This is a genomic window from Aeromonas sp. R7-5 (assembly GCF_040908015.1).
GTDB lineage: Bacteria > Pseudomonadota > Gammaproteobacteria > Enterobacterales > Aeromonadaceae > Aeromonas > Aeromonas caviae.
Window position 1 is genome coordinate 56769 of sequence record NZ_JBFOCZ010000027.1, and the last position, 56621, is coordinate 113389.

At 61.8% G+C, this 56621-nt stretch carries 48 protein-coding genes and 4 tRNA genes (1 of these 52 only partly in view); 22 read left to right on the forward strand and 30 right to left on the reverse strand.

Annotated elements, in window-relative coordinates; genetic code table 11:
* Positions 1–96, reverse strand: partial view of an amino acid ABC transporter substrate-binding protein gene (locus AB5Y53_RS11375; RefSeq protein ID WP_368182046.1) — the beginning only. It extends 663 nt beyond the left edge of the window; 96 of the gene's 759 nt are visible here — the first part of the coding sequence; it begins with the start codon at positions 94–96; its stop codon lies beyond the left edge, outside the window.
* Positions 97–406: 310 nt separating this feature from the next.
* Between AB5Y53_RS11375 and dnaA the strand changes: the two genes are divergently transcribed.
* From dnaA to gyrB, 4 genes are all read left to right on the forward strand, one after another.
* Positions 407–1777, forward strand: coding sequence for a chromosomal replication initiator protein DnaA (gene dnaA, locus AB5Y53_RS11380; RefSeq protein ID WP_368182047.1), 1371 nt, complete (start codon positions 407–409; stop codon positions 1775–1777).
* An 83-nt stretch (positions 1778–1860) separates the two neighbouring features.
* A complete protein-coding gene (dnaN, locus tag AB5Y53_RS11385) occupies positions 1861–2964 on the forward strand; it encodes a DNA polymerase III subunit beta (protein WP_039040646.1) in 1104 nt (367 codons plus the stop codon).
* A 2-nt stretch (positions 2965–2966) separates the two neighbouring features.
* Positions 2967–4070, forward strand: a complete 1104-nt coding sequence (recF, locus tag AB5Y53_RS11390) for a DNA replication/repair protein RecF (protein WP_010672287.1) — start codon at positions 2967–2969, stop codon at positions 4068–4070.
* Positions 4067–6478 carry a DNA topoisomerase (ATP-hydrolyzing) subunit B gene (gyrB, locus tag AB5Y53_RS11395; protein ID WP_042879717.1) on the forward strand — a complete coding sequence of 804 codons (2412 nt, stop codon included), beginning with the start codon at positions 4067–4069 and terminating at the stop codon, positions 6476–6478. Before recF ends, gyrB begins: the two co-directional genes overlap by 4 nt.
* 98 nt (positions 6479–6576) lie before the next feature.
* On the opposite strand, the gene AB5Y53_RS11400 is transcribed toward gyrB, so the two are convergent.
* Positions 6577–7527 carry a GlxA family transcriptional regulator gene (locus AB5Y53_RS11400; RefSeq protein ID WP_368182048.1) on the reverse strand — a complete coding sequence of 317 codons (951 nt, stop codon included), beginning with the start codon at positions 7525–7527 and terminating at the stop codon, positions 6577–6579.
* An 85-nt stretch (positions 7528–7612) separates the two neighbouring features.
* Positions 7613–8383, reverse strand: a complete 771-nt coding sequence (locus AB5Y53_RS11405; RefSeq protein WP_368182049.1) for an MBL fold metallo-hydrolase — start codon at positions 8381–8383, stop codon at positions 7613–7615.
* Positions 8384–8639: 256 nt separating this feature from the next.
* Between AB5Y53_RS11405 and AB5Y53_RS11410 the strand changes: the two genes are divergently transcribed.
* Both AB5Y53_RS11410 and AB5Y53_RS11415 read left to right on the forward strand, forming a co-directional pair.
* Positions 8640–9053 carry an Hsp20 family protein gene (locus tag AB5Y53_RS11410; RefSeq protein WP_010672291.1) on the forward strand — a complete coding sequence of 138 codons (414 nt, stop codon included), beginning with the start codon at positions 8640–8642 and terminating at the stop codon, positions 9051–9053.
* A 92-nt stretch (positions 9054–9145) separates the two neighbouring features.
* Positions 9146–9586 carry an Hsp20 family protein gene (locus AB5Y53_RS11415; RefSeq protein WP_010672292.1) on the forward strand — a complete coding sequence of 147 codons (441 nt, stop codon included), beginning with the start codon at positions 9146–9148 and terminating at the stop codon, positions 9584–9586.
* Between the two features lie 73 nt (positions 9587–9659).
* Here the strand turns inward: AB5Y53_RS11415 and AB5Y53_RS11420 are convergent, their stop codons facing one another.
* On the reverse strand, positions 9660–10910 hold the full coding sequence (locus AB5Y53_RS11420; protein ID WP_109113150.1) for a valine--pyruvate transaminase: 1251 nt from the start codon (positions 10908–10910) through the stop codon (positions 9660–9662).
* A 283-nt stretch (positions 10911–11193) separates the two neighbouring features.
* On the opposite strand from AB5Y53_RS11420, the gene AB5Y53_RS11425 reads away from it, so the two are divergent.
* The gene (locus AB5Y53_RS11425) at positions 11194–11427 is read left to right on the forward strand and encodes a hypothetical protein (RefSeq protein ID WP_052814509.1); all 234 of its coding nucleotides are present in this window, start codon (positions 11194–11196) and stop codon (positions 11425–11427) included.
* On the opposite strand, the gene AB5Y53_RS11430 is transcribed toward AB5Y53_RS11425, so the two are convergent.
* Entirely contained in the window at positions 11357–12181 is an 825-nt protein-coding gene (locus tag AB5Y53_RS11430; RefSeq protein ID WP_368182050.1) for a helix-turn-helix transcriptional regulator, read from the reverse strand. The genes AB5Y53_RS11425 and AB5Y53_RS11430 overlap by 71 nt on opposite strands.
* Before the next feature lie 92 nt (positions 12182–12273).
* Here AB5Y53_RS11430 and AB5Y53_RS11435 point away from each other — a divergent pair, with 92 nt between their 5' ends.
* A complete protein-coding gene (locus AB5Y53_RS11435) occupies positions 12274–13401 on the forward strand; it encodes a multidrug effflux MFS transporter (RefSeq protein WP_368182051.1) in 1128 nt (375 codons plus the stop codon).
* 96 nt (positions 13402–13497) lie between these two features.
* Here AB5Y53_RS11435 and AB5Y53_RS11440 read toward each other — a convergent pair whose 3' ends face one another.
* The 6 genes from AB5Y53_RS11440 to AB5Y53_RS11465 all read right to left on the reverse strand — a co-directional run bounded on the left by AB5Y53_RS11440 (position 13498) and on the right by AB5Y53_RS11465 (position 22062).
* Entirely contained in the window at positions 13498–14181 is a 684-nt protein-coding gene (locus tag AB5Y53_RS11440) for a response regulator (RefSeq protein WP_010672297.1), read from the reverse strand.
* Positions 14182–14219: 38 nt separating this feature from the next.
* Positions 14220–16808: a DUF4118 domain-containing protein gene (locus AB5Y53_RS11445; RefSeq protein WP_368182052.1), complete on the reverse strand. Its 2589-nt coding sequence runs from the start codon at positions 16806–16808 to the stop codon at positions 14220–14222.
* A gap of 102 nt (positions 16809–16910) precedes the next feature.
* Entirely contained in the window at positions 16911–17438 is a 528-nt protein-coding gene (locus AB5Y53_RS11450; RefSeq protein WP_049636913.1) for a potassium-transporting ATPase subunit C, read from the reverse strand.
* 58 nt (positions 17439–17496) lie between these two features.
* A complete protein-coding gene (gene kdpB / locus AB5Y53_RS11455; RefSeq protein ID WP_368182053.1) occupies positions 17497–19554 on the reverse strand; it encodes a potassium-transporting ATPase subunit KdpB in 2058 nt (685 codons plus the stop codon).
* 55 nt (positions 19555–19609) lie between these two features.
* Positions 19610–21292 (reverse strand): potassium-transporting ATPase subunit KdpA, encoded by a 1683-nt coding sequence (gene kdpA / locus AB5Y53_RS11460; protein WP_042066478.1) that lies wholly within the window; start codon positions 21290–21292, stop codon positions 19610–19612.
* A gap of 326 nt (positions 21293–21618) precedes the next feature.
* Complete coding sequence (locus AB5Y53_RS11465; RefSeq protein ID WP_368182054.1) at positions 21619–22062, reverse strand: winged helix-turn-helix transcriptional regulator; 444 nt, start codon at positions 22060–22062, stop codon at positions 21619–21621.
* Between the two features lie 103 nt (positions 22063–22165).
* Between AB5Y53_RS11465 and AB5Y53_RS11470 the strand changes: the two genes are divergently transcribed.
* Positions 22166–24127: an alpha/beta fold hydrolase gene (locus tag AB5Y53_RS11470; RefSeq protein WP_368182056.1), complete on the forward strand. Its 1962-nt coding sequence runs from the start codon at positions 22166–22168 to the stop codon at positions 24125–24127.
* A 52-nt stretch (positions 24128–24179) separates the two neighbouring features.
* Positions 24180–24968, forward strand: coding sequence for an SDR family oxidoreductase (locus tag AB5Y53_RS11475; RefSeq protein ID WP_069651590.1), 789 nt, complete (start codon positions 24180–24182; stop codon positions 24966–24968).
* A 231-nt stretch (positions 24969–25199) separates the two neighbouring features.
* On the opposite strand, the gene gorA is transcribed toward AB5Y53_RS11475, so the two are convergent.
* The 5 genes from gorA to AB5Y53_RS11500 all read right to left on the reverse strand — a co-directional run bounded on the left by gorA (position 25200) and on the right by AB5Y53_RS11500 (position 33494).
* Positions 25200–26549, reverse strand: a complete 1350-nt coding sequence (gorA, locus tag AB5Y53_RS11480) for a glutathione-disulfide reductase (RefSeq protein WP_368182057.1) — start codon at positions 26547–26549, stop codon at positions 25200–25202.
* Positions 26550–26625: 76 nt separating this feature from the next.
* Positions 26626–28584 (reverse strand): ATP-binding protein, encoded by a 1959-nt coding sequence (locus AB5Y53_RS11485; RefSeq protein WP_113978752.1) that lies wholly within the window; start codon positions 28582–28584, stop codon positions 26626–26628.
* Positions 28585–28704: 120 nt separating this feature from the next.
* Positions 28705–31785 (reverse strand): multidrug efflux RND transporter permease subunit, encoded by a 3081-nt coding sequence (locus AB5Y53_RS11490; protein ID WP_039040660.1) that lies wholly within the window; start codon positions 31783–31785, stop codon positions 28705–28707.
* Between the two features lie 15 nt (positions 31786–31800).
* Complete coding sequence (locus AB5Y53_RS11495; protein WP_039040661.1) at positions 31801–32907, reverse strand: efflux RND transporter periplasmic adaptor subunit; 1107 nt, start codon at positions 32905–32907, stop codon at positions 31801–31803.
* Positions 32904–33494: a TetR/AcrR family transcriptional regulator gene (locus AB5Y53_RS11500; protein ID WP_010672311.1), complete on the reverse strand. Its 591-nt coding sequence runs from the start codon at positions 33492–33494 to the stop codon at positions 32904–32906. The genes AB5Y53_RS11495 and AB5Y53_RS11500 overlap by 4 nt, the downstream gene beginning before the upstream one ends.
* A 263-nt stretch (positions 33495–33757) precedes the next feature.
* Between AB5Y53_RS11500 and AB5Y53_RS11505 the strand changes: the two genes are divergently transcribed.
* From AB5Y53_RS11505 to AB5Y53_RS11525, 5 genes are all read left to right on the forward strand, one after another.
* Positions 33758–33834 (forward strand) — tRNA-Arg (locus AB5Y53_RS11505).
* A gap of 50 nt (positions 33835–33884) precedes the next feature.
* A tRNA-His gene (locus tag AB5Y53_RS11510) sits at positions 33885–33960 on the forward strand.
* A 20-nt stretch (positions 33961–33980) separates the two neighbouring features.
* Positions 33981–34066 (forward strand) — tRNA-Leu (locus AB5Y53_RS11515).
* 59 nt (positions 34067–34125) lie between these two features.
* Positions 34126–34202 (forward strand) — tRNA-Pro (locus AB5Y53_RS11520).
* A gap of 171 nt (positions 34203–34373) precedes the next feature.
* On the forward strand, positions 34374–34892 hold the full coding sequence (locus tag AB5Y53_RS11525; protein ID WP_368182058.1) for a ricin-type beta-trefoil lectin domain protein: 519 nt from the start codon (positions 34374–34376) through the stop codon (positions 34890–34892).
* 70 nt (positions 34893–34962) lie between these two features.
* Here the strand turns inward: AB5Y53_RS11525 and AB5Y53_RS11530 are convergent, their stop codons facing one another.
* The 7 genes from AB5Y53_RS11530 to AB5Y53_RS11560 form a co-directional block, all read right to left on the reverse strand.
* Positions 34963–35766, reverse strand: a complete 804-nt coding sequence (locus tag AB5Y53_RS11530; RefSeq protein WP_368182059.1) for a Cof-type HAD-IIB family hydrolase — start codon at positions 35764–35766, stop codon at positions 34963–34965.
* A gap of 103 nt (positions 35767–35869) precedes the next feature.
* Positions 35870–36910 carry an alpha/beta fold hydrolase gene (locus AB5Y53_RS11535; protein WP_368182060.1) on the reverse strand — a complete coding sequence of 347 codons (1041 nt, stop codon included), beginning with the start codon at positions 36908–36910 and terminating at the stop codon, positions 35870–35872.
* Complete coding sequence (trmH, locus tag AB5Y53_RS11540; RefSeq protein ID WP_201889022.1) at positions 36900–37643, reverse strand: tRNA (guanosine(18)-2'-O)-methyltransferase TrmH; 744 nt, start codon at positions 37641–37643, stop codon at positions 36900–36902. The genes AB5Y53_RS11535 and trmH overlap by 11 nt, the downstream gene beginning before the upstream one ends.
* A 107-nt stretch (positions 37644–37750) precedes the next feature.
* Complete coding sequence (spoT, locus tag AB5Y53_RS11545) at positions 37751–39868, reverse strand: bifunctional GTP diphosphokinase/guanosine-3',5'-bis pyrophosphate 3'-pyrophosphohydrolase (protein WP_039040667.1); 2118 nt, start codon at positions 39866–39868, stop codon at positions 37751–37753.
* A 135-nt stretch (positions 39869–40003) separates the two neighbouring features.
* Positions 40004–40279, reverse strand: coding sequence for a DNA-directed RNA polymerase subunit omega (gene rpoZ / locus AB5Y53_RS11550; protein ID WP_005307060.1), 276 nt, complete (start codon positions 40277–40279; stop codon positions 40004–40006).
* 79 nt (positions 40280–40358) lie between these two features.
* Entirely contained in the window at positions 40359–40985 is a 627-nt protein-coding gene (gene gmk, locus AB5Y53_RS11555; protein ID WP_368182062.1) for a guanylate kinase, read from the reverse strand.
* Between the two features lie 256 nt (positions 40986–41241).
* Entirely contained in the window at positions 41242–42342 is a 1101-nt protein-coding gene (locus tag AB5Y53_RS11560; RefSeq protein WP_043153783.1) for a glycosyltransferase family 9 protein, read from the reverse strand.
* A gap of 138 nt (positions 42343–42480) precedes the next feature.
* Here AB5Y53_RS11560 and AB5Y53_RS11565 point away from each other — a divergent pair, with 138 nt between their 5' ends.
* Positions 42481–43194, forward strand: a complete 714-nt coding sequence (locus AB5Y53_RS11565) for a 3-deoxy-D-manno-octulosonic acid kinase (protein ID WP_010672321.1) — start codon at positions 42481–42483, stop codon at positions 43192–43194.
* Between the two features lie 170 nt (positions 43195–43364).
* The gene (locus tag AB5Y53_RS11570) at positions 43365–44228 is read left to right on the forward strand and encodes a GGDEF domain-containing protein (RefSeq protein ID WP_368182064.1); all 864 of its coding nucleotides are present in this window, start codon (positions 43365–43367) and stop codon (positions 44226–44228) included.
* A 63-nt stretch (positions 44229–44291) separates the two neighbouring features.
* On the opposite strand, the gene AB5Y53_RS11575 is transcribed toward AB5Y53_RS11570, so the two are convergent.
* A complete protein-coding gene (locus AB5Y53_RS11575) occupies positions 44292–45146 on the reverse strand; it encodes a carboxylate/amino acid/amine transporter (RefSeq protein WP_368182066.1) in 855 nt (284 codons plus the stop codon).
* Positions 45147–45188: 42 nt separating this feature from the next.
* Between AB5Y53_RS11575 and AB5Y53_RS11580 the strand changes: the two genes are divergently transcribed.
* Positions 45189–45659 (forward strand): DUF6314 family protein, encoded by a 471-nt coding sequence (locus AB5Y53_RS11580; RefSeq protein WP_368182087.1) that lies wholly within the window; start codon positions 45189–45191, stop codon positions 45657–45659.
* Between the two features lie 105 nt (positions 45660–45764).
* Here AB5Y53_RS11580 and AB5Y53_RS11585 read toward each other — a convergent pair whose 3' ends face one another.
* Complete coding sequence (locus tag AB5Y53_RS11585; RefSeq protein WP_368182067.1) at positions 45765–45926, reverse strand: hypothetical protein; 162 nt, start codon at positions 45924–45926, stop codon at positions 45765–45767.
* Positions 45911–46810 carry a DMT family transporter gene (locus tag AB5Y53_RS11590; RefSeq protein ID WP_160837950.1) on the reverse strand — a complete coding sequence of 300 codons (900 nt, stop codon included), beginning with the start codon at positions 46808–46810 and terminating at the stop codon, positions 45911–45913. The genes AB5Y53_RS11585 and AB5Y53_RS11590 overlap by 16 nt, the downstream gene beginning before the upstream one ends.
* A gap of 91 nt (positions 46811–46901) precedes the next feature.
* Between AB5Y53_RS11590 and AB5Y53_RS11595 the strand changes: the two genes are divergently transcribed.
* Entirely contained in the window at positions 46902–47876 is a 975-nt protein-coding gene (locus AB5Y53_RS11595; protein WP_368182069.1) for a LysR substrate-binding domain-containing protein, read from the forward strand.
* Here AB5Y53_RS11595 and trpS read toward each other — a convergent pair.
* Complete coding sequence (gene trpS, locus AB5Y53_RS11600) at positions 47855–48868, reverse strand: tryptophan--tRNA ligase (RefSeq protein ID WP_039040673.1); 1014 nt, start codon at positions 48866–48868, stop codon at positions 47855–47857. The two genes, AB5Y53_RS11595 and trpS, sit on opposite strands and share 22 nt — an antisense overlap.
* Positions 48869–49059: 191 nt before the next feature.
* Positions 49060–49494 carry a universal stress protein gene (locus tag AB5Y53_RS11605; protein ID WP_124244140.1) on the reverse strand — a complete coding sequence of 145 codons (435 nt, stop codon included), beginning with the start codon at positions 49492–49494 and terminating at the stop codon, positions 49060–49062.
* A 452-nt stretch (positions 49495–49946) separates the two neighbouring features.
* On the opposite strand from AB5Y53_RS11605, the gene fabV reads away from it, so the two are divergent.
* Complete coding sequence (gene fabV / locus AB5Y53_RS11610; protein ID WP_045522675.1) at positions 49947–51134, forward strand: enoyl-ACP reductase FabV; 1188 nt, start codon at positions 49947–49949, stop codon at positions 51132–51134.
* A 17-nt stretch (positions 51135–51151) separates the two neighbouring features.
* Here the strand turns inward: fabV and AB5Y53_RS11615 are convergent, their stop codons facing one another.
* Positions 51152–52936: a diguanylate cyclase gene (locus AB5Y53_RS11615; RefSeq protein WP_368182089.1), complete on the reverse strand. Its 1785-nt coding sequence runs from the start codon at positions 52934–52936 to the stop codon at positions 51152–51154.
* A 209-nt stretch (positions 52937–53145) separates the two neighbouring features.
* Here AB5Y53_RS11615 and ftnA point away from each other — a divergent pair, with 209 nt between their 5' ends.
* Both ftnA and AB5Y53_RS11625 read left to right on the forward strand, forming a co-directional pair.
* Positions 53146–53670, forward strand: coding sequence for a non-heme ferritin (gene ftnA / locus AB5Y53_RS11620; RefSeq protein WP_010672333.1), 525 nt, complete (start codon positions 53146–53148; stop codon positions 53668–53670).
* Positions 53671–53832: 162 nt separating this feature from the next.
* Positions 53833–55017, forward strand: coding sequence for an NAD(P)/FAD-dependent oxidoreductase (locus AB5Y53_RS11625; protein WP_368182072.1), 1185 nt, complete (start codon positions 53833–53835; stop codon positions 55015–55017).
* Between the two features lie 223 nt (positions 55018–55240).
* Here AB5Y53_RS11625 and AB5Y53_RS11630 read toward each other — a convergent pair whose 3' ends face one another.
* Positions 55241–56461, reverse strand: coding sequence for an MFS transporter (locus AB5Y53_RS11630; RefSeq protein WP_368182074.1), 1221 nt, complete (start codon positions 56459–56461; stop codon positions 55241–55243).
* Positions 56462–56621: the final 160 nt, after the last annotated feature.

Below are 56621 nucleotides of genomic sequence, written 5' to 3' on the forward strand. Positions count from 1 at the left end.
CATGCCGACCTTGATGGTTTCCTGAGCGATGGCCTGGCTGGACAGGCTGGCCAGCAGAATGGCGGCGCCGGAAATCAGCTTGATGGTGGTTTTCATGGGGATTCCTCTCTCTGTAGTGCTGTATTTTTAGTTGTAATCACGGGTTGGCGCTGATGTTATTGGAATAAAATATAAAAAATAAATGATATTTGGTTATATAAAATAACTATGGTCGCAGCGCGCCATTCTGTCCACATTGACGATATCCGGCTGTGGGTAACTTTGGGGATGAAATGGGATCCTGGGGCGTTGGATCCTTGAAAGTCAAGGATCTTATTTGCTGGATCCGTGCGGCAGCAACTGGAGATCCGGCCACTAAAAACGTAGAATAGCCGGTCTTTACTTAATCAATTGACGGGAGTCTAGAGTGACTGCTTCGCTATGGCAGCAGTGCCTTAACCGGCTGCAAGATGAGTTGCCCTCGGCAGAATTCAGCATGTGGATCCGGCCGCTTCAAGCGGAGTTGAGTGACAATACTCTGACCCTGTATGCACCGAACCGCTTTGTTCTGGACTGGGTACGCGACAAGTACCTGCTCCGGGTCAACGGCATCATCAACGAGCTGTGCGGAGCCGACGCTCCCACCCTGCGTTTTGATATCGGCAATCGCCCTCATCCCGTCGCCGTCGCCAGGGCGCCGGCCCGTGGTGTCGATCCTGTGAATAACTCTCCCAAGAGCTGGGAAAACAAGGCCGAAAACAAGCCCGAGCCAAACCACAAGAGCAACACCAACGTGAACTATACCTTCGAGAATTTCGTCGAGGGTAAGTCCAACCAGCTGGCCCGTGCGGCCGCCCGTCAGGTGGCCGACAATCCGGGTGGTGCCTACAACCCGCTGTTCCTCTATGGCGGCACTGGCCTTGGCAAGACTCACCTGCTGCACGCCGTTGGCAATGCCATCAAGGATCGCAAGAAAGACGCCAAAGTCATCTACATGCACTCCGAACGGTTCGTGCAGGACATGGTGAAGGCGCTGCAGAATAACGCCATTGAAGAGTTCAAGCGTTATTACCGTAGCGTCGATGCCCTGCTCATCGATGACATCCAGTTCTTCGCCAACAAGGAGCGCTCCCAGGAGGAGTTCTTCCACACCTTCAACGCCCTGCTTGAAGGCAATCAGCAGATCATTCTGACCTCGGACCGTTATCCGAAAGAGATCAACGGGGTGGAGGATCGTCTCAAGTCCCGCTTCGGCTGGGGGCTCACGGTGGCGATCGAGCCGCCCGAGCTGGAGACCCGGGTTGCCATCCTGATGCGCAAGGCGGACGAGAACCATATCCATCTGCCGGACGAAGTGGCCTTCTTCATCGCCAAACGGCTTCGCTCCAACGTCCGTGAACTGGAAGGCGCCCTCAACCGGGTGATCGCCAACGCCAACTTCACCGGCCGCGCCATCAACATCGACTTCGTGCGCGAGGCGCTGCGCGATCTCCTGGCCTTGCAGGAGAAGCTGGTCACCATCGACAACATCCAGAAGACGGTGGCGGAGTATTACAAGATCAAGCTGGCGGATCTGCTCTCCAAGCGTCGCTCCCGCTCCGTTGCCCGCCCGCGCCAGCTGGCGATGGCGCTGGCCAAGGAGCTGACCAATCACAGCTTGCCTGAGATAGGGGATGCCTTTGGTGGCCGTGACCACACCACGGTTCTTCATGCCTGCCGCAAGATCGAGCAGCTGAAGGAAGAGAGTCACGACATCAAGGAAGATTATTCCAACCTGATCCGTACCCTTTCTTCCTGATACCGGAACGGAGTGCACAGATGCAGATTGCATGTTCCAGCCTGATCCGAATCCTTTCCTCCCAATAACAACGGAGAGCACAGATGCAGCTCGAAATTAGCCGTGAGGCCCTGTTACGTCCCCTGCAACTGGTGTCCGGTGCCCTGGGTGGCCGGCCGACCCTGCCCATCCTCGGCAACGTCCTGCTCGATGTCAGCAATGGCCTGCTGTCGCTGACCGGGACCGATCTCGAGGTGGAGATGATCGGACAGGTCTATCTCAACAGCGACAGCCAGGATGGCCGCACCACAGTGCCGGCGCGCAAGCTGCTGGACATCTGTCGCGGTCTGCCGGAGGGGGCGGAGATCCGTCTCAGCACCGAGGGAGAGCGCCTCATCATCCGGTCCGGCCGCTCCCGCTTCAACCTGTCGACCCTGCCGGCGACCGAATACCCGAACATCGAGGATTGGGAATCCGTGCTCGAGTTCGACATCAGCCAGCTGGAGCTGAAAAAACTCATCGACGCGACCCAGTTCTCCATGGCGAGCCAGGACGTGCGCTACTACCTGAACGGCATGCTGTTCGAGAGCGAAGGCCACGGCCTGCGTACCGTGGCGACGGACGGTCACCGGCTGGCCACCTGCCGCCGCGAGGTGGTGGGGGAATCGCTGCCCGATCATCAGGTCATCCTGCCGCGCAAAGGGGTGCTGGAGCTGGTGCGCCTGCTGGAAGCGGAAGACAAGCCGGTAAGGCTGCAAGTGGGCCGCAGCAATCTGCGCGCCGCCCTGGATGGCTTCATCTTCACCTCCAAGCTGGTGGATGGCCGTTTCCCGGACTGGCGCCGCGTTATCCCGAGAGGGAGCGACAAGGCCCTGATCGCCGGTCGCGAGGATCTGCGCCAGGCCTTTGCCCGTGCCGCCATCCTCTCCAACGAGAAATTCCGTGGGGTGCGTCTCAATCTGCAGGAAAACCTGCTGCGCATCACCGCCAACAACCCGGAACAGGAAGAAGCCGAAGAGCTGCTTGACGTACAATACGCCGCTGGCGAGATGGAGATCGGCTTCAACGTCTCCTATGTGCTGGACGTGTTGAATACGTTAAAATGTGACCAAATCCGGATCAGCCTGAGCGATTCCATCAGCAGCGCCATTATTGAGGATTTTGAGAACCAAGATGCCCAGTACGTGGTGATGCCGATGCGGATCTAGTCGTGTCCCTGGTCAAACTCCAGCTCAGCGACTTTCGCAACATTCAGCACGCCAGTCTCGCGCTGTCTCCCGGCCTCAATATCCTGGTCGGGAGCAACGGCAGCGGCAAGACCAGCGTGCTGGAAGCCATTCATTACCTTGGTCTCGGCCGCTCGTTTCGTACCCATTTGACCGGGCGGGTCATCCGCCAGGGCGAGCGGGCCTTTACCCTGTTTGCCCAGTGCGAGCTGGAGGGGCGTCAGGTGCCCATCGGGCTTGCCAAGGACAAGGGGGGCGAAACCCAGCTCAAGATCGCCGGTGCCCAGGCCCAGCGCCTGGCCGATCTGGCGGAGCTGTTGCCGGTACAGTTGATCCACCCCGATGGTTTCAGCCTGCTGACCGGTGGGCCCCAGGCTCGCCGGGCCTGGCTCGACTGGGGTGTTTTCCATCAGGAGCCGACCTTCTTCTCCCTCTGGGGGCGGGTGCGTCGGCTGCTGAAGCAGCGCAATGCCTTGCTGCGCCAGAGCACCCAGTATCGTCAACTGGCGTTCTGGGATCAGGAGCTGGTGCGATTGGGCGGCGAGCTGGCGGGGTTTCGCGCCAGTTATTGTCAGGCCATTACACCCCTGATCAAGGAGATGACGGCAGATTTTCTGCCGGAGTTCGATATCAGTCTTGGATTCTATCGAGGCTGGGAAAAAGACACTCCCCTCGACGCATTGCTGGAGGCGGGGTTCGAACGGGATCGTTCGCTGGGGTACACTGGGGTCGGTCCGCAGAAGGCGGACGTGCGGCTCAAGGCGAACGGTGTCCCCGCGCAGGATATTTTGTCCAGGGGTCAGCTGAAGTTGCTGGTCTGTGCCATGCGGCTGGCCCAAGGGCTCTATTTGAATCAACATAGCAGCCGCGGCTGTATTTTTTTAATTGATGATTTTGCCTCTGAACTGGATGTCGACAAACGTCGTCTGCTGGCTGCAAGGCTGAAGCAGTGCGCGTCCCAGGTGTTCATTACCGCCATCGATACCGGTCAGCTCGCAGACATGATGGATGCGAGTGACTGCAAGCTGTTCCACGTGGAACAAGGCAAGATCTCCGAAACGTTAGAGAAGGCAGAGAGTAAGCTATGAGTGAAAATACTTACGACTCCTCGAATATCAAGGTGCTCAAGGGTCTGGATGCGGTCCGCAAGCGCCCGGGGATGTATATCGGCGATACGGACGATGGATCGGGCCTGCACCACATGGTGTTCGAGGTCGTCGACAACTCCATCGACGAGGCTCTGGCTGGCTACTGCTCCGATATCCAGGTCAAGATCCATTCCGACGGCTCCGTCTCCGTGCGCGACAACGGTCGCGGCATTCCGGTGGACATCCACCCGGAAGAGGGGCGTTCGGCCGCTGAAGTCATCATGACCGTGCTGCACGCCGGCGGCAAATTCGATGACAACTCCTACAAGGTGTCCGGCGGTCTGCACGGTGTGGGCGTTTCCGTGGTGAACGCGCTTTCCGACAAGCTGCTGCTGACCATCCGCCGCAACGGTCATGTTTACGAGCAGACCTATCACCTGGGCGAGCCGCAGGCACCCCTCAAGCAGATTGGTGACAGCACCGGCACCGGGACGGAAGTTCGCTTCTGGCCGAGCCCGACCATCTTCAGTGACACCCTGTTCCACTACGAGATCCTGGCCAAGCGTCTGCGCGAGCTCTCCTTCCTCAACTCCGGCGTCTCCATCCGTCTGATGGACGAGCGTGATGGCCGCGAGGCGCACTTCTGCTACGAGGGGGGCATCAAGGCCTTCGTCGAGTACCTGAACCAGAACAAGACCCCGATTCACCCCAAGGTGTTCCACTTCACCACTGAGCAGGACGGCATCGGTGTCGAAGTCGCCATGCAGTGGAACGACGCCTATCAGGAAGGGGTCTACTGCTTCACCAACAACATTCCGCAGCGGGATGGTGGCACCCACCTGGTGGGCTTCCGTACCGCGCTGACCCGGACGCTGAACAACTACATGGACAAGGAGGACTACAGCAAGAAGGCCAAGTCCGCCGCCAGTGGTGACGACGTCCGTGAAGGTCTGATTGCCGTTATCTCCGTCAAGGTGCCTGACCCTAAGTTCTCCTCCCAGACCAAGGACAAGCTGGTCTCGTCCGAGGTGAAGACCGCCGTGGAACAGGCGATGGGTGAGAAGCTGGCCGACTTCCTGCTGGAAAACCCGGGCGACGCCAAGATCGTGGTCAACAAGATCATCGATGCGGCCCGTGCCCGCGAAGCGGCCCGCAAGGCTCGCGAACTGACCCGCCGCAAGGGCGCGCTGGATATCGCCGGTCTGCCCGGCAAGCTGGCTGACTGTCAGGAAAAAGACCCGGCGCTCTCCGAACTCTACATCGTGGAAGGGGACTCTGCTGGTGGCTCCGCCAAGCAGGGTCGCAACCGGAAGAACCAGGCCATCCTGCCCCTCAAGGGTAAAATCCTGAACGTGGAGAAGGCCCGTTTCGACAAGATGATCTCCTCCCAGGAGGTGGGCACCCTGATCACCGCTCTGGGCTGTGGCATCGGTCGCGACGAGTACAACCCGGACAAGCTGCGCTATCACAACATCATCATCATGACGGATGCGGACGTCGATGGTGCGCACATCCGTACCCTGCTGCTGACCTTCTTCTATCGTCAGATGCCGGAAATCATCGAGCGTGGCTATGTCTTCATCGCCCAGCCGCCGCTCTACAAGGTGAAGAAGGGCAAACAGGAGCAGTACCTGAAAGACGAAGACGCATTGTTGCAGTACCAGACCGCCATGGCGCTGGACGGTGCGACCTTGCACGTCAACGAGTCTGCCCCGGCCATCGGTGGCGAGGCGCTGGAGCGTCTGGTCAACCAGCATCGCGCCGTGACTCACCTCATCACCCGCATGTCCCGCCGCGCGCCGGAAGCCGTGCTGACCCAGCTGATCTATCAGCCTGAGTTGAACGAAACCCTGCTGGCCAGCGAGAGCGATCTGCAGACCTGGTGCCAGAGCATGGAAGCCGTGCTCAACGAGAGCAACCACGGTATCCAGTACCAGATGCAGGTACGCCGCGACGAGGAGCGCAGCCTGTTCGTGCCCCACGCCGTGGTACGCCAGCACGGGGTCGACCGTGAATATCCGCTGAGCTATGACTTCCTGCAATCCTCCGAGTACCGTCAGCTGGTCTCCCTGGGCAAGGAGATCGCCAACCTGATCGAGGAAGGCGGTTACATCAAGCGTGGCGAGAAGGTGAAGCCGGTCGCCAGCTTCGTTGAAGCGGTCGAGTGGCTGATGGGCGAAGGCAAGCGTGGCATCTACATCCAGCGCTATAAAGGGTTGGGCGAGATGAACCCGGAGCAGCTGTGGGAAACCACCATGGATCCGGAAGCCCGTCGCATGCTGCGTGTCACCATCGACGACGCGGTCGGCGCCGACCAGCTCTTCTCCACCCTGATGGGTGACGCCGTAGAGCCCCGTCGCGACTTCATCGAGACCAACGCCCTGCGGGTTGCCAACCTCGACGTCTAATCAGACGGTCCGACAACCATCAAAAGCCGCTCCTCGTGAGCGGCTTTTTGTTTTCTGGGGCAAGGAAGAGGGCGCGTTCCACGTGAAACATGAGGGACCTAGACTCTGTCACCACGAAAGGTGCGGCGCCACTCCCGCGGCGACACCCCGAAGCGGGCGCGAAAGTGCTTGCGCAATATGGTGGCGGACCCGAGCCCCACCAGTTCGGCGATGCGTTCCACGGTGTGGGAGCTGGACTCCAGCAGCGTCTGGCTGCGGCGCAGGCGCTCCGCCATCAGCCACTCCCCGAGGGAGAGACCGGTGGCGAGCTGGAAGCGGCGGCTAAAGGTGCGTCGGCTCATCATGCAATGTTCCGCCAGGCTGTCCAGGGTGTGGGGCGCGGCCAGGTGCAGGCGCAGGTGATCGAACAGCTGGTTGATCCTGGCATCCCGGGTGGTGGCGGGTACCGGCTGCTCGATGAACTGGGCCTGGCCACCCTCCCGGTGGGGAGGGACCACCAGCCGCCTGGCCAGCTTGTTGGCAATCTGGCTGCCGTGATGCTGGCGAACCAGATAGAGGCAGCAGTCCAGGCTGGCGGCGGTGCCAGCCGAGGTGATGAGCCCGTCGTCGTCGACGTAGAGGGCATTGGTATCGAGCCGCACCCGGGGGAAGCGCTGGACGAATTCCTGTTCAAATTCCCAGTGGGTGGCGGCACCGCGCCCGTCCAGCAGGCCGGCATAGGCCAGCACATAGGTGCCGAGACAGAGCCCCCTGATCCGGGCGGCAACCAGGGCATCGAGCAAGGGTTGGGCGGGGCGCTCGGCCGGATCGCGCCAGAAGGGGATGATGATGATATCCGCCTCCAGCAGACCCTCCAGGCCATAGTCGGCCTCCATGCGAAAGCCCTGGGAGGAGGCGGGTTGCCGCGTGTCATCCCCGGCGCAGAGTCTCAGCTCGAACAACGACTGGCCCGGCATCATCTTGTCGCCAAAGATGAGGCAGGGCACCGAGCAGTGAAAGGGGCTGAAGCGATCGAAGGTGATGACGGCGACGATGAGAGGACGGGGCATGGTGGAAGACTCCTTTGCACTCGGATCCCCATCATACGGGGCAGCAACAGAAAGCCGAAGAGCCATGTGGTGCCCGGCCTCTCGCTCAGAGCACCATGGTGTCGCCATCCTCGGGCACCCTTACCCGGGCGGCCATCCCCTGGCTGTCCAGGTAGTCGCGCAGCTCCCGCCGTGACAGCAGGGCATGATTGACCGCCTCCATGTGGCTGGCGATCAGGGTGGCCTGCGGGGCAGCCTGATAGACGGCGGCCACATCCTCCTTGCCCATGATGATGGCGCCCAGACCCGTCACCCGGGCATCGCCGCAATTGAGGACGACGACCTCGGGTTGGTGCCGGTGCAGCGCTTGTTCAACCTGGGCATTCCAGACGGTGTCGCCGGCCAGATAGAGGGTTTTTTCGGCGGGATGGGAGAAGACCACTCCGCTGACCTCGCCAAGGCGATCCCCCAGCAGGGCCATGATGGTATCGCTGCCGTGCCGGCCTTCCGTCCGTTGCAGGCGGATGCAGGCGAACTCGCCGACCTCGCCCAGCAGGCGTACATCCTCGAAGCCGCATCCCCTCATGGTGTCGGCATCTTTCTGATGCTGCACGAACAGGGGGAGGTGCCTGGGGATCTTCGCTTTCGCGACATCGTCCCAGTGATCCAGATGGTCATGGGTGACGATCACCGCATCCACCTCCAGCAGGGTCGCCATGGGCAGCGGCAGCTCGACCAGGGGGTTGCGAAGATGGCTGTTGGCCATGCCTTCGAAGCCGGGGTAGCTCCCCTTGGGGGCCAGCATGGGGTCGATGAGGAAGCGGGTTCCTGCGTAGTGGATGAGCAGGGTGGCGTTGCGAACCTGGGTAATCTTCATGGCGTGCTCCGGTTTCTCGTTGGGGACACGGCCAGTATGGAGGGGTGAGGGACGGATCATGAGTGGCCCGCAGGCCTATTATCGATCTAATCGGGCCATTCTTGATGGCCTGCATTTCTTTTGTTTTTACCCCTTGAAAGCCAAATGCTGGCCCCTATATAGATAACAAGGCCGGAACGCTCGACAGAGGTTTCGACCAGGCGCCCGTCCATCAGGAGGGCAAACAATCCGTTATCGCTCAAAAGAGGATAATACTATGCGTTCTATCGACTTTTCTCCGCTCTATCGTTCTGCCATCGGTTTCGATCGTCTGGCCACTCTCATCGAATCTGCCGCCAGCAATGGCAATGCCGGCTATCCCCCCTACAACATCGAGCAGCTGGGTGACAGCGACTACCGCATCAGCATGGCGGTGGCGGGCTTTACCCAGGAAGAGCTGGAGCTGAGCTTCCAGGAAAATCTGCTGACGGTGAAGGGCAGCAAGCAGGCTGACACCGAGCGTAACTACCTCTACCAAGGCATTGCCGAACGCGGCTTCGAGCGTCGCTTCCAGCTGGCCGACTATGTGCGGGTGAAGGGAGCCGACCTCAAGAACGGTCTGCTGCACATCGACCTGGTGCGCGAAGTGCCCGAGGCGATGAAGCCCCGCAAGATCGAGATCAACGGCTGACAGCCTGACCTCGTTGCATTGCTGATGTTTCCCGGGTGCCGATGGCGGGCCCGTGGAGAGTAAACCCTGTTGCTTTATAGAAGGATAGGATCATGCGTAACCTCGATTTTTCTCATCTCTATTCCAATGCCGTCGGCTTCGAGCGGATGGCCCGCGAGCTGGAAGGCCTGTTCGATCAGAAGACCTCGGCCTACCCCCCGTACAACATCGAAAAGCGGGATCACGACAGCTACCTCATCACGGTTGCCGTGGCCGGTTTCGATCGCAATGAGCTGGAGCTGGAGACCGAAAACGGTACCCTCAAGGTGAAGGGGCGCAAGGTCGCCACCATGGGCGAGCGCCAGTTCCTCCATCAGGGGATCGCCGAGCGGGACTTCGAGCTCGCCTTCAAGCTGAGCCAGCACGTGGAAGTGCAGGGGGCCAGGCTGGAGCACGGTCTGCTGACCATAGAGCTGGCCCGGGAGCTGCCGGAAGCGCTCAAGCCCCGTGCCATCCCCATCGGCAAACCCGATCAGCTGGCACTGCCCGGTTAAACAACATCGCTGACCACCTGATAGAAAAGAGGCCTGCATCTGCAGGCCTCTTTTTTTCATGCCGAAGGGGGAATCAACCGGCGTAGAGGGCGTTGATCTCGTCGGCCAGGATGGCGATGCCGCGACGCACCAGATCTTCGCTCTGGGCATAGTTGAGGCGGATGCACTCCTGGCTGTGGCGCCACTCGGGATCGTCGATGCCGGGGAAGAAGTAGTGGCCGGGCACGATCAGCAGGTTCTTCGCCTTCAGTCGCTCATACAGCTCCTGGCAGTGGATCGGCAGGTCTTCGAACCAGAGCCAGAGGAAGAGGGCACCCTCCGGCTTGTGGATGTGGAAGCGCGGATCCGGAATGGCCTCGCGCAGCAGCTGGACCGCGAAGGTGGCTTTGTGCTGGTAGAAGGGTTTCACCACCTGTTCGCTCAGGGTGATGATGTCTCCGCTCTCGATCATCGGAATGGTGATGGCCGGACCCAGGCTGCCCGGTGCCAGATTGATGATGCCGCTCAGGTTGGTGATGGCCCGGATGATCTTCTCGTCGGCGATGACGATGCCGCAACGGGTGCCAGGCAGGCCGAGCTTGGAGAGGCTCATGCAGAGGATGGTGTTGGCGTTCCAGAACGGCTTGGCGTCGCTGAAGATGATGCCGGGGAAGGGCACGCCGTAGGCATTGTCGATGAGCAGCGGGATCCCCTTGTCACGGGCGATCTGATCGAGGTGCTCGATCTCCTCGTCGGTGAGCACGTTGCCGGTGGGGTTGGTCGGCCGGGAGACACAGATCACCCCGATGTCGTCGCCCACCTGCAGGCTCTCGAAATCCACGTGGTATTTGAACTGGCCGTCGGGCAGCTTCTCGATGGTGGGCTTGTAGGCGACGAAATGATCGTCCGAGAGGGCCGAGTCGGCATAGCCGATGTATTCGGGGGCCAGGGGGAACAGCACCTTCTTCTTGCGACCGTCGGCGAATTCGCCGGCCAGCAGGTTGAACAGATAGAAGAAGGCGTTCTGGCTGCCGTTGGTCAGGGCGATGTTGCGGGCGGAGATCTCCCAGCCCAGCTCCTTGCTGAGCAGGGCGGCCAGCGCCCTGGTGAACCTGTCCTTGCCCTGGGGGCCATCGTAGTTGGCCATGGCCTTGATCAGTTCGCCGTTGTCGAGCAGGGTATTGGCCTCGGCCTGAAAGCGTTCCAGCATGGCGGGGATGGGGGCCGGATTGCCGCCTCCCAGCATGATGGCGTCGGGATTCAGCAGCCCTTGATTGAGGTCGTCCATGAGTTGGGTAATACCGGCGTGGCGAGTGAACTTCTCGCCGAACAAGGAGAATTCCATTCGGTGGCAAATCCAGAGTCAGTTAAGGGGGGAGCTAGCACCATAGCTCACTTCAAAAGCGGGTGTCGATCAAAAAAACGGGGCGTTTCACGTGGAACAGGGTTGCCATGATGGAGGTGGTAAAAAAAACCATTTATAGGTTATAAAAAAACCAACATTCGATTCAGGAAGAGGGGTGGTAGCATCAAAAAATTATTTATATCAATAAAATCATGCTGTTATAAATCTGGCACAACTATTGGAATAGCTATCTGGTCATCTCAACCACACCGGAGCACGCCAGATGAAGATCCTGATCGCTACCCTGATTGCCAGCAGCCTGAGCCTGAATGCCATGGCCACCGAGAACCCCAGACCCGAGCTGGACAGCGCCGCCCTGCAACAGGAGATGCTGGCCTTGCAGCAGCAGGCTTCCCATGACGTGGTGGCAGAGGCCATTCAAAACCTCAAGCCGCTGGCCCTGGAGACCCTGGTGGTGGAGGCGAGTTCGGCCGATGCGACTCATCCCGAGAGTTGAGGTAGCGCAAGGGGGTCTGCCCCGTGTGCTGCCTGAAGAAGGCGATGAAGGCGCTGTCGCTGGCGAACTCCAGCGCAGCGGCCACCCGGCTGATGGGCTCGGCTTCGGCCAGCAGTTCCATGGCCCGAAGCAGTCGCCACTGCTGGCGCCAGGCCTGGTAGCTCATACCGGTCTCCCGCATGAAGATGCGGCCTATGGTCTTGCCACTGGCACCCACCCGTTCGGCCAGCCGGTTGAGCCGATCGGGCAGGGTGTCACCCCGCTTTATCTCCTGCAGCCAGCCGGTCAGACGCCCGTCTGACGGCAGCGGCAACTGCCAGGATTCCCGCGGCGCTTGCGCCAGCTCTTCTTTCAATAATGCCAGTGTGCAGGTTTGTTCTGCTTCCGGCTTGTCCCACGGCCAGAGCGCCATCCGCTCGATGATCTCCCGCAGCAGCGGGTTGACGGCCAGCACCGCCATCTCGTTTAGCAACGCGGGCTCCGGCTGGAAGTAGAGGGAGCGATACGCCACTACCCCGCGCATCAACACCCGGTGGGGCAGGCCTGCTGGCAACCAGGCTGCTCGCGTCGGCGGCAGCAGGCAGACCTGATCGTCCAGCTCTATGGTCATGCAGCCTGCCTGGGCGAACAGCAGCTGGTGGCGCTGGTGCTGATGGCGGCCGGAGTCGTGCCAGCCGAGGGCGGCGGCAATACCGATGGCGCTGCCGTCGTGCTGGTCCGGATCAAAGGGGTGATCGGGAAGAATAAAGGCCATGTGTCCGATTCTTGCTGTTTATAGTCCGCCTTATTGTAATCGGACATGTTATCCCTCTCTAGAATGGCGACCTCTTGTGAAGGAGGTGTGTCATGAACAACAGGTTGCCACCGCGCTGGCTGGTGGTCGGATTGATGATGTTTCCCCAGATAGTGGAGACCATCTACAGCCCGGTGCTGACCCATATCGCCACTGAGTTTCGGGTGAGCGAGGGGCAGGCGTCCCAGACCCTGTCGGTCTATTTTCTGGCGTTTGCGGCGGGCGTGGTCTGCTGGGGCCGAGTGTGCGATCTCATCGGGCGGCGTCCCGCCATGCTGGCGGGGTTACTGACCTATGGCGCCGGCACCCTGCTGGCGTTGCTGGCCACTCAATTTGAAACCCTGCTGCTGGCCCGGGTCATCGCGGCCTTCGGCGCCGCCGTGGGTTCCGTGGTGACCCAGACCATGCTGCGCGACAGCTATCAGGGCAGCGATCTGGCACGGGTCTTTTCGGTGATGGGCATCGCGCTCTCCCTGAGCCCGGTGCTGGGGCTGGTGAGCGGTGGCCTGCTTGCTGATGGCTTGGGTTATGTCGGGGTATTCGGCGCCCTGCTGGCGCTGGCAATCGGCTTGTTGCTGATGGCTTGCTGGCAACTGCCGGAAACCCGCCCGGCCACCACCCAAAGGGTCGCACTCTGGCCGCTGGCCTGCCGGATGGTACGTGATACCGGCTTGTGGCGCAGCGCTGCCCTGGTCGCCCTGTTCAACACCATGCTGTTCGGCTACTACAGCCTGGCGCCGTTTCTGTTTGCCAGTCTGGGGTTGAGCGCGGGCGAGTTTGGTTACTCCGGCATCGTGCTGGCGCTGGCGACCCTGGTGGGCAGCCTGCTCAACAAGCATCTGCTGGGCCGTGGCTGGACGCCTGCCTCGTTAATACGGCTCGCCGCCGTTCTGGCGTTGGGTTCGGGTTGGCTGGTGTGGGCCAGTCAGGCATCGCTCTGGTTTCTGCTGCCCATGACGGGAGTGGTGATCGCGTTCGGGCTGGCTATCCCCAATGTGCTGAGCCAGGCTCTGCTGGCCTATCGGGAAGTGGCGGGCAGTGCCGGGGCCCTGTTCGGGCTTGGCTACTACCTGTTGCTCAGTCTGGGGCTGGGGATTGCAGCCAGCTTGCAGGATCTCGGGCTGCTGCTCGGGGGATGCGGTCTGCTGGCACTTTGCTGCGGTTGGCGTCGTTCCACGTGAAACATCAGGTGTCGATAAAACGGTAGCCGATGCCGGCTTCAGTTTCGATCAGGGTGGGTTGCTGGGAATGTTGCCGCCCAGCTTCTTGCTGCAACATCAGCTGCCGATAAAGCGGTAGCCGATGCCGGATTCGGTCTCGATCAGCGTGGGTTGCTGGGGGTTATCTCCCAGCTTCTTGCGCAGGCTGGCGATGACGATGCGCAGGTAGTGGGTATCTTCCTTGTGGCTCGGTCCCCAGATGTCGATGAGCAGCTGGGTCTGTTGCACCAGCTTGCCGGGGTGGCACACCAGCGCCTGCAACAGGGCGAACTCCTTGCGGGAGAGGGGGATCTCCTCGCCCTGCAGGGTGACTTTGTGGCTGCTGCTGTCCAGGGTCAGGCCACAGTGGGGGAAGTGGCGGCATTCGCCGCTGGTGGCGCCGACCCGCTGGCGCAGCAGCACCCGGATACGGGCCATCATCTCCCCGACGCCGAACGGCTTGCTCATGTAGTCGTTGGCCCCCGCATCCAGCAGCCGCACCTTCTCCTGCTCGGAGTCCCGCGCCGAGAGCACCAGCACGGGATTGGCGTGATGCTCGCGGATGGCGTGCAGGATTTGGATGCCATCACCGTCCGGCAGGCCCAGATCCAGGATCACCAGGTCGGGGTTGAGGTGGCGATACTGCGCCATCCCCTCGGTGACGCCGACCGCCTCACTCACCTGATGCCCTTCGGCGATCAGGCTGATCCGCAAAAAACGGCGGATGGCCGCCTCGTCGTCGATGACCAGTATGTGAGCCATTCAGCCTCCCGTTTGCTGATTGAAAAGGGCGGCGACCATCAGGCCGCCGGTGCGTTGAGGGCCAGCGGCAGGGAGATGCGCATGCAGGTGCCGTTGCCGTTGGGGCCGGCGAATGCCCAGATGCGGCCGCCGTGGACCTCTATCATAGCGCGGGAAATGGCGAGGCCAAGCCCGGTGCCGCGGCTGCCGCAGTCGCCGACCGGCTGGGTGTAGAACAGATTGAAGATCTTGTCCCGATCCGACTCGGCGATGCCGACCCCGATATCGATGATGTCGATGATGAGGTCGGGGTCCGCCAGCATCACCTTGAACTCGATGGGGGTGCCGGCCGGTGAGTAGCGGGAGGCGTTGTCGAGGATGTTGACCAGCACCTGCTCGATCAGGGCGCCGTGCATATAGAGCCGGGGGATCTGCTGATCGAAGTGCACCAGCAGCTTGTGCTGGCGCCAGGAGGAGTCGAGCCGGCGGCGGGCGCTCTCCACCAGGTCCGCCAGGTCGACCCAGTCCCGTTTCAACTGGAAGTCCGGTGAACCGATGCGGGTCATGTCCAGCAGGTTTTGCACATAGCCGTGCAGGCGGCGCGCCTCGTCCTGCACCGAGTGCAGCAGTTCGATGCGGTCCTCCGCACTTATCCGGTCCCCGTATTCCAGCAGGGTGCTGCCAGCCCCCATGATGGTGGCCAGCGGCGTCTTCAGGTCGTGGGAGACCGAGGAGAGCAGGGCCGCGCGCATCCGGTCGGTCTCCGCCTGCAACTGGCTGTCCGCCAGCCGCTCGTTGAGATCGATCCGCGCCAGGGCGGCGCGGATATCGGTGAGCAGGGCCTGTAGCTGGTGCTCGGCGGCGGAGGTGAGCGGGCTGGCCAGCCGGATGCCCAGCACCAGGTCATCGCCGAGGTGATGATACTGGGCCTCGGCGGCGTTGAGGGTGGCGGTATGGGCACCGGCACTCTGTTTCTGGGCCAGGCACCAGTCAATGGCGGCCTTGTCTGTCTGGCCCGGCCCGGTCTGGGTGTCACCGGCCCGGTACTGGTAATCCCCATCGAGCGCGAACACGGGCTGCCCAAGGGCGAGGGCGATGGCCTGGGTTCCCTGTCTCAGCACGTCCACCGGGCTGCTGGCGGTGGCCAGCCCCTGGCTCAGGGAGAGCAGGGCGTTACCGAGCTGCTGGGTCTCGCGCAGACTGACCAGTTGCTGACGCTGGCGGGAGGCGAGGCGCCCGGCCGCGATGCCGACGATGAGCAGCACGAACAGGGTGAGCAGGTCGCTGTGGCTGGCCACGCTCAGGGAGAAGTAGGGGACGGTGAACAGCAGATTGTGGCCGACGAAGCCCAGCACCGCAGCCAGGATGGCGGGGACCAGACTGGTGGTGAGCGCGGTGGCCAGCACCCCCAGCACGAACAGCATGGGCAGGGAGGCGGGGGGCAGCCAGTGGGAGAGGGCCCAGACCGCGGCCGAGGTCCCCCCCATGATGGCCACCGCGAGCAGGCTCTGGCGAAGCTCACCCGGGCCTGCCGTAGGTAGGGTCAGGCCGGGCTTGCGCTTCTCGGTATCCACCAGCGTGATCTCGAATCCCTGCGCCTGTTTGAGCAGGTGCTGTACCAGGGATCGACGCCAGGGCGGGTTGCGGGATTTGCCGAGCAGCAATTGGGAGACCTGCTGCTGTTCGGCGGTTTCCAGCAGGGCATCGGCCACGGCCGGGCTGGAGAGGGTCAGCACCCTGGCCCCCAGTTGGGAGGCGAGGGCCAGCGCCTGCTCCAGCTCGGGGGAGCGTTGCCCCTTGCTGTCGATGTGCACCACCAGCCAGGGCAGTTGCCTGCGCTGGGCGAAGCGGTGGCCGTAACGCACCAGGGCGGCGCCGTGCTCATCTCCGATGCAGACCATCAGCTTGCCCCGCAGCGGCAGTGTGGTCTTGCCGGCGGCCTGCCACTGCAACTGCAGATCCCCCTCCACGTGGCTGGCGGCGGTCTGCATCGCCAGCTCCCGCAGAGCGGTCAGGTTGTTCAGAGAGAAAAAAGACTGCAGGGCGGCCTTGGCCTGGTGGGGCACATAGACCTTGCCCTCCTTGAGGCGGCCGAGCAGCTCCTTGGGGGGGAGGTCGATCAGTACCAGGCTGTCGGCCTCCAGCAGCACCTGATCCGGCAGGGTCTCCTTGACCCTGACCCCGGTCAGCTGCCACACCAGATCGTTGAGGCTCTCCAGGTGCTGCACGTTGAGGGTGGTGTAGACATCGATGCCGGCACCGAGCAACTCCTCCACATCCTGCCAGCGCTTCTCGTGGCGGCTGCCGGGGGCGTTGCTGTGGGCCAGCTCGTCTACCACGGCGATGGCGGGTTTTCGCGCCAGCAGACCGTCCAGATCCATCTCCTCCAGTCGCTGCTGGCGGTGCAGGTGCAGCTTGCGCGGCTGGATGGCGAGCTTGTCGAGCAGGGCCAGGGTCTCCTGGCGACCGTGGGTCTCCACCACCCCGATCAGGATGTCGACTCCCTCTCTGGCCTGCTCCCGCACCGCCTGCAGCATGGCGTAGGTCTTGCCGACGCCGGGGGCCGCGCCGAGAAACACCTTCAGCTTGCCCCTGTGCTCCTGCTCCAGGCTCGCCAGCAGGGCGTCCGCCCTCACTTCATCACGCATCCCCGTGCTCCCGTTGCATCGGCCGAACCGCGGCCGTGACCTCATTGCTCATGCTTGTCCCCGTTGTCGAAAGGGAGCCTTCCCGAACGGCAAGGAGCGCCCTCAGGCGCCCTTTTGATGATCGAGTTGCAGGTTCAACTGGAGAATGTTGACCACCTGCGGGCCAAGGATACCAGCTTGTGCCGCCGACTTGACCTGCTCCGTCAGCCGAACGGGATCCAGCCCCCGTTGCCCGGCGACCCTATCCACCTGGGCCAGCGCTGCATCGAGGGGCAGATGGGGATCGAGGCCGGAGGCGGAGCGGGTCAGCAGGGCGGGGACCCTGGCTTCCGGCTGCGCCCTGGCCGCCGCTGCGGCAAACTCGGCCCGTAGCGGCGAGCTCATCCCCAGGTTGCTTCCGCCGCCACCTATGGTGGCGAAATCGCTGGCGGAGGGGCGGGAGTGGAAGTAGTCGGCCCGCTCGAACTTCTGTGCCAGCAGGGCGCTGCCGACCACCTGCTGTTTGGCGTTGGTGAGCAGGCTGCCGTTGGCCTGCCAGGGGAAGAGCAGCTGGGCCAGCCCGGTGACGGCCAGCGGATACGCCACCCCCAGCAGCAGGGTCAGGGTCAGCAGGGTTCTGATTGCTATCATGATTTTTTGCTCCAAAAGATTGATGGGGTACAAGCCAGGCCTGCACCCCGCTATGTAGTCACACTAGGCCCAGGCCGGTGATGACCAGGTCGATCAGCTTGATACCTATGAAAGGCACTATCAGGCCGCCGACGCCGTAGATCAGCAGGTTGCGGCGCAGCAGGCTGGCCGCCGTTCCTTTCAGGCTGACCCCGCGCAGGGCCAGCGGCACCAGCGCGACGATGATCAGGGCGTTGAAGATGATGGCCGACAGGATGGCGCTCTCGGGGCTGCCCAGCTGCATCAGGTTCAGCGCCCCCAGCTGTGGATAGGCGGCGATGAACAGGGCCGGCAGGATGGCGAAGTACTTGGCCACGTCGTTGGCGATGGAGAAGGTGGTCAGGGCGCCACGGGTCACCAGCAGCTGCTTGCCTACCAGCACCACGTCCAGCAGCTTGGTGGGGTTGGAGTCGAGATCCACCAGGTTGCCCGCCTCCTTGGCGGCCTGGGTCCCCTCGTTCATGGCCAGCCCCACGTCGGCCTGGGCCAGGGCTGGTGCGTCGTTGGCGCCGTCCCCGCACATGGCGACCAGCCGGCCGTCGGCCTGCTCCTGACGGATGTAGGCCAGCTTCTTCTCCGGCGTCGCCTCGGCGATGAAGTCGTCCACCCCGGCCTCGGCGGCGATGGCGGCGGCGGTCAGCGGGTTGTCACCGGTGATCATCACGGTGCGGATCCCCATGTGGCGCAGGATCTGGAAGCGTGCCTTGATGCCCGGCTTGATGATGTCCTTGAGGAACACTACCCCCAGCAGCTTCTCGTGGGTGCAGACCAGCAGCGGGGTACCGCCCTGGCGGGCGATGTTGTCCACCGATTTGAGAATGAGCTCGGGCACCGCCTTGCGATCGAGGGAGAGGTAGCGCAGCACAGCGTCCACCGCCCCCTTGCGATAGTGATGGCCGTTGCGATCCAGCCCGCTCAGCCGGGTCTCGGCGCTGAAGGGGATGAGGATGTCGCTCTCCAGCTGGCTCGGTCTGGTGTGGCTCTTGCTCGCCAGGGTCAGGATGGATTTGCCCTCCGGGGTATTGTCTCCGAGCGAGGCCAGCATGGCGGCCTGAGCCAGCAGGGAGGGATCCACGCCGGGGGCCGGGATCAGCTCGTCCGCCATCCGGTTGCCGAAGGTGATGGTGCCGGTCTTGTCCAGCAGCAGGGTACGCACGTCGCCGGCGGCTTCCACCGCCCGGCCCGACTTGGCGATCACGTTGAGCTTCACCAGCCGGTCCATGCCGGCGATGCCGATGGCGGAGAGCAGACCGCCGATGGTGGTCGGGATCAGGGTGATGAACAGCGCCAGCAGATAGAGCCGGGGCACCTGGGTGCCGTTGTAGTCGAGGAACCAGGGCAGGGTGGCCACCACCAGCAGGAATATCAGGGTCAGCCCTACCAGCAGGGCGTCCAGCGCCATCTCGTTGGGGGTCTTCTGCCGCTTGGCCCCTTCCACCAGGGCAATCATGCGATCCAGGGTACTTTCGCCCGGGTTGTTGCTGATGTGCACCCAAATCTGGTCGGAGACGACGGTGGTGTTGCCAGTCACGCCGCTGCGGTCGGTGCCCGACTCGCGGATGACGGGGGCGGATTCGCCGGTGATGGCTGCCTCGTTGACCGAGGCGATGCCGGCGACCACTTCGCCGTCGGCCGGGATCATCTCGCCGCTGCGCACCAGCACCAGATCGCCCTTGAGCAGGCTGGTGGCCGGTACCCACTCGCCCTTGTCATCCTGCGGGCTGGTGACTCGACGTGCCTTGAGCTGGCTCATGCCGGCCTTCAGGCTGTCGGCCCGCGCCTTGCCGCGCCCCTCTGCCAGGGTCTCGGCGAAGTTGGCAAACCAGAGGGTGAGCCAGAGCCAAGCGGTCAGCTGCCAGGCCAGCGAAGGGGCGACGCCGGAGAGCGGCTGCCCCAGCAGCGACTCCAGGGTCGCCATCACGGCCGCCAGCCAGAGGGTGAACAGGATGGGGCTGCCGAACAGCGCCCTGGGGTTGAAGCGATAGAGGGCTTCCACCATGGCCTGCAGGATCTGTGATTTCTGTTTCTTGCCCTTCACCGGAATGGTGTCGGTGCTCATTGAAGCGGACTTGCTCATTGGAAAGCTCCCTGCATCGAATAGTTGGTCACGCAGATCAATCGGGTGTGCAGCATCAGAAGGCACCTCCCAGCAGGCTCAGGTGTTCCGCCACCGGGCCCAACGCCAGCACCGGCAGGAAGGAGAGACCCCCCATCAGCAGCACGGTGACGATCAGCAGGGTGATGAAGAGCGGGCCGCTAACGGGGAAGTCCCCTTCGCTCGTCTCCTGGCGTGGTGCGCGGGCCAGCTGGCCGGCGATGGCCAGTACCGGAATGATGTAGCCGAAGCGGCCGAGCAGCATGGCCAGCCCGATGGCGATGCACTGCCAGCTGTCGGCGGCGGCAAAGCCGGCGAAGGCGGAGCCATTGTTGCCGGCGGCCGAAGCGTAGGCATAGATCAGCCGTGACAGACCGTGGGGGCCGTCGTGACCGATGACGGTGGCGGAGTCCGGCATCAGCAGGGTAATGCCGCCGATCACCAATACCCCGACCGGCATCACCAGCATGCTGGCGACCACCCATTTCATCTCGGTGATGCCGAGCCGCTTGCCCAGATAGGTGGGGGTGCGCCCCACCATCAGGCCGCACAGGAACACGGTCAGCAGCACGAACAGCATCATGCCGTAGATGCCGGCCCCGACGCCGCCGAACACCACTTCACCCAGCAGCATGTTGATCATGGCGACCATGCCGGCGAGTGGGGCGAAGCTGTCGTGCATGGCGTTGACCGAGCCGTTGGAGGCAGCGGTGGTGGCCACTTCCCAGATGCTGGACAGCACGGGGCCGAAGCGGCTCTCCTTGCCTTCCCAGTTGCCGGCTTCGCTGGTGAGGTGGGCGAGGGCCGGATCCGGTTTCAGCTCCTGACCGATGGCGAGGCAGAGCCCCAGCACCAGCATGATGGTCATGGCTATGAGGATGGCGCGGCTGTGGGCCAGATCCTTCACGTAACGCCCCAGGGTGCAGACCATGGCGGCGGCCAGCGTCAGCAGGGCGACCATCTCCAGCCAGTTGGAGAGGGCGGTCGGGTTTTCAAACGGATGAGCCGAGTTGATGCCGAAGAAGCCACCGCCGTTGGAGCCGAGCTGCTTGATGGCGATCTGGGAGGCGGCCGGGCCGAGCGGCAGCAGCTGCTCCTGGCCTTCCAGCGCGTGGAACGGCAGGTAGGCCGACAGACTCTGGGGCACCCCCTGCCAGACCAGCAGCAGCGCCAGGATCAGCGCCATCGGCAGCAGCACGTAGAGACAGAAACGCACCAGATCCTGCCAGAAGTTGCCGAGGTGAGTGGTTTGCTGGCGGGCGATGCCGCGAAACAGGGCGATGGCGACGGCAGCGCCGGTGGCGGCGGAGACGAAGTTCTGGGTGGTGAGCCCCACCATCTGGCTGAAGTAGGAGAGGCTGGCTTCGCCGGAGTAGGCCTGCCAGTTGGTGTTGGTCATGAAGCTGACCGCGGTGTTGAAGGCGAGTTGCCAGTTCAGCCCGGGCAGCTGTTGCGGGTTGAGGGGCAGCAGCCCCTGTGCCAGCAGGATCAGGAACAGCAGGCCGAAGCCGGCGCCGTTGAAGGCCAGCAGGCTGAGGGCGTAGGACTTCCAGTCCTGCTCGCGCCCGTCCGTGCCGCAGCAGGCCAGGGTGGCGCGCTCAAGTGGGGCCAGCCAGCGACTCTTGCCTTCAAATACCCGATACAGGTAGTTGCCAAGCAGAGGCGCCGGCAGCAGCACCAGCAGCACGAACGCGACGGGATAGATGATCTCTTGCCACATATCCGGTTCCTCACTCATGGGTACGCGCGAGGGCGCGCAGCAGATAACCCGCGAGGGCGAGGACCAGCAGCAGATATAGCCAATTCATAACGACTCCGTTGAGGTAATTAGCGTCAGGGATCGATGCATATCCGTGTCGATCCCATGGGTCTCATTGACGCTGAAAGGGTATGTAAAACGGGCGTAAAGGCGCCATAAAGCCCAATTTGGCTGGCGTAAAATCGGCGTAAAGAAGGCAGGTTTTGCCGGCTGGTGGACGTGCAAGGCACAAAAAACCCGGCCTGGGCCGGGTTTGGAAGAAAGCGATGTGAATGCCAAATCACCTGTCAGCTTCCATCAGGCGTCACCACACGCAGCGGACGAGACCCAATTTTTTCCCCGGTCACTTCATCGACCACGATGGCCTTGATTTCCGTGCCGGCCTCCATATCGAAGAAACGGGTCATGTTGTCGTCCCCCCGATATTGGCGACCCCATTCACCAATCATGAAGAGTATCGGTAGAAAATCGCGACCGGCTGCAGTCAGCAGATACTCCTCACGGGGGGGATGTTCAGAATAAAGCCTTTTTTCCAGCAAACCCTCTTCGGTCAACGTCGCCAGTCGGCGGGTCAACATCGTGGGTGCAATTCCCAGACTTTTCCTGAATTGGTCAAAGCGAGTGAGACCGGCATGGGCATCACGCAGGATCAATATGCTCCATGCATCACCAGCAATGGAGATGCTGCGCGCGATAGGACATGGGGTATCGTAACTATTTTTTTTGTTCATATCATTTTGATAGTGACTTGGTGATGGATTGGCAGTATGTTGATATCAATTTGATAGTAACACTGCTTCGATACACAATCCATCCAACAAGGAGCTCTCGGCTATGGGTAAAAACAAGACCGGTATCATCCCGACAACCGGGGGACTTGCCGGTCAGAACCCAGTCACAGCAATGCGGCAGGTGGGTGATATACAGTGGAAAGATGCGCAGACCCGCACAATAGACGTTGACGGAACATCCTTTGCCTATCGGGTGCTTGGCCCTGATAGCAATGTGCCGGTGATCTTTTTGCACCATCTGATGGCGGTGCTTGATGACTGGGATCCACGAGTCATCGATGGCATCGCGGCGAAACGCAGAGTCATCGCTTTTGATAATCGCGGGGTCGGCGCTTCGGGTGGTGTGGTTCCGCATACCATCGAGGAGATGGGGCGTGATGCCATCGCCTTTATTAGAGCCATGGGATTGTCGCAGGTCGATCTGCTCGGGTTTTCGCTGGGCGGTGGTGTGGCACAAATGGTGGTCTTGCAGGCTCCGGAGCTGGTGCGTCGGGTTGTGCTTGCGGGAACGGGGCCCAGGGGCGGTGGCGGTATCGACGAGATCAATACAATTGCCGTCAGCGCTTACCTCAAGGCGGCGCTTACTCTGAGTGATCCGCGGCACTTCCTGTTTTTTCCTCGCACCCCGGATGGCAAGCGGGCGGCAAAGGATTACTTCTCACGTTTGAAAGAACGCACGACTGACCGCGACAAGTCCATCACTCTGCAGGCCAGACATGCCCAGCTCAAGGCAATACGGACAGCTGGATTGAGTGCGCCGGATGATCTCTCTGTCATCACTCAACCGGTGTTCGTGGCCAATGGTGATCATGACCTGATGGTCGACAGCAGGCTTTCTGCGGATCTGGCTCGCCGGTTGCCGAATGCCCGACTCACGCTTTACCCCGACTCAGGGCACGGTGGCATCTTCCAGCACTATCGGACCTTTGTGCCTGAGGTGCTGGCGTTCCTAGCGGATGATTCGACCCGACCCCAATGCACTGCCAAGGATGAATTGACCATGAAAGCACTCACATTCAAACGCTATGGCAAGTCGCCGGAGATCGGGTTCACGGATATTCCCCGTCCCGCACTGAAGGCGGACGAAATGCTGGTTCAGGTGTATGCCGCTGGCCTGAACCCGATCGACAACATGATTCCGACCGGCATGTTCAAACCGGTGCTTCATTTTCAGCTTCCCGCCACATTGGGCAGCGATCTGGCCGGTGTCGTGACCGAGGTTGGCAGTCAGGTGACCCGTTTCAAACCGGGGGATGCCGTCTTCGCCAGTATTTTCGATCGCGGTAACGGATCGCTGGCCGAATTTGCGGTGGTGCCTGAGCACGCAGCGGCGTTGAAACCAGCCAATCTGGATTTCGTGCAAGCCGCCTCGATCCCGATGGTCGGGCTCACCTCATGGCAAGCGCTGAAGGAGCGCGCCAATCTGCAGGCTGGCCAAAAGGTGTTTATCCCTGCCGGATCCGGTGGCATCGGCACCTTTGCTATCCAGCTGGCCAAGCAGTTGGGCGCACGAGTGGGCACTACGGTCAGCAACGGCAATATCGCGCTGGTACGCGAGCTGGGGGCCGATGAGGTGGTCGATTACAAGCGGCAGGCATTTGAGGACCAACTGCACGGCTACGACGCCGTACTGGGGACCGTCAGGGGAGATGCGACCGAAAAAGCCATCGATATCCTCAAGCCGGGCAGCAAGATTATCTCCCTCACCGGCCCGCTGGATGCCCCATTTGCTCGTACCAGAGGCCTGAATATCGTGCTGCGGCTCCTGTTCGGGTTGATGAGCAGAAAAATCAGGTCGCGGGCGAAAAAGCGAGATGTCGCCTACTCGTTCCTGTTTGTGCGTCCCGATGGAGAGCAGCTCACCGAAATCGGCGAGCTGCTTGAGACGCAACGGATCAAGCCGATCATCGACAAGGTCTTCCCGTTCGACCAGGCCAAAGAGGCGCTTGAATACCTTGCTCAGGGACACGCCAGGGGCAAGGTCGTCGTCAATATAAAGATGTGAACGTAGCCATGGTGGTTCGTTTACCCACACCATCCTTATCGAGGAACAATTCATGACCACACTTCCGACCGTCTTTATCACCGGCGCCTCCAGCGGTATCGGTGCCACCTATGCCGAACGTTTTGCTCGTCGCGGCCACGATCTTGTTCTTGTTGCGCGCAACAAGTCGCGCCTGGATGTACTGGCCATGCGCCTGCGTGAGCAACATCAGATAGCCGTTGAGGTGCTGCAGGCTGACCTGACCAACCCTGTGGACTTGCCGATACTGGAAGATCGGCTGAGGAGTGACACTCAGATCGGCATCCTCATTAATAATGCAGGCATGCCGCAATCCGGACGTTTTCTGGATCAATCTCCCGAGGCAATCGAAACCCAGATCGCACTGAACATCACTGCATTGACGCGGCTCGCCGCAGCGATCGCACCGCGCCTTGCACAATCCGGTACGGGGAGCATCGTCAACATTGGTTCAGTAGTGGGGTTTTCTCCCGAGTTCGGTGTCTCAATCTACGGTGCGACCAAAGCCTATGTGCTGTTTTTGTCACAGGGGCTGGCCCATGAACTCTCGCCTCAGGGGGTTTACGTGCAAGCGGTACTACCAGCAGCAACCCGCACTGAAATCTGGGAGCATGCAGGCGTGGATGTCAACACTCTCCCCGAGGTGATGGAGGTAGGTGAGCTGGTTGATGCCGCACTGGTCGGGTTCGACCGCCGCGAGTTGGTGACGATTCCGCCGCTTCATGTCGCCGAACGCTGGACCGTTCTGGATGAGGCACGTCAAGGGCTGATGTCGGATCTTCGCCAAGCCCATGCCGCCGAGCGATATCAAACACAGGGTTAAGGCCACATTTGAACGCAACGTGAGGAAATATGTTCCTCATCCATCTAATCGGGCCGTCGTCGTAGCAGGACGGTACTGTTCGATTGCAATATGCAAAGAGACCTGATGGTGACCGACTTGAGCCAAGGCTTGCTTGTCACATGGTGACAAACTCTCTTGTATTGGTGGGATGTTAGGAGCACGCAGTTATTGAAGCAGGCCTGATGAGGATCAGGCCTGCTTTCTGTGCTGCTAGCGCATGGTCACAAACTCTTCCGCGCTGGTCGGATGGATGGCGACGCAGTTGTCGAAGTCCGCCTTGGTGGCGCCCATCTTCATGGCGACGCCGAAGCCTTGCAGGATTTCGTCCATGGCGAAGCCGATGCCGTGCAGGCCGACCACCTTCTCTTCCGGCCCGACGCAGACCAGTTTCATCCGGGTGGGCTGGCGATGCTGGGTCAGCGCCGAATACATGGCGGTGAACTGGCTGCGGTAGACCTTCACCTGATCTTCACCGTATTCGGCGATGGCTTCCGGCTCGGTCAGGCCGATGGTGCCGATGGGCGGGTGGCTGAACACCACAGTCGGCACCAGATCGTAATTGAGGTGCTCACCCGGCTTGTTGTTGAACAGCCGCTCCGAGAGGCGGCGGCCTGCCGCGACAGCCACCGGGGTGAGCTGGATGCGGCCGGTGTTGTCACCGACGGCATAAAGGTTGGCGACGGCGGTGTTCTGGAACTTGTCGGTGGGGATGAAGCCCTTCTCGTCTAGGGTGATGCCGGTGGCAGCCAGATTGAGGTTGTCGGTGGCAGGCACGCGACCGATGGCCCAGATGAGGCAGTCCACGGTGAGGTGGCGACCATCTTCCAGTTGCAGGGTCAGGCTGTCGTCTGCGTTCTTGATGACGGCCTTGGGAATGGCGTGGGTGTGCAGCTTGGGCCCTTCCTGCGCCATGATCTCCACCAGGGTCTCGTGGATCATGGGGTCGAAGTTGCGCAGCGGCGCATGCTTGCGCACCACCAGATGGGTCTCGGAGCCAAGTGCCTGCATCACGCCTGCGATCTCCACGGCGATATAGCCGGCACCCACCACGGCAACCCGTTTGGGCTGGCTTTGCAGGTCGAAGAAACCGTCGGAGTCGATACCCAGTTCGGCGCCCGGAATGGTCGGGACCTCGGGGCGGCCGCCGGTGGCAATCAGGATGTGATCGGCGCTGAAGTGCTCGCCGTTCACCTCGACGGTATGGCTGTCGACGAAGCGGGCGAAGCCCTTGATGACAGTGATCTGGTTCTTGCCCAGCACGTTCTGGTAGGACTGGTGAATGCGCCCGATATAGGCCTGACGGGATTCGACCAGTCTGGCCCAGCTGAAGTGGTTGAGCGTGGTGTCGAAGCCGTAGTCGGCGCCATATTTCAGTGCATCGGCGATCTGGCCTGCATACCACATGGCCTTCTTCGGTACGCAGCCGACGTTGACGCAGGTGCCACCCAGCTCTTTGGCTTCGATCAGGGCGACTTTCTTGCCGTACATGGCTGCCCGGTTGGCCGAGGCGATGCCGCCGCTGCCGCCACCGATGGCGATGTAGTCAAAATGCTGTGCCATTGCGAGGTTCTCCGCTCGTTAAGAATGCAGTCACAGCATGATGGGGACAAAGCGGCCGGCCCACAAGAGCCGGTGCTCAGTTCTGCTGGATGGGCAGACGAATGTGGAACTGGGCACCCTGGCCCGGTTCGCTGGCGCAGTGGATGCGGCCACGCAGCAGCTGGACCACCAGGTTGTAGATGATATGGGTGCCGAGCCCGCTGCCACCCTGGCCCCGCTTGGAGGTGACGAAGGGATCGAAGATGCGCGGCAATATCTCCGGGGGGATGCCGCGGCCGTTGTCACTGTAGTCGATGACCAGCTCGTCTCCCTGCTGCGCCACCTGGATGGTGATCTTTCTGGGCCTGTCCCAGCCATCGAAACCGTGATGGATGGAGTTGAGGATCAGGTTGGAATAGATCTGGGTGAAGCTGCCCGGGAAGGAGTAGATGCTCAGCTTGGGATCGCACTGGATGTCCACCTCGCACTGGGCCTTCTTGAGCTTGTAGCCGAGGGAGACCACCACCTGATGCAGGTTGTCGGCGAGGCTGAAGTTGTAGCGGGCCTCGGAGGACTGATCGACCGCTACCTGTTTGAAGCTGGCGATGAGTTCGGAGGCGCGTCTCAGGTTGCCTTGCAGCAGTTGCATCGACTCGTCGAGATTCTGGGTGAATTCGTTGAGGTAGGAGCGGGAGAGCTGCTTGGCCTCGATATGCTGCTTGAAGTCGGCCACACGCTCCTGCAGGTAGGAGGAGGCGGTGACGCTGATGCCGATGGGGGTGTTGATCTCGTGGGCCACGCCGGCAACCAGGGAACCGAGGGAGGCCATTTTCTCCGACTCCACCAGGGTCTGCTGGGCCTGCTTGAGATCGTCATAGGCCTTGCCCAGCTGGTCGTTGGCATCGCTCAGGCTGCGGGTGCGTTCCGCCACCTTGCCTTCCAGCTGCTCGTTGAACAGGGTGATCTCCCGCTCCACCTTTTTGAGGGGGGTGATGTCATAACCAAAGCCGATCAGGTACTTGAGGTTGGGCCCCTCGTAGAAGGGAGCGAAGGTCCACTGCAGTACCAGCTCGTTGCCCTGCTGGTCGTGCATGGTGATCTCCCTGTCCTCCAGGGCGCCCTGCTCGGCCAGGGTGGCGGCCAGCTCGTCACGCTGCTCCTTGCTGACGAAGAGATCCAGCCAGTTGTGCTGCAACAGCTCCTGGTGGTGATAGCCGGTCAGCAGGATGGCCGCCGGGTTGATGCTGGCGATGTTGAGATCCGGCTCCATGCAGCAGATGACCATGTTGGCGGAGTTGATCAGGGTGGCGGAGAAGTCCCGCTCCTGCTGGAGCTGATCGGCGGCCTGATGGCGGGCCGTGAACTCGTCGTTCAGCCGGGTGCGCATCTGGTTGAGGGTGGCGGCCAGGGTATCGAATTCGTCAGGGGATTTGCGGGGCAGGGGGCGACCTTCCAGGGTCAGCTCCACCGCGAGGCGATCCAGGCTCAGTTTCTGGGCATAGCTGACGATGCGGTTGATATGACGGATCACCAGATAGTAGATGATGACCAGGATGCAGAACGAGACGACCAGGGTCTTGATGGTCTGGCTGACCAGGATCAGCACGGATTTCTCGATGAGGCGCTGGTAGACCTGCTCCAGGGAGGCGGCGACGAACAGCTTGCCGACCACTTCCCCCTGATAGCTCAGGGTGAACTCGCGGGAGATGTCGTATTGGGGCTGCTCCACCCCCTGGGTGAGCAGGGGCACTTCCGAATTGCCCAGCATCTCCTTGACCATGACGAACTGCATGTTGGGCAGGTTCATGATGCCCTCGATCTGCACCTTCACCTGCTCTTCATCCAGATTCCAGAGACTGGCCGAGATGGGTTGCAGGAAGGAGGCCTCGATCTGGCCGATGCTGGCCTCGATGACGGTCACATCCTTGTTGTAGTCCCAGGCGAGCTGAAGCACGGTGATGAGCAGTGCCAGCACCGTACTGCAGATCAGAATGTAGGAAAGCAGACGATAAGAGAGTCCGTTAAGGCCGACGGCCTTGGAGAAGATTCCTGACATGGCGTCCTTGCGGTCTGGATTGAGTGCGGTTTAGTTTAACTGCTTCATGGACTTATGTCGTGTGTCATCCAATGGATAAAAATAAGGCCCCTTTCGGGGCCTTATTTGTGTGGGCTGGGATCAGTGACCGCCCTTGGCTTTTGCCGGGATGGATTCGTCGAATTCCGGCAGCGGCTTGTGTTCGGATGCCAGGAAGGTGTAGATGACCGGCAGCACGAACAGGGTGAACAGGGTGCCGATGGCCAGACCCGCCACGATGACGATGCCGATGCTGAAGCGCTGTGCCGCCCCCGCACCCGAGGCATAGAGCAGCGGGATAAGGCCTGCGATCATCGCCGCCGTGGTCATCAGGATGGGGCGCAGACGGACCTTGGCAGCCTGCATCACGGCTTGCATCCGGTTCAGACCATGGAGCAGCTGCTCCTCCTTCGCCACCTCGCAGATCAGAATACCGTGCTTGGTAATCAGACCGACGAGGGTGATGAGACCGACCTGGGAGTAGATGTTCATGGTGGCCATGCCCCACGCCAGGGCGATCAGCGCGCCACTGATGGCCAGCGGCACCGACACCATGATGACCAGCGGGTCACGCACGGATTCGAACTGGATCGCCAGCACCAGGAAGATGATGGCCAGGGCCAGGGCGAAGGTGGCGTAGAGCGCATTCCCTTCGGTCACGAACTGGCGGGCTTCACCCATGAAGTCGTAACGATAGCCTTGGGGCAGCTTCTCTTCCGCGGTCGCCTTGAACCAGTTGATCGCATCCCCCATGGCCACGCCCGGTGCCGGCACGGCGCCGATGGTGGCGGAGTTCAGCTGGTTGAAGTGGGGCAGGGCACGGGGCTCTCCCTTCACTTCAATCTTGATCAGGCTGCCCAGCGGGATCGACTTGCCGTCGGCGGCACGCACGTAGTACCCCTTGATGGACTCGGGGTTGAGACGGAACTTGCGCTCCACCTGCGGGATCACCTCGTAGGAGCGGCCATCCAGGTCGATACGGTTGACGTAACCGTCCGCCATCATGGTGCCCATGGTGATGCCGATGTCCTGCATGGTGATGCCGTAGGCACCCGCCTTGTCCTTGTCGATGCTGATCTTCATGGTGGCCGAGTCGTAGTTCAGATCGAGATCCGAATAGACGAACTGGCCGTTGGCCTGGGTTGCCGCCAGCATCTCACCCGCGATCAGGAACAGGCTCTCGAAGCTGTTCGGGGTGGTGATGACGAACTGGATGGGCAGACCGCTCGAGGCCCCCGGCAGTTCCGGGAACTGGAAGGTGGTGATGGCCATCCCGGGGATGTCCTTCACCAGACCGGCAACCCGATCCAGCACCTCTTTCTGGCTCGCTTCACGCTGGCTCCATGGCACCATGGAGGCGATACCGAATGCCTGGTTGGAGTTGAACACCCCTGAGAAGACCTGGGAGTAAGCGATCTCCGGCTGGTCGTCCAGGACTTTGTTCACGTCCGCCATGGTGTTTTCGATGTAGTCCAGGTTGGCGTTGGAAGGTGCCGTCCCCAGCACCGCCATGACGCCTTTGTCCTCGGACGGGGCCAGCTCGCTCGGAATGAACTTGAACAGCAGCGGCAGGCTGGCGAACACGATGACGGCAAACAGGATGACCACGATGCGCTTTTGCATCACGGCATGGAGCATGGCGTCGTAGCGGGCCGTCATCCGGTCCAGCAGATCGTGCACGGTACGTTCGAACTTGCCGGGCTCCTCGTTGGCCCTGAGCATCTTGGCGCACATCATGGGCGACAGGGTCAGGGCGATGATGCCCGAGACGAACACGGCGCCCGCCAGGGTCAGCGCGAACTCCTTGAACAGGGAGCCGGTGATGCCCCCCATCAGGGCGATGGGCGCATACACCGCCGCCAGGGTGACCGTCATGGCGATGACGGGCACGGCGATCTCCCGGGTACCTATGATGGCGGCCCGGAACGGCTCTTCCCCTTCCTTGATGTGACGGTCGACGTTCTCCAGCACCACGATGGCGTCATCCACCACCAGACCGATGGCCAGCACCATCGCCAGCAGGGTCATGAGGTTTATGGAGAAGCCGAACATGTCCATCATCATCACCACGCCGATGAGGCTCAGGGGAATGGTGATGATGGGGATGATGACCGCCCGGAACGAACCGAGGAACAGGGTGATCACCACCAGTACGATGGCGGCCGCCTCCAGTATGGTCTTGATGACCTCGTGGATGGATTCGTTGATGGCGATGGTGGAGTCATACAGGACGTTCACCTGCATGGTGCTCGGCATGTTGCGCTTCAGGCTCGGCAGCAGCTCCAGCACATCGTGGGCGATGTTGATGGGGTTGGCTGTCGGGGCTGCGTTGATGGCCAGAACTACGGCCTCGCGGCCGTTGGCGCTGGCGCGATAGATGTCGTGGCTCTTCTCCAGGGAGACCTTGGCGATGTCGGAGAGACGGATCACCTTGCTGTCGCGGGTGGCGACCACCAGACGCTTGAGCTCTTCGATGTTGCCGACCTGGGTCTCGGCGTTGCCGTTGAACAGGGTGAAATAGCCGGTGGCCTGGCCAGTCGCGGACTGATAGTTGTTGCTGTTGAGCACCGTCATCACGTCGCTTGAGGTCAGGTCAAAGGCGGCCATCTTGGCCGGATCCAGCCACACCCGCAGGGCGAATTCGACCCCGCCATACAGATCCACCTTGGAGACCCCGCCCACGGTAAACAGCTGGGGCTTGATGACCCGCTCCAGGTAGTCGGTGATCTGGCTGGAGTTGAGCTCCGGGCTGGTGAAGCCCATGTAGAGCACCGCCGTGGTGGAGCCGGTGGAGGAGGTGACCGAAGGGTCTTCCGCCTCTTTGGGCAACTGGGAACGCACCGAGTTGACCTTGGCCAGGATGTCGGACAGCGCGGCGTTCGGATCGGTGTTGAGCTTCATGTACGCCGTCACCGTGGAACTGCCCAACTGGCTCGAGGAGGTCATGAAGTCGATGTTGTCGGCCTGGGCGACCGCCTGCTCCAGGGGCTGGGTGATGAAGCCCTGGATCAGGTCCGCACTGGCGCCATAGTAGCTGGTGTTGACCGTGATGACGGTGTTGATCACCTCGGGGTATTCACGCACCTGCATCTTGAAGATGGCCTGGAAGCCCAGCAGGGCTATCAGGAAGCTGAGCGAGATCGCCAGCACAGGCCGTTTTATGAATATGTCAGTAAATCGCATCGCAGCTCTCCGCGCTTACAGCATCGGGGTTTGTGCCGGAACGGCAAGGGCATCGTTCTCGACCACGTGCACCTTGGTATCGTTGCTCAGGCGAACCTGACCCGACAGCACGATTTGATCGCCAGCCTTGATGCCGGACAGCACATGGACATCGTTGCCGCGACGCTCACCTGCCTTGACCACCACCTGCTTGGCGCGTTTCACGCCGTCAGCCTCGTGAATGACGTAGACGTTCTCGCCATAGAGGGTGAAGGAGATGGCGGACTGCGGGATCACGATCTGGTCCTTCACCGTGGGTAGTATGATGCTGGCGCGGGCGAACATGCCGGAACGGAGCTGGCCGTCGTTGTTCGGGATGTCTGCCTGCACCTGGATCAGGCCGCTCTGATAGTTGACCGCGGGCTCGATGGCCGTGATCTGGCCGTCAAACTGGGTCTGGGGATAGGCATCCACGTTGATCTTGATGGTCTGTCCCAGGGTGATTTTGGAGATGTCGGTCTGGGGCACGGTGAAGCGCAGGCGCATCACGCTGGTGTCTTCGAGGCGCACAATCTGGGTACCCGGTTCCAGATACTGGCCGAGGAAGACGTTGCGCAGGCCCACGGCGCCGCTGAAGGGGGCTCGCACCTCACGACGGGCGATGGTGGCCTTCAGACTGTCGATGTCCGCCTCCAGGGAGCGGTAGCTTGCCTCGGCATCATCCAGCTGGTCCCGGGAGATGGAGTTCTTCTGATAGAGGTTCTTGTAGCGCTCGAACTTGGCCCTGGCTGCCGGCAGCCTGGCCTGGGAGGAGTTCAGATTGGCTTTTTCCACACTGGAGTCCAGGCTCAGCAGCAGTTGATCCGCTTTGACATGTGCCCCCGATTCGAACCGGATGCTGTCGATGGTGCCTGACAGCTCGCTGGAGAGGGTGACCCCCTGGTTCGGCTCGATGAAGCCGATGGCTTCAATGGTGGGGACCCAGTCCTGCGCCTTGGTGACCATGGCGGTGACCGGGAACTCGGGCTCGGGCCGATTGGCCATGAACTCTGCAATCTTCTTCTGCTTGAACATATTGAAGCCGATGACACTGCCAAACAGGGCGAGTGCTATCAGCAACATGATGGCCATCCACTTTTTCATGAACAGGCTCCTGTGATGGAAACATTAGGGTTTAAAATGGCATTCCAGCTGGCCCGGATGACCGTCTCCAGCTGTTCCTGCGTCAATTCGAAATCGTGAACCCGGCGCTGCTGTGCCAGGTTGGCCACGCAATCCAGACTCAATGCTTGCAACACCAGAATGGGGAGATCGATGAAGAGTCCCTGTTGGCGTCCTTGCTCAAAGAAGCGCTCAAGTGGCGCCCACGTCGCCATTATGACCGGATCCCGCTCCAATTCAGCCCCCAATGGAGAACTTTCGTACTGCAATTTGCACTTGAGTGCATTGGGGTAGCTGGTGAAGATGGCATCGATGTTGAGCCAGAGGCGCCGATACTGCTTATAGGACACCTCTTCTATCTGCACACCTTCCATGACCAGAGGATGACACTTGAGGATAGTGTGCTGATAGAGCTGGCGGATCAGATCATCCTTGTCGCTGAAATAGCGATAGATGGTGCCTGCCGCCACCTTGGCTTTCTTGGCGACCACGGCAATGGAAAGGCCGTAGAAGCCCTGCTCGCCGAGGATCTCGTGAGCTGCTTCGAAAATGCGTTCTTTCTTATCCATGGTTATCAGAGGTCAACGACTGAATGAACGTTCATTCATTCTAGGTGGGCGCAAAGGCAAGTCAAGCATTGCCCATCATCTCTGACCCTATGGGGTGAGGGATTCAAAAAGTAGTGGGGAATTGCTGGATCCAGCCTGAACAAAACAAAAATAGTTGAAAAGGGTCGGAAGTGATTGAAAAACAGGCACTTGATTCTTTGTGTCAAAAAAAGAGTAGACAAGGTCGGCATCATCATCAATAATGCGCCCCGTTCGACAGCGTAGCGCCCGTAGCTCAGCTGGATAGAGCGCTGCCCTCCGGAGGCAGAGGTCACAGGTTCGAATCCTGTCGGGCGCACCATCAAAAGTGCGCCGGTTAAACGGGCGTGTTGAAGAACGAAAACAGCTGTGGTGGCTGTAGCTCAGTTGGTAGAGTCCCGGATTGTGATTCCGGTTGTCGTGGGTTCGAGCCCCATCAGCCACCCCATTTTACAGCTTGTCAGGTACGCGAAGGTGGCGGAATTGGTAGACGCGCTAGCTTCAGGTGTTAGTGCCCCCCGGGTGTGAGGGTTCGAGTCCCTCTCTTCGCACCATACTTGCTGTATGACGAGGATGACCAGATGGTCATCTTTGTGTTTTTGGAATACCCCCTCGGTGATTAGCGCAGCCCGGTAGCGCATCTGGTTTGGGACCAGAGGGTCAAAGGTTCGAATCCTTTATCACCGACCACATTTGAAAACCCCGCTCAGGCGGGGTTTTTGCTTTTTGGCGTTTCTCTTCCGCTTTTTCCTGTCACGTCTTTTTACACTTCTTCAGGCGCCTGTTCGCCACGAGTTCGCTATGCTGGGGCCCGGAGCCGCGAGACAGGGGACGCTCGGGCACGGACCAGATACAAGGCCTATGCATCACCATATCACTTCTCTTCAACTCTCCGTGCTGGCCATGGCCGCACTGCTGCTGGGTGGTTGCGCCCTGCAGCCGAAACCGGAAGATCTTCTGATGGGCGCCGCCCCCACGCCAAAGGCCGAACTCGAGGCCACCTTGGTGACCAGTGGTGGCTTCTGCGTGACCCTGAGCGAGCAGGGCCGTCTGCTGACTCAGCCCTGCGATCAGCAATCGAACCAGTCATTCAGCTGGGATGTCGGTGCCCTGCAACTGGCCGAGGATTGCCTGGTCGCCAAAGGGGAGGATGGTCTGGGGATGGAGGCGTGCCGGGAGGAGAGCCATCAATGGCTGTGGCAGGGGGATCGTCTGTTCAATCGGCAGGTGTCACTGTGCCTGGATGTGGCGGGTCGCCGTCACAAGCCCGCCGTCCCCCTGCGCCTCGCCGAATGCTATGGCGGCGCCAACCAGAGCTTTGAGTGGACGCCATCCGGCACGCTGTTGAACCGTCTGGTGCGCCCGGCTCTGGCGTGGTGACAAGAGGGCGAGAAGCAAAAAGGGTGGCCCATGTGGCCACCCTTTTTCTATCCGCGACGGGGGTACCGTATCAGCGGGTCTGGGAGGTGAACAGTTTCTCCAGATAGACGGCAACGCCATCTTCATCGGAAGTGAGGGTCTGTTCGTGCTCTGGCAGGGCCTGTTTGAGGCGATCGTGGGCGTTGCCCATGACCACGCCACGGCCCACCATGCTCAGCATCTCGAAGTCGTTCATGCCATCGCCGAAGGCCACGGCCTGGGACATCTCCAGCCCGTGCTGCTCCAGCACGGCGCGCACGGCATTGCCCTTGTGCACGCCGGCGTGCATCACCTCGAGGCAGTCAGGCAGGGAGAAGGTGACGTTGATCCGATCACCATATTGCTGGTTGAGGTGCGCCTCTATCTTCAGCAGCTTGTCGTGGTCGCCGATGTAGAACACCTTGTTGATCCTGTCCTTCGGGTGGTTGGCCAGATCCGCCAGGCGGTAGCTGAAGCCGGAGTCGTGATGGAACTGCAGCAACCAGGGCAGCTCCTCTTCAACCAGCCACTCGTCGCCGTAGTAGACGTTTATGTGTATGGACGGATCGCGTTCCATGGCGATCAGCTCGGCCGCCACCGTGCTCGGCAGCGCCTGGTTGTAGACCAGCTGATCCTGCTTGTCGTGTACCACGGCGCCGTTGGAGGTAATGAGGTAGATATCCAGCCCCAGTGCATCGCGGATGCTGCGTACATCCACATGGTGACGGCCGGTGGCGACCACGAACTTGACGCCCTGATCGACCAGACGGTGCAGGGTATCCCGGGTGCGGGAGGAGATCTGGTGCTGCCCGTTGAGCAGGGTACCATCGAGATCGGACACAACTACCTTGAACATCATTACCTCGACTTCAATTGAACGCCGGGGGAGTGTACCCCAGCGTCTGCCGTCACCCCATTTATTTAGGGATCCAAAAAATAACCAGCCCCTTCTGGTTGCGTCAGTAGCGCGCGAAGAAGGCCAGGGTTGCATTGAGCGCGGTGTGGCGCTGGGGATCCGCCTCGATGAAGAGCTCGTGCCAGGCCCCGTCGATGCGCAACGGCTTGCCCCCTTCACATTGGGCCTTGGCGCAGAAGGCCTCCTGGGCGGTGTTGTCTACCACGCTGTCCTCGCCGGCCTGCAGCAGCAGCAGCGGCGTCTTGATGGCGCCGGCGTCGGCTACGGACGAGTCCGACCCTGTGATGGCCTGATGGATCCAGTGGGCGGTGGCGCCCCCCAGCCTGACCTGGGGATGCTGCTCGTAGATCTGGCGGAAGGCCTGATAACGCGCCGTGCTGTGGGTCAGCTCGTTGTCGGCAAAGCCGTGATCCTCATAGGGTCCCTGACCCGGGCCGTAAGGGGGCTCGCCCACCCAGCCGCCGACCGTGCCGATGGTGGCCGCCAACCCCTTGGCCAGCCACTTTGGCAGGCCGCCGAGGTTGATGCCCATCATGGGGGAGGAGAGCACCGCCGCCTGGATGTCGTTCGGCCAGCGTTCCAGATAGCGGGCCGAGATGGCCCCCCCCATGGAGTGGGCCAGCAGGAACAGCTTGGCAGGCTTGTCCGGTACAATCACTTCGTCATGAAACTGTTTGAGATCGGCGACATAGTCGTCGAACTGGTCGACATACCCCTTCTCTTTGTCGGCCAGCATGCGGTCTGACATTCCCTGGCCGCGATGATCGATGAGGTAGAGGCTGTAACCCTGGCGCCAGAGATCCCAGGCCAGCTCCTGATACTTGAGGTAGCTCTCGACCCGGCCGTTGACGATGAGGATGGCGCGATCGATCTTGGGCTGGCGCAGGGCGGCATAGCGGAGGGTGACCCCGTCCTTGCCCTTGAACTCCCCCTCGACGGCATGCTGGCGCCAGAAGTCGGGCAGGGTCTGCTGATAGAGGGCGGGGACGTCAGCTTCAGTGGTCAGCTGGTAAGGATTGCTCACGGCAAGGGCTCCGGCAGAAAATAGGGTCAGGGCCAGCAGGGGCAGGTGGTTAAGCTTCATCAGTGTACTCTTCCGAAGGATCATCCGATTGCTGGGCGGCCCAGCCCTTGCGCGTCAGCTGCATCTGCTGCCACCAGCGTTCGTCCGCCAGGATCTCGCCGGCCGGACCGAGCTGGGGGTAGGGCATCTCTTTCTCCTTGCAGAGCTGTGCATAGACGGGATAGCCCCCCTCGAACAAGATGGTGTTCTGTTCTTCGGGCGTGAGTGGGCAGCCGCGCTGATAGCAGCCGGCCAGCTCGCGCTGGCGCTGGGCCTCGTAGAGGATGGCGGCGGCGGCCACCGAGACGTTGAGGGACTGCACCATGCCCACCATGGGGATGACGATATGGTGATCGGCCAGGGCCAGCGCCTCTTCGCCGATGCCGTGCTTCTCCTGGCCCACCAGGATGGCGGTGGGTCTGGTGTAGTCGATGGCGCGAAAGTCCACCGAGCTGTCGGAGAGGTGGGTCGCCAGGATCTGCATGCCGGAGGCCTTGAGTTCGGCCACCGCGCTGCCGATGTCCGGGTGCAGCTTCACGTCCACCCAGTTCTGGCTGCCGCGGGCGGTGCCCTTGCGCTTGTGGATCCAGCTCTTGGGCCAGACTGCGTGCACCCGGTGGATACCGATGGCATCGGCGGTGCGCACGATGGCGGCCAGGTTGTGAGGTTTATGAACCTCTTCCATGCAGACGGTCAGGTCGAGCTGGCGCTGGGCCAGCATGTCGGAAATGCGTTTGAAGCGTTCAGGAGTCATGTCGGTTTCTATGTCGTGAGGCCGGTGCATGCAACAAGGCTGGTGGCCTGCGGCATGGGGCCCTGGGTATCTCTTGAAAAGCAGCAGGCGGCTTGCGCCGCCTGTGTTCAGTTTTTCTGTCGGCTCACCCTGAGCACGTTGGGCATGACCCGGATCTTGCGCATGATGTTGGCGAGGTGGATCCGGCTCTTGGTGGTGATGAGCAGGGTGACCACATAGACCCGGCCATCTTTCTCCTCGGTGCTGATGGCGTGGATGTTGGCGCCGGTGGCGGCAATCACGTTGGCCAGCTCCGCCAGGGCGCCCTGGTGGTTGACGATCTCGATGCTGATGCCGGTGCGGAATTCCTGCTCCTGCTCCTTGTCCACCTCCCACTGCACCGGCAGGTATTTGTCCGGTTCGCGGCTGTAGCCCTTGATGTTGCGGCAGGACTCCTGGTGGATCACCAGTCCCTTGCCCGGGCTGATGTGGGCGATGATGGCGTCCCCCGGGATGGGGCGGCAGCAGTTGGCGAAGGTGACCAGCATGCCGTCGGCACCCTTGATCGGCATCTTCTTGCTGGTGGATTTGGGCTGCTCTTCCGGCGGCAGCTCATCCCCCAGCATGCGGCGGGCCACCATGACGCTCATGGCGTTGCCAAGGCCCACGTCGGCCAGCAGCCCCTGCAGGTTCTCGTGTTTGGTGTCGGCCAGCACCTGCTTGACGCGGGCTTCCGGGATGTCTTCGATGTTCTTGGCGCCCAGCGCATGGTTGAGCAGGCGACGACCCAGCACCACAGACTCTTCGGTGCGCAGGTTCTTCAGGAACTGACGGATCTTGGAGCGCGCCTTGGTGGTCACCACGAAGTTGAGCCAGGCCGCGTTCGGGCGGGCGCCGGGGGCCGTGATGATCTCCACCGTCTGACCGGAGTGCAGCGGGCTGCTCAGCGGATAGGGGTGGCGGTCGACCCGCGAACCGACGCAGGCATGACCGATGTCGGTGTGCACCGTGTAGGCGAAGTCCACCGGGGTGGCGCCGGCGGGCAGCTCCATGATGCGGCCCTCCGGTGTGAAGACGTAGATCTCGTCGGGGAAGAGGTCGGTCTTGACTCCCTCGATGAACTCGAAGGAGCTGCCGGCGCTCTGTTGCAGCTCCAGCAGGCTCTGCATCCAGCGCTGGGCGCGGATCTGGGCCGTGGTGCCCGAGCTGTCCCCATCCTGCTTGTAGGCCCAGTGGGCGGCGACGCCCTTGTCGGCCATCTGGTCCATGAACTCGGTGCGGATCTGCACCTCCACCGGTACCCCGTGGGGCCCCACCAGGGAGGTGTGCAGGGACTGGTAGCCGTTGGTCTTGGGGATGGCGATGTAGTCCTTGAAGCGACCGGGGCGAGGCTTGTAGAGGCTGTGCATCTGCCCAAGCACCCGGTAGCAGGTGTCTATGTCTTTCACTCTCACTCTGAAAGCATAGATATCCATCACTTCGTGGAATTGCAGTTCTTTCTTCTCCATCTTGTTGTAGATGGAGAACAGGTTCTTCTCGCGTCCGCTTACCTGGGCATCGATACCGGCTTCCCGCAGACGCCCCTCAATCTCGCTCTGGATGGAGTCGATGATCTCGCGCCGGTTGCCACGGGCGCGGCGTACCGATTCCCGCAGTACCCGGGAGCGCATGGGGTAGAGCGCCTCGAAGCCGAGCTCTTCCAGCTCGTTCTTCATGGTGTGAATACCGAGGCGGTTGGCGATGGGGGCGAAAATCTCGAGGGTTTCCCGGGCGATGCGGCGGCGCTTGTCCGGTCGCAAGGAGCCGAGGGTACGCATGTTGTGAGTGCGGTCGGCCAGCTTGATCAGGATGACCCGGATGTCCTGGGTCATGGCCATCATCATCTTGCGGAAGTTCTCGACCTGGGCTTCCTTGCGATCGCGGAACTTCAGCTTGTCGAGCTTGGAGACACCGGAGACCAGCTCGGCGACGGCGTTGCCAAACTGCTCGGCAAGATCGTCCTTGGTGACAGGGGTATCTTCGATGACGTCGTGCAGCACGGCAGCCATCAGGGTCTCGTGATCGAGGCGCATGTCGCCCAGGATGCGGGCCACGGCAACGGGATGAGTGATGTAGGGTTCACCACTGGAACGCATCTGTCCCTGGTGAGCATCACGGGCTACCACATAGGCTTGCCTGAGCTTCTCAACCTGCTCGGGTGGCAGGTAGGAACTGGCTATTTCTTTAAGATTTTCAAATAAATACAAGACAGTCCCCGCAGCGGTTAAACGGCAATCCGTGAAATTGAGGGTATGCCCTCGAGTTTGCGAGGTTTTCGAGCGGTTGTAAATGGGGAGAACAGCCGGCACCCGGGCGGGCGCCGACTATGGGAAGCGACTGACTTAGCCGCGACCTTCTGCGATGGCAGCAACAGCAGCCAGCTCGGCGGCTTCCTGCTCTTGCTGCTCGTAGCGGTCCTGAGTATCCATCACCTGGTTGTTGACCAGACCCAGTTCGATCTCGCGCAGGGCGATCACGGTCGGCTTGTCGTTCTCTTCGTCGACCAGGGGATCCTTGCCTTGTACCGCGATTTGACGAGCGCGGCGCGCGGCGACCAGCACCAGGTCAAAACGGTTACCTACCTGTTTTACAGCATCTTCTACAGTAACGCGGGCCATGCGGGACTCCAGTGTTTGGGCTTTCTGTGATTGAAAAAGCAGTGTTTAAAAATGACGCAAAAGTTTACTTGTTTTTGGCTTACTCTGCCAGTAGCTGTTTCAGCAAGTTTTGCTGGGCCTGCTGTTGCTGACGCATTTCCAGGCGCTGGCACTCGATGACGGCCCTGAGTTGGAACAGTGCCAGCTCAAAGTCTTCATTGATGATGACATAGTCATACTCGTCATAGTGCACCATTTCGGCAATGGCTTTCTCCATCCGGCCCTTGATCACCTCGGCGCTGTCCTGGCCGCGGCCGATCAGGCGGCGCTCCAGCTCCTCGCGGCTGGGAGGCAGGATGAAGATGGACTTGGTCGGCATCTGTTGGCGGATCTGGCGGGCGCCCTGCCAGTCGATGTCGAGGAAGACGTCGATGCCCTGCGCCAGACAGGCCTCGATGGCGGCGCGGGAAGTGCCGTAGTAGTTGCCGAAGACTTCTGCCCACTCCAGAAAGTCACCGCGCTCGATCAGCGCCTTGAACTCTTCCACCTTGACGAAGTGGTAGTGCACCCCGTGCTCTTCACCGGGACGGGTGGCGCGGGTGGTATGGGAGACCGACAGCTGCATCTTGCCGGCGGCGTTGTGCTGGGTCAGCAAGGCATTGAGCAGGCTGGACTTACCGGCCCCGCTCGGGGAAGAGATGATATAGAGAGTGCCTTGTTGCGCCATGTCTGTACCTTTAAGCGATGATCCGCGCTTTGGTTGTAGCAGAGGCCGCCGTCTTGTGCCCGATAAGGGAGACGGTTGCTCGCAATGCGCGGAGGAATCAGAGTCAGGAGGATGTAAAGGCGGCGAATGTTAGCAGATGGGGGCGGATAAAAAAACGGCCGGAATCATATTCCAGCCGATCAAAATATCCGTAGCTTGCTGTGCGGGCGTTACCCGCATAGAGGGCCATTCTGCCCACGGAGCCGGGGCCGGGCCATCAGATTATCCCTGCGCCAGGGCTCGGAATTTCCGAGTTGCCCTGGGTCGGTAGAAGATGCTTGTCGGTACAGAGGCGGTCGAAGGCGGCGATGACCCGCTCGCGGCTTATCTTGGCCATGGCGTCCGGATCCTTGAGGCGGGTGCGCCAGCCGAGCTCGGCCAGCGGCTTGCCGGTCTCCTGCTCAATCAGCTCCTGATAGACGCTGACCAGATAATCCCGGCACAGATAGGGGCCGGTACGCTCCGGGTTGTGGTGGGCGTAGAGGCCGATCACGGGTGTCCCCACCAGGGTGGCCATGTGGGCAGGGCCGGTATCCGGGGCCAGCACCAGGCTCGCCTCGCCAATCAGCGCCAGCAATTGCTTGAGGCTGGTCTGCCCCACCAAATCTGCCGGCTTGCTCTGGCTGAGGCGCTGGATCTCGGCGGCGAGATCCCGCTCCAGCCTGGCCGGTCCGCCGCACAGATAGACCTGAAAGCCCTTGTCTGCGGCGTGATCCGCCAGCGCGGCGTAGCCGGCGGCAGTCCAATTCTTGAATGCCTTGCTGGCAGCGGCGCAGATGAGCAGGGTCGGCTTGCCGCCAATTTTCTCCTTCGCCCAGGCCTGGTGCTCGGCGCTGATGGGCAGTTGCCAGTCCGGGGTCAGATCTTTTATCCCGAGCTCTTTGGCGAAGGCGAGAAAGCCGTCCAGCACGTGGGGGGAGGCGGGTGAGGGGACCCGATGGTTGGTGAACAACCACTGACCGTCGCTGGCGCGCTCCCGATCAAACCCGAGTTTGACCTTGGCCTTGATGCCGAGGGTGGCGATGCTGGCGCGCATGGCGGCCTGCAGGTGGAGCAGGGCATCGAACCTGCGCCCCTTGAGGGTCTGCCAGAGATCGCGATAGCCGCGCCACCCCTTGCTCTTGTCGAAGGGAATGACCTCGACCCCGGGCAGATCGGCGAACAGGGTCGCCTCAATCTTGCCGGTGATCCAGGTGATGCGGGTCTGGGGCCACTCCCGCTGGATGACGCGCACCAGCGCCAGCGCGTGGCAGCAATCTCCGATGGCGGAGAGCCGCAGGATGCAGATGGAGGAGGGCGGCGTTTGGAACAGCGGCATGATGTGGCGCAACGATGGCAAAATGGATGGATGGCATTATGCAAACTCCCCTGTGGATTGTAAAATTGCGCCGGTTGCCCGACCGGCACGGCTTTCTGAATGGATGCCCTGCACCCACTATCGACCGGAATTCTCATCATGCTGACACACACCACCCACAACCAGGTCTGCTGGTATGCCGACGGAGTCTTCCGCGATCCTTCCCCTGCCTTGTTCGATCCTGTCTGGTGGCAGACCCATCGCCAGGTGGTGGGCTCTTCCATCGGCCGCGGGGTGACCTGGTTCGTGAAGGATGAATCCCGCCACTTGGTGCTGCGTCACTACTACCGTGGCGGCATGGTGGGCAAGCTGGTGCGTGACCGGTTCTGGTTTGAGGGGGTGGAGAGCAGTCGAGCCATGGCTGAATATCGTCTGCTGGCGACCCTGAGTGAACAGGGGCTGCCGGTGCCGCGCCCCTTTGCGGCCCGCATGGTCAAGCAGGGGCCCTTCTATCGTGCCGACATCCTGATCGAACGCATTCGCGGCGCCAAGGATCTGGTGGCCCTGCTCAAGCAGGGGCCGATCGCCGGTGAGGTGTGGCACAAGATAGGCAAAACGGTGCGCCAGTTGCACGATGCAGGGGTCTATCATGCGGATCTCAACAGCCACAACCTGCTGCTCGACAAGGAGGGCAAGGTGTGGGTGATCGACTTCGACAAAGGAGCCATCCGCTCCCCCGGCAACTGGCAGCAGGCCAACCTGGAGCGGTTGTTGCGCTCCTTCAACAAGGAGTCGCAACTGCACACCAGCTTCCACTTCGTGCCGGAGAACTGGCAGGCGCTGATGGCAGGCTATCAGGGCAAGGTGGCGTGACGTCGGGTTCCACTTCGTAGCTGGAGGCTGGCAGGCCGCTGATGGCGGACCACCGGGGGCGAGAGGTGCGAGGCCAGCGATGCTGGCGCGGTTGCTCGGCGCCAGCACCAATGTTACTTATTGAGTGTGATTGCTTGGACAGATATTCAGATCCGGTTTCGAGGCGCGTGATGGAAAGGTATGAAACTCCCAGGGTTGAGGTCACCACTCCCCTTGAGGTGACGCTGATGGCACAGGCCATGGCGATGTTGGAGGCCGGGATCTGGACCTGGTCGGCCGGGCAGGGTCTGAGGCGGGACCCTTCCTGTCTGCAACTGCTGGGTCTGGAGGGGAGCGAACTGGGGGATCTCGGCTGGCTGGATCGGGTACATCCGGATGATGCTCCCCGGCTGGCAGAGGCCCTGGAGGCCTGCCAGCAAGGGCACAGCAACGGGCTTCGACTCGAGTACCGCATCCTGCACCATCAGGGCCATTACATCCGGCTGGAGGAGCGGGTCCGTCGCGACGAAGGGGGTGAACTGCTGGGGGTGGTTCGCCATCTGGATGCCGCCATGGCGCCCCTGGAGGATCGCCACGACACGGATCCCCTCACCGGCCTCGAGAGCCGCAGCCACTTCGAGCTGTTGCTGGATGAACGGCTGGCCAGCGAGAGCGGCAGTTTCTGTCTGCTGCAGTTCAGCGTGGATCACCGCAGCAAGATCCTGCAGTTGTTCGGGGAGGCGGCCTGCGACGCCATGCTGGCCAAGCTGGCCCGCATCGTGCGCCGCGAGCTGCGCCGGGAAGATCCCTTCGCCCGTTGGGACGAAGACGGCTTCATCCTGATGCTCTCCCAGACCGATCGGTTGAGCGGCCTGGAGATTGCCGAGCGGCTGCGTCTCGAGATCGCCGACGCCAGCCTGCTGCCCCAGCGCCCGGTGACCGTGAGCATCGGCCTGGTGCAGAGCCAGAGTGCCGAGCAGCTCGATCACCTGCTGGCCCGGTTGGCCTCCTGCCACGGTCAGGCGAAGCGGGAACACAACGCCGTGGTCGGCTGACGGCCAGTCACTGTCCGCGAACCCATTGACGCCGATGGACCCATCAGCGTCAATGGTTTTCAGTCAGCGCTCACTGACCTGCTGACGCTGGCAGACCCAGAGGGAAGCCAGCATCAGCAGGGCGCCCAGACCGAGCCTGAGCAGGTCGGTATCCTTTCCCCAGAGCACCAGATTGACCAGCAGACCAGCGGGGATCAGGGCGTTGTTCATGATGGCCAGCACGCCGCTGCTGACCAGGGTCGCCCCCTTGTTCCACAGGAAGTAGCCGAGCCCGGATGCCCCGACCCCCAGCCAGAAGAGGATGCCCCATTGCAGGGAGCTGGCGGGATATTGAGGTTTGCCCAGCAGCCACCAGGCGGGCAGGGCGATCACCAGGGCGCCCAGATAGAAGCAGCCGAACACCGCCAGCTGGGACGGCTGCTCAGCCTCCCGGGCCAGCAGCACCTTGTAGCCTACCTGGCCCAGGGCGAAGCAGACGTTGGCACCCTGCACCACTAGGAATCCCAGTACATAGCTTTCGGTCAGGCCGTCGAAACGGATGACGGCCGCCCCCAGTACCGCCAGCAAGGCCCCCCACAGATAGACAGGCTTGAAGCGCCCTTCCAGCAGGTCGTGGATCAGGGTGACATAGATGGGGGTGAAGATGGTGAACACCAGCACTTCCGGTACCGTCAAGAGCAGGAAGGAGTGGTAGTAGAAGAGATACATGATGCCGAGCTGGATGGCACCGAGGGCCATCAGCTTGGCCACCAGATCGGGGCGCAGCCAGCGACGGCGCAGGAAGGGCAGAAACACCAGGCTGGCGAGCACGATGCGGGTCAGTACCGAGAAGTAGGCATCCACCTGACCGGCAAGGTAGACCCCGATCAGGCTGAAGGAGAAGGACCAGAGCAGGGTAACCCCTATCAAGTAGTTCATGTGATTGAATTGTCGTCAGTTGTCAATTTGGAGGGCGCTATGATGGCCGAGTTGGAAGGCGCGATCCAGCGTTTATGGGAAGGGTTGTCACAGATCGGAGCATTTGCCTTCGAGGCGAGCAATGGGGTCGGATCCGCCACCGACTGGTGCGGTCGCGGGGAGGGTGCCGTGGTGGTGACCGATCACCATGGGGGGTGGCTGTATGCCGAGACGGGTCGCTACACCACGCCCCATGGCCGGGAGCTGACCATGCACAACCGCTTCTGGTGGCAGCGCACCGCACGGGGGATCATGCTCTCCCACCTGCGCTACGAGCAGCCGGTGATGCTGTTCGAGCTGTTGCCCCGGGGGGACGGGCACTGGGTCACGGCCGAGCCTCACCGGTGCGGGCAGGATCACTACAGCGCCGAGCTGACCGAAACCGGCGAGGGTTTCCTGCTCACCTGGCAGATAACGGGGCCGCGCAAGAACGAGCGGTTGAGTTATCGCTACGGACCAGAGGCGCAGAGATAAAAAAACCGGCGCAGGGCGCCGGTAGAGGGGACAAATCGGAGGTTTTGTTAAAACGGTCCCAAAAACAGGAGAGATGCACTCTCGTCACACACGCAGAGAGGGTCTTCAGGCATTCAGTGCATAGTTCAGCATGGCTTGCAGCTTGCTGTCGAAGAACCAGGGCAGCAGCACCATCAGCAGACCCAGCACCCCGGTCAGCCGGTGGCGATACTGCCAGCCGGCTATCAGTACCAGACCGCCGCAGAGGGTGGTCAGGATGCCTGACATAGGGCTGCCTCCCGCTGTTGGCGGCGCTGCTGTGCCCACTGGTTGAGGGCGACCGAACCCAGGATCAGGGCCAGCGCCACGCCCGTGGTGGACTGGATCTGCTCGCCGAGGAACAGGGCTCCCAGCATGACGCCGAACAGCGGCACCAGGTAGTTGCTGAAGGAGGCGAAGGTCGGGCCCGCCTTCTGGATCAGCGCCATGTAGAGGAAGTAGACCAGGCCGGTACAGAAGATCCCCAGCATGGCGACGGCGCCCATGGCCTGCTGGCTCGGCAGGGTGAGGGTGCTCAGGTCGGCCACGAAGGGCGCGGCCAGCAGCAGCTGGATGGCCGAGGAGATCAGGATGTTGCGGGCCACGACCACAGGATGGTCCTTGGCGAAGCGCTTGATCATCAGCAGGCCGATGGCGAAGCAGCTGGCACCGAACAGGATGGCCATGGCACCGAGCAGGCCGGCATTCATGCCGCTGGTCAGCTTGGGCCAGAACAGTATCAGCACGCCGATGAAGCCGATGATCACGGAGACGAGGCCGCCCTTGGTGATTCTTTCACCAGAAATAAACAAGGGTGCCGCCAGAATGGTCACAAAGGGGATACAACCCATGACCACGGCCGCGATGGCGCTGTCCACGTACTGTTGTCCCCAGGCCACCATGATGAAGGGGATGGTGGCGTCGAGCAGGGCGATCAGCATATAGGTTCGCCAGGGCGTGTGTTCACTCTTGAGGCGCATGAACAGGCAGAGCAGACCCAGGGTCAGGCTGCCGCACAGGGCGCGTCCGGCGGCCACCATGATGGGGGGCAGTTCAGCCACGGCCTGGTGCATGAAAATGAACTGGGAGCCCCACAACAGGCCGATCGCCAGCAACAACAGATAGCTACGCATTTGAATCTCCGATGTAATTCGCCTGCGCATTCTATGCAATCTGCTACTATGCCAAAAATGAATTGTCGTCATTCAACTATGGCCAATATCGATGGAACAGCCCCTCTCCCGCCTCGACCTCAACCTGCTCACCGTGTTCGACATGCTGATGCAGGAGCGCAACGTCACCCGTGCCGCCGAACGGCTGCACCTCTCCCAGTCCACCGTCAGCCATGCGCTGGGGCGCTTGCGCCAGGCGCTGGATGACCCCCTGTTCGTGATGAGCCGGCGCGAGATGATGCCGACCGAACGGGCCAAGGCGCTGGCGAGCCCGGTGCGCCAGGCGCTGGCCATGCTGGAGCAGGGGCTGCGTCAGGCCAAGGGATTCGACCCGGCAAGTGCCCGGCGGATCTTTCGCATTGCCACCCCGGGCTCGGTGGAGCACGGCCTGGTGCCGGTGCTGGTGGAGTGGATGGTGCAGCAGGCTCCCCACTGCCGACTGGAAGTGTGCGAGCTGGCGGACAGCGACTACGAGCGGGAGCTGGAGAAGGGGGAACTGGATTTGGTGATCGGGTTTGCCGGTGCTAACCACCTCTCGCCCCGGTTGTGGCGCGAGGAGTGGTTCAGCAATCCGCTGGTCTGTTTGTCGCCCCTCGGCAGCGCCCTGCCCGACATGCTGGGGCCGGGAGAACTGGTCAGCCGCCCCCATATCCACACCTCCAGCTGGGGCCACAGCCAGGCCATGGTGGATCTCTGGCTGGCCCGTTTCGGGGTGGAGCGGGAGCTGGGGGTCAGGCTGCCGAGCTTTATGGCGGTACCGCCGCTGATGGCGACCGGACGCTACCTGGTGGTGGTGCCCGAGATGATCGGGCGCCACTTCTGTCGCCACTATCCGTTGCGCCTGCACCAGCTGGAACCCGCCATCCCCATCGTCTATCTGATGGCGGGCCACCCGCTCAGTGCCCATGACGAGGCGATCGGCTGGTTCAAGGGGTTGTTGCACCGGCTGGCGAAGGAGCGCTACGGCGCGGATGCGCTCGGCCATCCCGCGCCGCAGGGGGCAGATCACGCCAATCCGGAGAAGTAGTCCAGCCCCATCGCACCCTTCACCTCGGCCAGCACCTCGTCGGTGAGGGCCCGGGCCTGCTCGGTACCCTGCTGCAACAGGCGCAGCAGCTGGCGCTTGTCGGCGATGGCTGCCTCGCGCCGCTCCCGCATCGGAGCAAGCAGGGTCTGCAGGCAGTCGTTGAGTACCTGCTTGCAGCGCATGTCCCCCAGACCACCGCGCTGGTAGTGGGCCTTCATCTCGGCCACCAGGGCCTTGTCGGGGTGGAAGGCATCCAGATAGGCGAACACCGTATTGCCCTCCACCTGACCTGGATCGCTCACCTTGAGGTGATTGGGGTCGGTATACATGGCGAACACCGCCTGCTTGATCTCGCCGCTCGACATGCCGAGTTCGATGGTGTTGCCAAGGGACTTGGACATCTTGGCCTTGCCGTCGATGCCGGGCAGGCGGCCGGTGTCGCTCAGGATGGGCTGGCACTCGGTCAGCACCTCTTTGCCAACCAGGGTGTTGAAGCGGCGCACTATCTCGTTGGTCTGCTCCAGCATGGGCAGCTGATCCTCGCCCACCGGCACATGGGTGGCACGAAAGGCGGTGATGTCGGCGGCCTGGCTGACCGGATAGACGAGGAAGCCGGCGGGCAGGCTGCGCTCGAACCCTTTCTGCTGGATTTCGGCCTTGACGGTGGGGTTGCGCTCCAGCCGGGCGACGCTGACCAGGTTGAGGTAGTAGGTCGTGAGTTCGGCGAGGGCGGGCAGGGCGCTCTGCAGGCAGAAGGTGGTCTTGGCCGGGTCGAGGCCGGCGGCCAGGTAGTCGGCCATTACCTCCAGCACGTGATCGGTCACCTTGGCCGGGTTGTGGCCGTTGTCGGTCAGCGCCTGCAGATCGGCGATCATGACGAACTGGCGGTAATGGTGCTGGGCGGCCACGCGCTGGCGCAGGGAGCCGACGTAATGGCCGATGTGCAGTTTGCCGGTGGGGCGGTCGCCGGTCAGGATCACGGGGTTGTGCATGTCACTCTCTCCAGTTGGGTGAGCCGGGAGGCGACAAAGGGATGAAAACAATGACCGCCTCTCGGCGGTCACGGTGTTTTCTTTTGGAAATTTTACATAGAAAAGCAGTGCCGCCTGTTTAGAAGCAGCACCACCAGTAGTTGTGATTGAATGAGGTCATATTCATGGCAAATCACACTACGCCTGTTCGATCACTTCTGCAAGGGCACGACCAGCATGTCGCAGGGCACGGTATTCATCAGCTGGCGTGCGCTCGAGGTGAGCAGGCTCCAGAAGCTCTGGCGATGGCCGCACACCAGCAGGTCGATCTGGTAGTCCTTGACCGCCTGGTTGACCCGCTCGCTCAGATCGCCGCAGATCACCAATTTCTTCTCGATGGGGTAGTCCACCGAGGCGAGGAAGGCTTCCAGCTTCTCCTTCGCTTCGGCGATCACCTGGTCCTGCACGTTGTCGATGTCGATGTCGATCATCTCTGTGTAGAGATCCTTGAGGTCCACATCCACATGGATCACCGACAGCTTGGCGCCGTTGGAGCGGGCCCGGTCGACCGCCTTCTCGATCACCTTGCGGTTGTCTTCCGACAGGTCGATCGCGGCCAGTATGTGTTTGTAATAGGTTCCATTCATGGGAGTTCTCCTCACTGATCCTGGGTCCACTATACCAATGTCTGCTGAAACTAAAACGGCATCGTCGCCACAGTTTCAGGATTTGCCTGACCCCGAACCGGAAGGCGTTGAGGTGCAGGTGGCCGGGGAGTGCATATTTTGAACAGGAGTTTGACGCCGGTCACAGGCGTGCTATTGCCCCCGGGAAGGTGGGGGAATAGGATGTGCCCGTGCTTCGCAATGAACACAAAACAACAAAAAGCATCTGAATACCGCTTTGGGGAGCCTCGCGCTCCCTTTTGTTTTTCTGCCCTCTTCCAGCCCATATCCCGTCCGACATCAAGGTAATCCCGCCCCCCTTGGTTATGCTGTAGCCAGTTCCCTTGGCAAAACGGCCAGGGCTCCTCACCTGCAACCGGGTGACGCTGTCATGGCCGCTTCTCATGTCCCACCGATGCACCGGAGAATCCTTCATGATCATTCATCCCCAGATCCAGGGTTGTGTTGCCCGCAATTGCCACCCCATGGGTTGTCGCGCCGCCGTGCTGCAACAGATCGAACAGGTGCGGGCGGCGGGGCCGTTCAACGGGCCGAAACGGGTGCTGGTGCTGGGGGCATCGTCCGGTTTCGGGCTGGCGTCCCGGATCGCGCTCACCTTCGGCGCCGGGGCCGATACCCTGGGCGTCTCGTTCGAGCGGGGTCCCTCCGACAAGGGGCTCGGCAGTGCTGGCTGGTACAACAACATCTGGTTTCGTCAGGCTGCGGAGCAAGCCGGTCGCATCGCTGTCAACCTGATCGGGGATGCCTTCTCCGACACCATGCGCCAGCAGGCCATCGACGTCATCCGCCAGCAGCTCGGGCAGGTGGATCTGGTGGTCTATTCGCTGGCGAGCGGAGTCAGGGTGATGCCGGATGGCACACAGGTACGCTCGGTGCTCAAGACCACAGGCCAGCCGCTGCAAGGCTGGGGGCTGGATCTGGAGCACGATGCGCTGGTGCAGCAGTCGCTGGTGCCAGCCACCCCGGAGGAGATCCGCGACACCGTCACCGTGATGGGGGGCGAGGACTGGCAGCGCTGGATGCAGGCATTGCAGCAGGCGGATTGCCTGGCCCCCGGCGCCCGGACCGTTGCCTACTCCTATATCGGCCCCGAGTCCACCTATCCCCTCTATCGGGACGGCACCATCGGCTATGCCAAGGAGCACCTGCACGCCACCGCCGAGACCATCAACCTGCAACTTGCCGGGATTGGCGGTCATGCCTGGGTGTCGGTCTGCAAGGCGCTGGTGACCAAGGCGAGCGTGTTTATTCCGGTGCTGCCTGTCTATCTGGGCCTGTTGATGGGGGTGATGAAGGAGCGTGGTGTCCACGAGGGCTGCATCGAGCAGATGCAGCGGCTGTTTGCCGACAAGATGTACGGGCCCAGAGGGGTCGTCGCCGATGGCAACCGGCTGATCCGGATGGATGACCACGAGCTTGAGCCAGCGGTGCAGGCCGCCGTCTCGGCACTCTGGCCCAAGGTGACGCCGGAGAACTTTCGCACCCTGGGGGATTTTGCCGGGTTGCGCCAGGAGTTCATGCAGCTCAACGGCTTCGAGCTGCCGGGGGTGGATTACGGTGCGCCGGTGAACGTGGCGTCACTCACTGAGCTGACGCCCTGACACCCGCACGAGGGGCATCAGGCGACGTTGCAGGCCAGTTCAGGGGAAAGATTGGGAGACTGGGCCAGCACGGTCTGGTTGCGCCCCTGGCGCTTCGCCTGGTACATGGCCATGTCGGCCCGATGAATGAGCTGGCTCAGGCTGTCATCCTGCGTCGAGCGTTCCGCCACTCCGATGCTGATGGTCATGTGGGGGGCGGCCAGGTAGGCGATCCGGCTTCTCAGCTGCTCCGCCAGCCGCCAGCAGGTGGCCCCGTCCTGGGTCATGGCCACCAGAAATTCTTCCCCGCCCCAGCGCCCGGTCAATTGCTGGTCCGGCGCCCAGCTCTTGAGCTCCCTTGCCAACTGCCGGATAGCCTGATCCCCCGCCTGGTGACCATGCTTGTCGTTGATCTGCTTGAAGTGATCGATGTCGATGATGAGCAGGGTCAGGGGCGTTTCGTGCAGCCACTGCTGACCCAGTCTCTCCAGCAGGGCGCGCCGGTTGGGCAGCCCGGTCAGCTGATCGAAGGTGGCGAGCTTGTAGAGGTGGCGCGAGCTGCGGTGGAGCCTGCGGGTGGTGAGCCCGAGCAGGATCAGGGCGACGGCCAGCAGCACCAGCAACAGCAATTGGTAGTAGCGGGCACTCTGCTGGTAGAGCAGTTGCTGGCGCTTGTTCTCGTTCTCCTGCTGCAGCGCGCGATTGCTGGCCTCGCTGCGAGCCAGATCCATCTCGACCTGGAAGGCGGCCGCGTGCTGGCTCAGGGTCTGGTTGAAGTGCTGCTTGTAGTACTGCATGTAGCGGGTCATGGCCCCGTAGGCCTCGGGGTAGCGGCCCAGATCGGCCAGCAACCTGGCCTGCATCGCCCGACCATCCATGGAGAGAGGGGCGGTGTGCTCCATCAGCAGTTGCAGGGCCAGCTGCTTCTCGCCACGACCCAGCAGGGTTCTTGCCCGGATCTCGGTCAGACGGGAGGCCGCCTGCGGGCTATCCAGCCTGTCATAGATGGCTTGTGCCTCCTCCAGGCTGCGCCAGGCTGAGTGCCAGTCCGCCCGTGCGTTGAACACCATGGCCTGGTAGCCGAGGACGATGGCACGATAGTGGGGTGACAGGCTCGGCGTGGCCAGCAGGGTATCGAGCAACTGGCTGGCTCTGGCAGGCTGGCCCATGTCGATGTAGAGCCTGGCCATGTTGGCCCGGATGATGGCCTGGCTGTTGGGTTCGTTGAGCTGCACCATCTGGCCGAGGGCATCCTGATAATAGGTCTCGGCCTCACGGTAGAGATTGAGGTCCGCATAGAGGTTGCCGAGGGTCATCAGCAGACGGCCGCACTGCAAGGTGGAGAGGATGGAACCCGGCTCTTTCTGCTTGAGGTGATAGGCGGTCTTGAGCTCGAGGATCGCCTCTTTCATCTGCTGGGTACGGTAGAGGGCGAGCCCGTTGAGGGCATGCCACTCCGAGACCTGCCTGGGGTGATGCCGGACCGCCGGCCAGAGCTGGGTGAGCAGCTCGAGCGCCTGATCCGGCGTATCGGCATCCAGGGTCAGGGCAATCTGCTGCAACCGGAAGTCGAGCAGGCGAAGGGTCTCCTGCTGGGCATTGGCCAGACCGCGGGCGCGGGCATTGTCGCGCTGTGCCTGTGGATAGCGGCCAAGGGCTGCCTGGGCCAGGGACCTGGCGTAGAACAGTTCCATATCCTGCTGGGGACTGGCGTCGAGGCGCTGCAGATAGCCGACGGGATCGCGCGCCGCCTGCAATTCAGCCTCTTTCAGCAAGGAGGGAGCTGCCTGCAACTGGGTCATCCAGAGCAGCGCCAGTGCCATTATGAATCTCATTGAATCCTTTCCCCGACCAATGGCGCCATCATAATGGCTGATATCACCTACACCATGTTTCTTTGCTTCTCTATAACCGTATGGGGGAGAGGATGAGGTGAAAAGTCGTCGCAACTGCGGGGTGCGTCGGTTGTCTCTGGTTGCGTCAGGATGCAACAGTGGCGACAATCGTGGGCAAATCACAGTGGAGAATCATCATGTTGGCCAAAGCCATGATCGAGAAGTTGAACGAGCAGATTAATCTTGAATTCTATTCCTCCAACCTCTACCTGCAGATGAGCGCCTGGTGCGAGGACAAGGGCTTCGAGGGGGCCGCCACCTTCCTGCGCCAGCATGCGGTCGAGGAGCGCCAGCACATGGAGCGCCTGTTCACCTACGTGAGCGAGACCGGCGCCATGCCGGTGCTGGGGGCCATCGAAGCGCCTCCCCATGAATTCAAGTCCCTGGGTGACATCTTCCGCACCACCCTGGAGCACGAGTATCACATCACCAAGTGCATCAACGGTCTGGCCCATGTCGCCTTCACCACCCAGGATTACTCCACCTTCAACTTCCTGCAGTGGTACGTGGCCGAGCAGCACGAAGAGGAGAAGCTGTTCAAGAGCATCGTCGACCGTCTGAGCCTGGTGGGCGAGGATGGCAAGGGCCTCTATTTCATCGACAAGGAGCTGGCCGAGCTGGCCAAGGGCGCCCCGGCCAGCATCATGGACGGCAACGCCTGATAGTCGTGGACACTTAGTGTTCAGTCAGTACAATGACGGCCCCTTGTAAAGGGGCCGTTTTCTATTTGCAGGTGTCCTTGTACCGCTGTGCTGGTGTCTGCCGGGTACAATGACGGTCCTTTAAGGTAAAGGGGCCGTTTTTCTTTTGATGGGTGAGTGACGATGAAACAGGTGGATGTGGTGGTGATCGGTGCCGGGGCGGCCGGATTGATGTGTGCGGCCCAGGCTGGCTACCGGGGTCGCTCCGTGCTGGTGCTCGACAACGCCAAAAAGCCGGGCCGCAAGATCCTCATCAGCGGCGGCGGTCGCTGCAACTTCACCAACCATCAGGCGGGTCCCCATGCCTTCCTTTCGGCCAACCCCCACTTCTGCAAGTCGGCGCTGGCGCGCTATACCCAGCAGGATTTCATCGATCTGGTGGACAGGCACGGCCTGAACTACCACGAGAAGACCCTGGGCCAGCTCTTCTGCGACGACAGCGCCAAGGATATCGTCGACATCCTGCTGACCGAGTGCGACTGGGCTGGCGTGACCCTGCAGTTCCAGACCGAGATCCTCACCGTCAGCAAGACAGATGAAGGCTTCGTGCTCGACACCAGCAAGGGGGAGATCGCCTGCTCGTCGCTGGTGGTCGCCACCGGCGGCCTCTCCATGCCGAAACTCGGTGCCACCCCTTACGGCTTCAAGCTGGCGGAGCAGTTCGGCTTCACCGTGCTGCCGACTCGCGCCGGGCTGGTGCCCTTTACCCTGCATCAGGCCGACAAGGAGGCCTTCGCCGATCTGGCGGGGGTCAGCCTGCCGGTGGCGGTGACCGCCGAGGATGGCACCCGCTTCAAGGAGGCCATGCTGTTCACCCATCGCGGCCTCTCTGGCCCCGCCATCCTGCAGATCTCCTCTTTTTGGCTGGCGGGGGAGAAGATTCACATCAACCTGCTGCCGGATCTCGACATTCCAGAGACCCTCAAGACCTGGGCCCAGGCCCATCCTGCCCAGGAGCTGAAAACCGTGCTGGGGCGCGAGCTGCCCAAGCGCTTCGTCGACAAGCTGGTGGAGCTGGGATGGCTGGTGAGCAAGCCGATGCGCCAGTACAACGAACGGGAGCTGGAGGCGGTGGCCACCCTGCTGGGGGATTGGCAGATCCTGCCCAACGGCACCGAAGGGTATCGCACCGCCGAAGTGACCTTAGGGGGAGTGGATACCAACGCGCTCTCCTCCAAGACCATGGAGGCACGCACCGTGCCCGGCCTCTACTTCATCGGCGAAGTAGTGGACGTGACCGGCTGGCTCGGTGGTTACAACTTCCAGTGGGCCTGGTCGTCGGGCTGGGTGGCAGGCCAGTACTGCTGAGGGATGCCGCGGCCCTGCGGTGAATGGCCCCGTCAGCGGCCTCTCGGGTGACAACTTCCAGTGGGCCCGCTCGTCGGGCTGGGGGAGAGGCCGAATTGCTGACAAAGAGGCTCAGCGGATGAGTCCGAGCGGATCGGGCCGTGTCAGGCGGCCCGAGTGATGGAACCAGACGCGGCCTGCTCAGGCCGCGTTTTTTATGGTCGGTCGCTGGCTGCCGCGGCCTCTAGCCTCTCCTGATATTGGGCAGGAAGGCGGTCAGCAGGCCAATAAGGGGCAGATAGGCGCAGACCTGATAGACGGTTTCGATGCTGGTGGCATCGGCCAATTTGCCCAGCAGGGCGGCCCCTATCCCTCCCATGCCGAAGGCGAAGCCGAAGAAGAGGCCAGAAATGGTGCCGACCTTGCCGGGTACCAGATCCTGGGCGTAGACCAGGATGGCGGAGAAGGCCGACGCCAGGATGAAGCCGATGACGATCGACAGCACCGAGGTCCAGAACAGGTCGACGTGGGGCAGCAGCAGGGTGAAGGGAGCGACGCCGAGGATGGAGATCCAGATCACCCGCTTGCGACCGATGCGATCGCCGAGCGGCCCGCCGAGCACTGTCCCTGCCGCGACGGCAAACAGGAAGGCGAACAGATAGAGCTGGGCGCTCTCCAGCGACAGGTGGAACTTGTCCATCAGGTAGAAGGTGTAATAGCTGCTCAGGCTGGCCATGTAGAAGAACTTGGAGAACATCAGCAGACCGAGGATAGCCAGTGACCAGCCAATCTGGCGGCGGCTCAGGCCGGTGCCAGCATGGGCCCTCATCCGCCGATGGAAGCTGGCGGCATGGTGGCTGGACCAGCGGCCGACGAAGCTGAGCACGATGACCCCGATGAGTGCGAACAACGAGAACCAGGCCGCACTGCCCTGTCCCTTCGGCACGATGATGAGCGCCGCGAGCAGGGGGCCGATGGCCGATCCCAGATTGCCGCCGATCTGGAACAGAGACTGGGCCAGACCAGGCTGGTTGCCGGCCGCCATGCGGGCGACCCGAGAGGATTCAGGGTGGAAGACGGAGGAGCCCATGCCGATCAGCATGGCCGACAACAGCACGGCGCCAAAGCTGCCCGCCTGCGACAGGTAGAGCAGCCCCACCAGCGTGAAGCCCATGCCCAGAGGCAGGGAATAGGGCATGGGTCTGCGGTCGGTATAGAGGCCGATCAGGGGTTGCAGCAGCGAGGCCGTGAACTGGTAGGTGAGGGTGATGAGACCTATCTGGGTGAACGACAGATCGAGCCCCAGCTTCAGGAGGGGATAGATGGCCAGCAGTACCGACTGCATCATGTCGTTCAACAGGTGCGAGAAGCTGATGGCGGCGATCACCGGATAAGCGGTGGTAGTCGGGTTGTCCACCGCGGGCGGGGCGGTGATCGGGGTGTCGGTACTCAAGGTCTTGTCCATGGCTGGGGTATCACTCCCTCTACCATGCCCTATCCCGGCGCATCTGGACATAACCAAAGTGGGCGAACGCCCGGATTGCGTTCGCGTGGCGCGCAGGCCGTTCATGCTGACGGCGTGTGGATGGCTGGTCAGATCTTGTGCTTGGCGCGGGGCGGATTAG

Excerpts from the sequence above, each read along its gene's own strand:
- AB5Y53_RS11405 (WP_368182049.1), bottom strand. The coding sequence starts at position 8,383 with ATGAAGATTACCCAGGTTCGCAACGCCACCCTGCTCATCCACTACGCA.
- AB5Y53_RS11500 (WP_010672311.1), bottom strand. The coding sequence starts at position 33,494 with ATGGATAAGAAAGAACGCATTTTCGAAGCAGCTCACGAGATCCTCGGC.
- dnaN (WP_039040646.1), top strand. The coding sequence starts at position 1,861 with ATGCAGCTCGAAATTAGCCGTGAGGCCCTGTTACGTCCCCTGCAACTG.
- AB5Y53_RS11625 (WP_368182072.1), top strand. The coding sequence starts at position 53,833 with ATGAAACAGGTGGATGTGGTGGTGATCGGTGCCGGGGCGGCCGGATTG.
- gyrB (WP_042879717.1), top strand. The coding sequence starts at position 4,067 with ATGAGTGAAAATACTTACGACTCCTCGAATATCAAGGTGCTCAAGGGT.
- AB5Y53_RS11530 (WP_368182059.1), bottom strand. The coding sequence starts at position 35,766 with ATGTTCAAGGTAGTTGTGTCCGATCTCGATGGTACCCTGCTCAACGGG.
- AB5Y53_RS11570 (WP_368182064.1), top strand. The coding sequence starts at position 43,365 with ATGGAAAGGTATGAAACTCCCAGGGTTGAGGTCACCACTCCCCTTGAG.
- AB5Y53_RS11445 (WP_368182052.1), bottom strand. The coding sequence starts at position 16,808 with ATGCGTGATGAAGTGAGGGCGGACGCCCTGCTGGCGAGCCTGGAGCAG.
- AB5Y53_RS11470 (WP_368182056.1), top strand. The coding sequence starts at position 22,166 with ATGGGTAAAAACAAGACCGGTATCATCCCGACAACCGGGGGACTTGCC.
- AB5Y53_RS11615 (WP_368182089.1), bottom strand. The coding sequence starts at position 52,936 with ATGGCACTGGCGCTGCTCTGGATGACCCAGTTGCAGGCAGCTCCCTCC.
- AB5Y53_RS11430 (WP_368182050.1), bottom strand. The coding sequence starts at position 12,181 with ATGGCCTTTATTCTTCCCGATCACCCCTTTGATCCGGACCAGCACGAC.
- kdpB (WP_368182053.1), bottom strand. The coding sequence starts at position 19,554 with ATGAGCAAGTCCGCTTCAATGAGCACCGACACCATTCCGGTGAAGGGC.
- AB5Y53_RS11475 (WP_069651590.1), top strand. The coding sequence starts at position 24,180 with ATGACCACACTTCCGACCGTCTTTATCACCGGCGCCTCCAGCGGTATC.
- trpS (WP_039040673.1), bottom strand. The coding sequence starts at position 48,868 with ATGCACAACCCCGTGATCCTGACCGGCGACCGCCCCACCGGCAAACTG.
- AB5Y53_RS11410 (WP_010672291.1), top strand. The coding sequence starts at position 8,640 with ATGCGTTCTATCGACTTTTCTCCGCTCTATCGTTCTGCCATCGGTTTC.
- ftnA (WP_010672333.1), top strand. The coding sequence starts at position 53,146 with ATGTTGGCCAAAGCCATGATCGAGAAGTTGAACGAGCAGATTAATCTT.
- AB5Y53_RS11590 (WP_160837950.1), bottom strand. The coding sequence starts at position 46,810 with ATGCGTAGCTATCTGTTGTTGCTGGCGATCGGCCTGTTGTGGGGCTCC.
- kdpA (WP_042066478.1), bottom strand. The coding sequence starts at position 21,292 with ATGTGGCAAGAGATCATCTATCCCGTCGCGTTCGTGCTGCTGGTGCTG.
- AB5Y53_RS11465 (WP_368182054.1), bottom strand. The coding sequence starts at position 22,062 with ATGAACAAAAAAAATAGTTACGATACCCCATGTCCTATCGCGCGCAGC.
- AB5Y53_RS11435 (WP_368182051.1), top strand. The coding sequence starts at position 12,274 with ATGAACAACAGGTTGCCACCGCGCTGGCTGGTGGTCGGATTGATGATG.
- AB5Y53_RS11535 (WP_368182060.1), bottom strand. The coding sequence starts at position 36,910 with ATGAAGCTTAACCACCTGCCCCTGCTGGCCCTGACCCTATTTTCTGCC.
- AB5Y53_RS11585 (WP_368182067.1), bottom strand. The coding sequence starts at position 45,926 with ATGTCAGGCATCCTGACCACCCTCTGCGGCGGTCTGGTACTGATAGCC.
- AB5Y53_RS11605 (WP_124244140.1), bottom strand. The coding sequence starts at position 49,494 with ATGAATGGAACCTATTACAAACACATACTGGCCGCGATCGACCTGTCG.
- gmk (WP_368182062.1), bottom strand. The coding sequence starts at position 40,985 with ATGGCGCAACAAGGCACTCTCTATATCATCTCTTCCCCGAGCGGGGCC.
- AB5Y53_RS11425 (WP_052814509.1), top strand. The coding sequence starts at position 11,194 with ATGAAGATCCTGATCGCTACCCTGATTGCCAGCAGCCTGAGCCTGAAT.
- AB5Y53_RS11560 (WP_043153783.1), bottom strand. The coding sequence starts at position 42,342 with ATGCCGCTGTTCCAAACGCCGCCCTCCTCCATCTGCATCCTGCGGCTC.
- gorA (WP_368182057.1), bottom strand. The coding sequence starts at position 26,549 with ATGGCACAGCATTTTGACTACATCGCCATCGGTGGCGGCAGCGGCGGC.
- AB5Y53_RS11450 (WP_049636913.1), bottom strand. The coding sequence starts at position 17,438 with ATGATAGCAATCAGAACCCTGCTGACCCTGACCCTGCTGCTGGGGGTG.
- AB5Y53_RS11485 (WP_113978752.1), bottom strand. The coding sequence starts at position 28,584 with ATGTCAGGAATCTTCTCCAAGGCCGTCGGCCTTAACGGACTCTCTTAT.
- AB5Y53_RS11595 (WP_368182069.1), top strand. The coding sequence starts at position 46,902 with ATGGAACAGCCCCTCTCCCGCCTCGACCTCAACCTGCTCACCGTGTTC.
- AB5Y53_RS11575 (WP_368182066.1), bottom strand. The coding sequence starts at position 45,146 with ATGAACTACTTGATAGGGGTTACCCTGCTCTGGTCCTTCTCCTTCAGC.
- AB5Y53_RS11440 (WP_010672297.1), bottom strand. The coding sequence starts at position 14,181 with ATGGCTCACATACTGGTCATCGACGACGAGGCGGCCATCCGCCGTTTT.
- AB5Y53_RS11415 (WP_010672292.1), top strand. The coding sequence starts at position 9,146 with ATGCGTAACCTCGATTTTTCTCATCTCTATTCCAATGCCGTCGGCTTC.
- trmH (WP_201889022.1), bottom strand. The coding sequence starts at position 37,643 with ATGACTCCTGAACGCTTCAAACGCATTTCCGACATGCTGGCCCAGCGC.
- fabV (WP_045522675.1), top strand. The coding sequence starts at position 49,947 with ATGATCATTCATCCCCAGATCCAGGGTTGTGTTGCCCGCAATTGCCAC.
- AB5Y53_RS11525 (WP_368182058.1), top strand. The coding sequence starts at position 34,374 with ATGCATCACCATATCACTTCTCTTCAACTCTCCGTGCTGGCCATGGCC.
- AB5Y53_RS11490 (WP_039040660.1), bottom strand. The coding sequence starts at position 31,785 with ATGCGATTTACTGACATATTCATAAAACGGCCTGTGCTGGCGATCTCG.
- AB5Y53_RS11400 (WP_368182048.1), bottom strand. The coding sequence starts at position 7,527 with ATGCCCCGTCCTCTCATCGTCGCCGTCATCACCTTCGATCGCTTCAGC.
- AB5Y53_RS11565 (WP_010672321.1), top strand. The coding sequence starts at position 42,481 with ATGCTGACACACACCACCCACAACCAGGTCTGCTGGTATGCCGACGGA.
- AB5Y53_RS11420 (WP_109113150.1), bottom strand. The coding sequence starts at position 10,910 with ATGGAATTCTCCTTGTTCGGCGAGAAGTTCACTCGCCACGCCGGTATT.
- AB5Y53_RS11495 (WP_039040661.1), bottom strand. The coding sequence starts at position 32,907 with ATGAAAAAGTGGATGGCCATCATGTTGCTGATAGCACTCGCCCTGTTT.
- AB5Y53_RS11630 (WP_368182074.1), bottom strand. The coding sequence starts at position 56,461 with ATGGACAAGACCTTGAGTACCGACACCCCGATCACCGCCCCGCCCGCG.
- AB5Y53_RS11580 (WP_368182087.1), top strand. The coding sequence starts at position 45,189 with ATGGCCGAGTTGGAAGGCGCGATCCAGCGTTTATGGGAAGGGTTGTCA.
- rpoZ (WP_005307060.1), bottom strand. The coding sequence starts at position 40,279 with ATGGCCCGCGTTACTGTAGAAGATGCTGTAAAACAGGTAGGTAACCGT.